Below are 57,671 nucleotides of genomic sequence, written 5' to 3' on the forward strand. Positions count from 1 at the left end.
CGACCGCAATCGGCCATTATTGCGCACTGCCGATCCGGCCAAGACACTTCGGGATCTGTTGGCTATCCGTGATCCGCTGTATCGGGAAATCGCCGATCTGGTGGTGGAAACCGATGAGCGACCGCCGCGAATGGTGGTGCTCGATATTCTCGAACGCTTGCAGCAACTGCCTCCCCGTTAATGCGCAGCGCGAAATGCGCTATCCTCGGCGTCTTGCCACGACCGCTCAAGGTTGTGGCGAACGGCTACCGAACGGCGTCACACCAGCAGAGGCCGTGGACATTCGTTAACTCAAGGCAGGTTGCCTGATTCCATCTTCACTGTGGGGACACATGCAGACACTCAAGGTCGATCTAGGCGAGCGCAGCTACCCGATTCATATTGGCGAAGGTTTGTTGGATCAGCCCGAGCTGCTGGCCCCGCATATCCGCGGGCGGCAAGTGGCGATCATCTCCAACGAAACCGTTGCGCCGCTCTATCTCGAACGTCTGACCCGCAGCCTCGCGCAATTCTCGGTGATTTCCGTGGTACTGCCCGACGGTGAAGCCTTCAAGACCTGGGAAACCCTGCAACTGATTTTCGATGGCCTGCTGACCGCACGGCACGACCGTCGTACCACGGTGATCGCCCTCGGTGGTGGCGTGATTGGTGATATGGCCGGTTTTGCGGCGGCCTGCTACCAGCGCGGTGTCGATTTCATTCAAGTCCCGACCACCTTGCTGTCGCAAGTCGACTCTTCGGTAGGCGGCAAGACCGGCATCAATCACCCGCTTGGCAAGAATATGGTCGGCGCCTTCTATCAGCCGAACGTCGTGCTGATCGACACCGCCTCCCTCAATACCCTCCCGGCGCGCGAACTGTCCGCCGGGCTGGCTGAAGTCATCAAGTACGGGCTGATCTGCGATGAGCCGTTCCTGACCTGGCTCGAAGACAATGTCGATCGCTTGCGCAATCTGGATCAGCAGGCCCTGACCTATGCCATCGAACGCTCCTGCGCAGCCAAGGCTGCGGTAGTCGGGGCCGACGAAAAAGAGACCGGTATCCGTGCCACGCTCAATCTGGGCCATACCTTTGGTCACGCCATCGAAACCCACATGGGCTACGGTGTCTGGCTACATGGTGAAGCGGTCGCTGCTGGCACCGTAATGGCGTTGGAGATGTCTGCACGCCTGGGCTGGATCAGCGAGCAAGAGCGTGATCGCGGCATTCGTCTGTTTCAGCGCGCCGGTTTGCCGGTTATCCCGCCTGAAGTGATGACTGAAGCCGATTTCCTCGAACATATGGCAATAGATAAAAAAGTGATCGACGGTCGTTTGCGCCTGGTGCTGCTGCGCCGCATGGGCGAGGCAGTGGTGACCGACGATTATCCAAAAGAGGTTCTACAGGCCACGCTGGGAGCGGATTACCGCGCTCTGGCTCAGCTTAAAGGTTAATAAGATCGCGATGACTAGTTTGCATGCCGACGAGGCTTTCCTCGGCCATTATCAGTTGAGTCATGACCCTTTTGCTCCACGGGTACCTGGCTTCAAGTTTTTCCCGGCCCAGCGCAAACCGGTGCTGGGGCAGCTGCATCATCTGGCGCGCTACAGCCAGTTGCTGCTGGTGGTCACTGGCCCGCAAGGCAGTGGCAAGACCCTGTTGCGTCAGGCTTTGGTCGCCAGCACCAACAAGCAGTCGGTGCAGAGTGTGGTGGTTTCCGCCCGTGGCGCTGGCGATTCGGCTGGCGTGCTACGCCAGGTCGCTCAGGCGCTGGACATTGCGCAGGCCGAGATCGGTGCCATTCTGAAACAGGTGGTGCAGCTTGCCCTCACGGGGCAGGAAGTCTACTTGCTGGTGGACGACGCCGAGCAGCTTGACGAGTCCGCGCTTGAAGCGTTGATGGCACTGGGCGCCGGTGCGCCGGAAGGTCGCCCGCATGTGTTCCTGTTCGGCGAGTCGTCGCTGATTGCTCAGCTTGACGCTTTGCAACTCGAGGAAGAGCGCTTCCACGTCATCGAGCTGCAGCCTTACACCGAAGAAGAAACCCGCGAATATCTGGACCAGCGTCTTGAAGGGGCCGGTCGGGGAATCGAACTTTTCACCGCGGATCAGATCTCTGATATTCACGAAAGCTCCGACGGTTGGCCTGGCAACATCAATCAGGTCGCCCGCGATGCAATGATCGAAGCCATGATTGCCAGCCGCTCAGCGGTCAAGCGTCCAAGTATGGGGTTCAATATGCCGAAGAAACACGTATTGGCGATTTCCGCCGTCGTTGTGGTCGCGGTAGCCGCCGCCTGGTTGATGCCGGGTCGCAGCAAAGCACCGACCACGGGTGCGCCAGCCAACGAGCAGGCGCAACTGCCGCTCGGCCAGGGCTCATCGAACGGCGGTGCTCCGGCCGTCGAGTTCGCGGGCAACACGCAACCGATGCCACTGCCGTTGGTCGGTAATTCGCAACCGGTCATGCGTAAGCCGCTCGCCGAGGCCGCCGGCGGCATCACCGAGGGTGACGATGGCGTGCCGGTGGCAGGTTCAAGCGCGACACCACCGACTGTGACCACGATCGCACCGCCTGCTGGCGTTCCAGCTGGCCCTGCGCCGACGCCAGCGGCCAAGCCGACACCTGCGCCGACTCAAGTCGCTATCGCCAAGCCAGCGCCGGTTCCAGCGCCTGCCGCCAAGCCTGCTCCAGCGCCGGCCAAGCCGGCCGTTGCCGCTGCTGCCAAGCCTGTTGAGAAGCCTGCTGAGAAGCCGGTCGTCGCGGCCAAGACCGCTGGCGGGACCTGGTACGCAGGGCAGGCACCGGGTAACTACGTGGTGCAAATTCTCGGCACCAGCTCCGAAGCGACCGCACAAAACTTCGTCAAGGAGCAGGGCGGCGAGTACCGTTATTTCAAGAAAGTCCTCAACGGCAAACCGCTTTACGTCATCACTTACGGTAGCTTCGCCAACCGCGATGCAGCTGTTACCGCCATCAAGGCCTTGCCAGCGAAGGTTCAGGCTGGTAAACCTTGGCCTCGCTCTGTCGCCAGCGTCCAACAAGAACTGGCAACAGCTCGCTGAAGATTCGGCGGCCTTACCCAGGCCGCCTCTCCCGGCACCTCAAAATTTCTGCAACGCATGCGGCTTCCGGGCCGCGTGCCTTGTGGTGTCTGCGTCACAGTAGTCTTTGAGTCGTTGCGGTCAAAATTAAAAAAGTTTTGACTAGCACAGCAGATCGCTTTAAACCTTTCACAAATGCGACATAGATTTGCGGCATTTCGTCGTCAAATTTGTGAGGCTAAGTGTCGGTGTGTACAATGACCTCCCTTTTGCCCCTGCAAAGCTGGCGTACGTTCGGCGTGGATGGCAAGTGGTTGAATTGAAAAGAAATTTGCCTCGCTAAGAGGCAGCCTGGTGAGAAAGTGTCTATGAAAGCAGGTCTGTACCAACCAGATGAATTCAAGGATAACTGCGGTTTCGGCCTGATAGCCCATATGCAGGGCGAGCCCAGTCATACCCTTTTGCAAACGGCCATCGAGGCCCTGACCTGCATGACCCACCGCGGTGGGATTAATGCCGACGGCAAGACCGGTGACGGTTGCGGTCTGCTGATTCAAAAGCCGGACGTGTTCCTGCGAGCCATCGCCCAGGAAACCTTCGGCGTCGAAATGCCCAAGCAATATGCCGTGGGCATGGTCTTCTTCAACCAGGACCCGGTCAAAGCCGAGGCCGCTCGCGAGAACATGAATCGCGAGATCCTCGCCGCCGGCCTGCAGCTGGTCGGCTGGCGCAAAGTGCCGATCGACACCAGCGTCCTCGGCCGCCTGGCCCTTGAGCGCCTGCCGCAGATCGAGCAAGTTTTCATCGGTGGTGAAGGCCTGAGCGATCAGGAAATGGCCGTCAAGCTGTTCACTTCCCGTCGTCGCTCGTCCGTGGCCAACGCTGCTGATACCGACCACTACGTCTGCAGCTTTTCGCACAAGACCATCATTTATAAAGGTCTGATGATGCCGGCGGATTTGACCGCCTTCTATCCAGACCTGAACGATGAGCGCCTGCAAACTTCGATTTGCGTGTTCCACCAGCGCTTCTCCACCAATACCCTGCCAAAATGGCCGCTGGCTCAACCGTTCCGCTTCCTGGCGCACAACGGCGAGATCAACACCATTACCGGCAACCGCAACTGGGCCGTGGCCCGTCGCACCAAGTTCACCAACGATTTGATGGACCTGGAAGAACTCGGTCCGCTGGTCAACCGTGTCGGTTCCGACTCCTCCAGCATGGACAACATGCTCGAGCTGATGGTCACCGGTGGTATCGACCTGTTCCGTGGCGTGCGGATGATCATTCCGCCAGCGTGGCAGAACGTCGAAACCATGGACCCGGATCTGCGTGCGTTCTACGAATACAACTCGATGCACATGGAGCCGTGGGACGGCCCGGCCGGCGTGGTAATGACCGACGGTCGCTACGCGGTGTGCCTGCTCGACCGTAACGGTCTGCGTCCGGCGCGTTGGGTTACCACCAAGAATGGTTTCATCACCCTGGCTTCGGAAATCGGCGTCTGGAACTACCAGCCTGAAGACGTGATCGCCAAGGGTCGCGTAGGTCCGGGCCAGATCTTTGCCGTGGACACCGAAACCGGCCAGATCCTCGACACGGACGCTATCGACAACCGTCTGAAGTCCCGTCATCCGTACAAGCAATGGCTGCGCAAGAATGCCCTGCGCATTCAGGCGACCATGGAAGACAACGACCACGGTTCAGCGTTCTACGACGTCGATCAGCTCAAGCAATACATGAAGATGTACCAGGTCACGTTCGAAGAGCGCGATCAGGTGCTGCGTCCGCTCGGCGAACAAGGCTATGAAGCCGTAGGTTCGATGGGCGACGACACGCCGATGGCCGTGCTGTCCCAGCGCGTGCGCACGCCGTACGACTATTTCCGCCAGCAGTTCGCGCAGGTCACCAACCCGCCGATCGACCCGCTGCGTGAAGCCATTGTCATGTCGCTGGAGATCTGCCTCGGTGCCGAGCGCAACATTTTCCAGGAGTCGCCGGAACACGCATCGCGCGTGATTCTCAGCTCGCCGGTCATTTCCCCGGCCAAGTGGCGCTCGTTGATGAACCTCGATCGTCCGGGCTTCGAACGCCAGATCATCGACCTCAACTACGACGAAAGCATCGGTCTCGAAGCGGCGATCCGCAACGTCGCCGATCAGGCTGAAGAAGCCGTGCGTTCCGGTCGTACCCAGGTCGTTCTGAGTGACCGTCATATTGCCCCGGGCAAGCTGCCGATCCACGCATCCCTGGCCACCGGTGCGGTACACCACCGCCTGACCGAAAAAGGCCTGCGCTGCGACTCCAACATCCTGGTGGAAACCGCCACTGCTCGCGATCCGCATCACTTCGCGGTGCTGATCGGTTTCGGCGCTTCCGCCGTTTACCCGTTCCTCGCTTATGAAGTGCTGGGCGACCTTATCCGGACCGGTGAAGTGCTGGGCGACCTCTATGAGGTGTTCAAGAACTACCGCAAAGGCATCACCAAAGGCCTGCTCAAGATCCTGTCGAAGATGGGCATCTCGACCATCACCTCATACCGCGGTGCTCAACTGTTCGAAGCGATCGGCCTGTCCGAAGAAGTCTGCAACCTGAGCTTCCGTGGCGTGCCGAGCCGCATCAAGGGTGCGCGTTTCGTCGACATCGAAGCCGAACAGAAAGCCCTGGCCACTGAAGCCTGGAGCCCGCGCAAGCCGATCCAGCAAGGCGGCCTGCTGAAGTTCGTCCACGGTGGCGAATATCACGCGTATAACCCGGACGTGGTCAACACCCTGCAAGCTGCAGTGCAGCAGGGCGACTACAGCAAGTTCAAGGAATACACGTCGCTGGTGGACAACCGCCCGGTGTCGATGATTCGCGACCTGCTGAAAGTCAAAACCCTCGATACGCCACTGGACATCAGCGAAATCGAACCGCTGGAATCGGTGCTCAAGCGCTTCGATTCCGCCGGTATCTCGCTGGGCGCCCTGTCGCCGGAAGCTCACGAAGCCCTGGCCGAAGCTATGAACCGCCTCGGTGCGCGTTCCAACTCCGGCGAAGGTGGTGAAGACCCGGCGCGCTACGGCACCATCAAGAGCTCGAAAATCAAGCAGGTTGCCACCGGCCGCTTCGGCGTGACCCCGGAATACCTGGTCAACGCCGAAGTGCTGCAGATCAAGGTCGCTCAGGGCGCCAAGCCCGGCGAAGGTGGTCAACTGCCAGGCGGCAAGGTCAACGGTCTGATCGCCAAGCTGCGTTATGCAGTACCGGGCGTGACCCTGATTTCGCCACCGCCGCACCACGACATCTACTCGATCGAAGACTTGTCGCAGCTGATTTTCGACCTGAAACAAGTCAACCCGAAGGCGCTGGTCTCGGTGAAGCTGGTAGCAGAAGCGGGCGTCGGCACCATCGCCGCCGGTGTGGCCAAGGCCTATGCGGACTTGATCACCATCTCCGGCTACGACGGCGGCACCGGTGCTTCGCCACTGACCTCGATCAAATACGCGGGCGCACCGTGGGAACTTGGCCTGGCCGAAACCCACCAGACCCTGCGTGGCAACGACCTGCGCGGCAAAGTCCGGGTACAGACCGACGGCGGCCTGAAAACCGGCCTCGACGTGATCAAGGCCGCGATCCTGGGCGCTGAAAGCTTTGGTTTCGGCACCGCGCCGATGATTGCCCTGGGTTGCAAGTACCTGCGCATCTGCCACCTGAACAACTGCGCCACCGGCGTCGCGACTCAGAACGAGAAGCTGCGTAAGGATCACTACATTGGCACCGTCGACATGGTGGTGAACTTCTTCACCTACGTCGCCGAAGAAACCCGTGAGTGGCTGGCCAAACTCGGCGTGCGCTCCCTGGAGGAGCTGATCGGCCGAACCGATCTGCTGGAAATCCTCGAAGGGCAGACCGCCAAGCAGCATCACCTGGACCTGACCCCGTTGCTGGGCAGCGATCACGTGCCAGCGGACAAGCCTCAGTTCTGTGGCGTTGAGCGCAACCCTCCGTTCGACAAAGGCCTGCTGGCCGAGAAAATGGTCGATATGGCCACCTCGGCGATCAACGACCTGAGCGGCGCCGAATTCGCCCTGGATATCTGCAACTGCGACCGCTCGATCGGCGCGCGGATCTCCGGTGAAATCGCCCGTAAGCACGGCAACCAAGGCATGGCCAACGCGCCAATCACCTTCCGCTTCAAAGGCACGGCTGGCCAGAGTTTCGGTGTGTGGAACGCCGGTGGCCTGAACATGTACCTGGAAGGCGACGCCAACGACTACGTCGGCAAAGGCATGACTGGCGGCAAGCTGGTTATCGTTCCGCCGAAGGGCAGCATCTACAAAACTCAGGACAGTGCCATCATCGGCAACACCTGCCTGTACGGCGCCACGGGCGGCAAGCTGTTCGCCGCCGGCACCGCAGGTGAGCGTTTCGCCGTGCGTAACTCTGGTGCCCACACCGTGGTGGAAGGCACTGGTGATCACTGCTGCGAGTACATGACCGGTGGTTTCGTCTGCGTACTGGGCAAGACCGGTTACAACTTCGGCTCTGGCATGACCGGCGGTTTCGCCTACGTGCTCGACCAGGACAACTCCTTCGTTGACCGGGTCAACCACGAACTGGTGGAAATCCAGCGGATCAGCGGCGAGGCGATGGAAGCCTACCGCAGCCATTTGCAACGCGTGTTGAACGAGTACGTCGAGGAAACCGACAGCGAGTGGGGTCGTGAGCTCGCCGAAAACCTCGACGATTACCTGCGTCGTTTCTGGTTGGTCAAGCCTAAGGCTGCCTCCCTGAAATCGTTGCTTTCCAGCACCCGTGCCAACCCGCAGTGATATGCGCCTGAAGAGTTTGATGAGGTTTTAAAATGGCTGAACGTCTGAATAATGACTTCCAGTTCATCGAGGTCGGGCGCAAGGATCCGAAGAAGAAACTGTTGCGTCAACGCAAGAAAGAGTTCGTGGAAATCTACGAACCGTTCAAACCCCAGCAGTCGGCCGACCAGGCCCACCGCTGCCTGGGTTGCGGTAACCCGTATTGCGAATGGAAGTGCCCGGTGCACAACTTCATTCCCAACTGGCTGAAGCTGGTGGCCGAGGGCAACATCCTCCAGGCCGCCGAGCTGTCGCACCAGACCAACACCCTGCCGGAAGTCTGCGGCCGGGTGTGCCCGCAAGATCGTCTGTGCGAGGGGGCCTGCACCTTGAACGACGGCTTCGGTGCGGTGACTATCGGTTCGGTAGAGAAGTACATCACTGACACGGCGTTTGCCATGGGCTGGCGTCCGGACATGTCCAAGGTCAAGCCGACCGGCAAGCGTGTCGCGATCATCGGCGCGGGCCCGGCGGGCCTGGGCTGTGCCGACGTGCTGGTGCGCGGCGGCGTGACTCCGGTGGTGTTCGACAAGAACCCGGAAATCGGTGGCCTGCTGACCTTCGGTATTCCCGAGTTCAAGCTGGAAAAGACCGTGCTGAGCAATCGCCGCGAAGTCTTCAGTGGCATGGGCATCCAGTTCCGCCTCAATACCGAGGTGGGCAAGGACGTGACCATGGAGCAACTGCTCGAAGAATACGATGCCGTGTTCATGGGCATGGGCACCTATACCTACATGAAGGGCGGCTTTGCCGGTGAGGATCTTCCGGGCGTGTATGACGCACTGGACTTCCTGATCGCCAACGTCAACCGCAACCTGGGCTTTGAAAAGTCGCCGGAAGATTTCGTCGACATGAAAGGCAAGAAGGTCGTGGTACTGGGAGGTGGCGACACGGCGATGGACTGCAACCGTACCTCGATTCGCCAGGGCGCCAAATCGGTGACCTGTGCCTATCGTCGTGACGAAGCGAACATGCCGGGCTCGCGCAAAGAGGTGAAGAACGCCAAGGAAGAAGGCGTGAAATTCCTCTACAACCGCCAGCCGATTGCGATCGTGGGTGAAGACAAGGTCGAAGGCGTGAAGGTGGTCGAGACCCGTCTTGGCGAGCCGGATGCCCGTGGCCGTCGCAGCCCCGAGCCGATCCCGGGCTCCGAAGAGATCATTCCGGCTGATGCCGTGGTTATCGCCTTCGGCTTCCGTCCGAGCCCGGCGCCGTGGTTCGAGCAGTTCGAGATCCAGACCGACAGCCAGGGCCGCGTCGTGGCACCGGAACAAGGTCAGTACAAGCACCAGACCAGCAACCCGAAAATTTTCGCCGGTGGCGACATGGTGCGCGGTTCCGACCTGGTGGTGACGGCAATCTTCGAAGGCCGCAATGCCGCCGAAGGAATCCTCGACTACCTGGGCGTGTAAATCTGCTTGACCGGCGTCGCTCCCTTCGCGGGCAAGCCTCGCTCCTACAGGGATCACATAACCCCGTAGGAGCGAGGCTTGCCCGCGAAGAGGCCGGCCGACTCAACGCAGAGTCAGCCGATGCAAACCGCGACAAATTGACCCGATAGACAAAAGGTGCGGCGCTTGCCGTGCCTTTTGCGTCTGGCTCTGAGAAAATGCCCGCACTTTTTTTCCGGATGCCGACATGACTGCCCTGAAGAACGACCGTTTCCTTCGCGCCCTGCTCAAGCAACCCGTAGACGTCACCCCTGTGTGGATGATGCGTCAGGCCGGTCGCTACCTGCCTGAATACCGCGCCAGCCGTGCCAAGGCCGGCGATTTCATGAGCCTGTGCATGAACCCGGCGTTCGCTTGCGAAGTCACGATGCAGCCGCTCGACCGCTATCCACAGCTGGATGCGGCGATCCTTTTTTCCGACATCCTGACCATCCCCGATGCCATGGGCCAGGGGCTGTATTTCGAGAGCGGTGAAGGTCCGCGCTTCAAGAAAGTCGTCAGCACCCTGGCCGACATCGAAGCCCTTCCGATTCCTGATCCGCAAAAAGACCTGGGCTACGTGATGGACGCGGTCAGCACCATCCGCCGCGAACTCAATGGTCGCGTGCCGCTGATCGGCTTTGCCGGCAGCCCATGGACTTTGGCCACTTACATGGTCGAAGGCGGCTCGTCGAAAGACTACCGCAAGACCAAAACCATGCTCTACGACAACCCGCAAGCCTTGCACCTGCTGCTGGACAAACTCGCGCAGACGGTCACCAGCTACCTCAACGGCCAGATCATGGCCGGCGCACAAGCGGTGCAGATCTTCGACAGCTGGGGCGGCAGCCTGTCGGCGGCGGCGTACCAGGAATTCTCCCTGGCCTACATGCGCAAAATCGTCAGTGGCCTGATCCGTGAGCACGAAGGGCGCAAGGTTCCGGTGATCCTGTTCACCAAGAACGGTGGCCTGTGGCTGGAAAGCATCGCCGATGCTGGCGCCGATGCATTGGGCCTGGACTGGACCTGCGACATTGGCAGTGCCCGCGAGCGCGTTGGCAGCAAAGTCGCCTTGCAAGGCAACATGGACCCGACCGTGCTCTACGCCAAGCCGGAAGCAATCCGCGCCGAAGTTGGCCGTATCCTCGCCAGTTACGGCAAGGGCAGTGGCCACGTATTCAACCTGGGTCATGGCATCACGCCGGAAGTCGATCCGGAACATGCTGGTGCCTTCTTGCGTGCGGTGCATGAGCTGTCGGCGCAGTATCACGAGTGATCGCTGCCCAATAAAAAACGCCCGGCAAATGCCGGGCGTTTTTGTATGAGACTTCAAGTGATACTCGGTCAATGTGGGAGCGGGCTTGCTCGCGAATGCGTAGTGTCAGACGACATCAATGTTGAATGACATACCGCATTCGCGAGCAAGCCCGCTCCCACAGTGGTTTTTTATCAGGCCTTGACTCCACCCAATGGTGGTAACTTCGCCAGTTTCAACGCTACCAGCAGCGCCACCACCAGCAAGGCGCCGATAAACAAGCCGATGCCAATCCACCCGCCCAGATGCCAGAAAAAGCCGCCTGCGGTACCGGCGATGCTGCCACCGGCGTAGTAGCTGAACAGGTACAGCGACGACGCCTGCCCCTTGGCCTTGGTAGCGCGACGGCCGATCCAGCTGCTGGCCACCGAATGGGCGCCGAAGAAGCCGAAGGTGAACACAAGCATGCCAAAAATCACCAGCGGCAGCGGCGTGAACATCGTCAGGCCAAGGCCCGCGATCATCAGCACGATGGTGCTCCAGAGCACTTTGCGACGACCGAGTTTGTCGGCCAGGGCGCCGATTTTCGCCGAGCTGTAGATGCCCGACAGGTACACCACCGACAGCAGGCCGACAAAGGCCTGATCCATGTGGTACGGCTCGGCCAACAAGCGATAGCCGATGTAGTTGAACAGGGTGACGAACGCGCCCATCAGCACAAAGGCTTCGAGGAACAGCAGCGGCAGGCCGGCGTCGCGAAAGTGCATGGTGAAGCCGTCGAGCAGGCTGCGCGGATGCAGCGAGCGGGCGCGGAAGTTGCGCGATTCGGGGAGGATTTTCCAGAACACCGCCGACGCGATCAGTGCCAGACCACCAATCACCAACATCGCCGTGTGCCAGCTGATGAAGTCGATCAACACACCGGTAATCAAGCGCCCGCACATCCCGCCGATGGCATTTCCGCCGATATACAGGCCCATGGCCAAACCGATGTGTTGCGGGTGAATTTCTTCGCTCAGATAGGTCATGGCGACCGCTGCAAGACCGCTCAATGACAACCCGATCAATGCGCGCATGATCAACACGCCGTGCCAACTGGGCATCATTGCGCTGGCCATGGTGAACAGTGCGGCGGCAAACAGCGCCGCGACCATCACCGGTTTGCGCCCGATGCGATCAGAGATCGGGCCGGTGATCAGCAGGCCGATGGCGAGCATGCCAGTGGCCACCGAAAGGATCAGGCTGCTCTGGGCTGCGTTGATGGAGTATTCATGTGACAGCAGCGGCATCATCGGCTGCACGCAGTAGAGCAGGGCGAAAGTCGCGAAGCCACCGCAGAACAACGCCAGCACGGTACGCATGAACGCCGGCGTGCCTTTTTCGATGTAGATCTCTTTCAGTTCGACGACGGCATCGTCCAGCGCTGCGGGTGGTACTTCGTGGGTGAGTGGAGCGACAGCAGTTTTCACGGTGGACCTCGCAGGAGCGCAGCCGGTCAGGCAATGAAAAAAGCATATAGCTGGCTAATGATTCAATCCAATATATTATTCGACCTGTTTGATAGCTTTAACGACCTAATGGGGTTTTCATGGAATTGCGTCATTTGCGCTACTTCATTGCTGTCGCCGAAGAACTGCATTTCGGCCGCGCTGCGCAGGTGCTTGGCATCTCTCAACCGCCGTTGAGCCAGCAGATTCAGGCGCTGGAACAGGAGGTCGGCGCGCGATTATTTGAGCGTACCAATCGTCGGGTCGAGCTGAGCGAGGCCGGTCGATTGTTTCTGGAGGAAGCGCGGCTGGTGCTGGCTCAGGTCGACAAAGCGGCGGATGTCGCCCGTCGGGCGCAATTGGGCGAGTTGGGCGAACTGAAAATCGGCTTCACCTCTTCAGCGCCGTTCAACTCGACGATTCCACAGGCGATTTTCTCGTTTCGCCAACGCTTTCCGGCGGTGCATCTGAATTTGCGGGAAATGAGCAGCACGCAAGTGGCCGATGCGCTGCTCGACGAGTCGATCGAGGTCGGGATCATGCGGCCGCTCGGTCTGCCCGATTCGTTAAGTGTGGTCGAGCTGATGCGCGAGGCGCTGGTCGCGGTGCTCAGTTCCAAGCATCCTTTGGTGAAGGACAGCGAAGAGGGATTGTTCCTGTCAGCCCTGGCCCTTGAGCCCTTCGTCTTTTTCCCCCGCAGCTATGGCAGTGGCCTGTACGCGCAATTGCTCAGCCTGGCCCGGGACGCCGGCTTCAGCCCGCACTTCGCCCAGGAGGCTGGCGAGGCGATGACGATCATTGGTCTGGTGGCGGCGGGCTTGGGCGTGTCGGTACTGCCGGCGTCTTATCAGCGGATGCGCATTGATGGCGTGGTTTATCGGCCGTTGCTCGATCCGGCGGCGGTGTCGGCGGTGTGGCTGGTGCAGCGCAAGGATCAGAAGTCGGCGATGGCGCGGGCGTTTGTTGAGTTGTTGACGCGTAAGGTTGAGCCGTTGAAAGCGTGAAGCGCAGATGATCGTTCCCACGCTCTGCGTGGGAATGCCTCAACGGACGCTCCGCGTTCGGCTCTTGATGGGACGCAGAGCGTCCCGGGCTGCATTCCCACGCGGAGCGTGGGAACGATCAAAATCGGAAAATTCGCCACTGCGCGTAAGACATTTCTGAAATCCGTCGAATAGGCTACAGCGCCTTGCAGCCTTACCTACAACTCTTCCAGAATCCGCCGGCTTGTGCGCTTCGAGGGTCGCCGCTAACTTGAGTCAGGTCACTGATGATCAGTGATCGGGTTTAGTAGCCCGTCCCAAATAAGCGCATTTGCGCTCCTGATAGGCAGGTATATCCATACCTGCCCTTGACGGTAGCTGTGCGCAGGGCGCCTTCGGGCGCGCCGGGATACTTGGGCCGGTCTACTAACCTGCGTACAGCTGCCACCCTTCTTTTTCAGGACGCTGACTCATGACCCATACGCCAAATCCACCGGACACTGATCCGGACGCGCCACACCAACCCAGCCCGATCTTCCTCATTGCCCCCGATATCGACAACCACACCCTGCTCGAATACGCCTGTGTATCGCTGGCATCAGCAAACGTTATGGCGAGTGACTTCGCTAGAGACCTGAAGGGATCGCAAGGCCACACGCTATTGGGCATTCAGCAGTCGATCATGCTGGGAGAAATGGCGGTAAATCGGGTGTTGGATAACCTCGATCCACCATGACCGATCAATTCTGCCGCTGGGACTCTGCCGAGTACCTGAAAACCGAAGAGGACATCGCAGAATATCTGCGTGCTTGCATGGAAGTGGGTGGAGATGATCCAGAATTCATCGCCAAGGCGTTTGAGGTTATCTCGCGTGCTCGTGGTTTACGAGCAATGTTCCCGAAAGGGGCTTGTGAAACTCTGAGGATCCTGGGAAACCAGCCATCGCAGAGCCAGGCAGGTAAAGGGCGATGACAAGCCGACCTGCCTGCGAAGGGGCGCCGAAAGGCGCCCCTTGTCGTTTCTGGCGTTGATCGTTGAATGCCTCAACGGACGCCTTGCGTTCGGCTCCGGATGGGACGCAGAGCGTCCCGGGCTGCATTCCCACGCAGGAGCGTGGGAACGATCACATCCGGGGGAGGGCAGGACCCCTTGTAGGAGCGAGCCTGCTCGCGAAAAACATCTGGACAACGCGGGCATTCAGGCAGAACGCGTTATCGTTGACGTCCATCGCGAGCAGGCTCGCTCCTACAGGTTACGGCCAGCGCTTGAATATCAACGACGTATTCACCCCGCCAAACGCAAAATTATTGTTCATCACAAACTGATTACTCATCTGCCTGAACTCACCGCGCAGGTAGTCGAGTTTGCCGCAGTTCGGATCAACTTCGTCCAGGTTGAGGGTGTGCACATACAGGTCGCGGTTGAGCATTTCGATGCTGAACCAGGATTCCAGCGCACCGCAGGCGCCGAGGGTGTGGCCGAGGAAGCTTTTCTGCGAGCTGATCGGCATGTGTTCGCCGAACAGGCTGCTGGTGGCCTGGGTTTCGGCGATGTCTCCCTGTTCGGTCGCCGTGCCGTGACCGTTTACATAACCGATATCCGACGGCTTCAGGCCGGCGTCTTCCAGCGCCAGCTCCATGGCCCGGCGCATGGTGACTTGCTCCGGCCGGGTGGTGTGCTGGCCGTCGGCGTTGCTGCCGAAGCCAACGATCTCGGCATGGATATGCGCGCCACGCGCCAGGGCGTGTTCGAGTTCTTCCAGCACCAGCATGCCACCGCCTTCACCGATCACCAGACCGTCGCGGGCGCTGTCGTAAGGGCGTGGGGACAATTGCGGGGTATCGTTTTTCAGGCTGGTGGCGTAGAGCGCGTCGAAGACCATGGCTTCGGTCGGGCACAGCTCCTCGGCACCACCGGCGAGCATCAGCGGCAGGCGTCCGAACTTGATCGCCTCGTAGGCATAGCCGATACCCTGACTGCCGCTGGTGCAGGCGCTGGAGGTGGGGATCAGTCGACCGGTAAGGCCGAAGAAGATGCTGATATTGGCCGCCGTGGTGTGCGGCATCATGCGCACGTAGGAGTTGGCGTTCAGGCCTTCAGCCACTGAGTTGAGCAGCATGTTGCCGAACGCCTTGATCTCGTCGGTACTGCCGGTGGACGAGCCGCAGGCGACGCCCATGCGCCCGTCCTTGATCGATTCGTCGCCAAGCAATCCGGCGTCGGCCAGCGCTTGTTCCGCCGCGCCGACCGCCAGCCGTGATACACGGCCCATGCTGCGCAATTGTTTGCGCGTCCAGTGGCTCGGTACTTTGAAATCGTCGATGGGGCCGGCCAGGCGGGTGTTGAGTTCGGTGAAGCGATCCCACTCGTCCATCCGGCGGATACCGCTGCGGTTGGCCGCAAAGTGGCCGGCGATGGTGTCCCAATCGCTGCCCAGTGAGGTGATGCCGGCCATGCCGGTGACGACGACGCGCTTCATCAGCAGAGGCCTCCATTGACGGCCAGAACCTGCCGGGTGATGTACGAGGCTTCCGCCGACATCAGGAAATTAACAGCGCCGGCCACCTCTTCAGGGGTGCCCATGCGTTGTGCGGGGATCATTTTCATCAGTTCTTCCACCGGCACGTTTTCGTCGAGCATCGCGGTGTCGATCAGGCCGGGTGCGACACAGTTGACGGTAATTTTGCGCTTGCCCAATTCGATCGCCAATGCCTTCGCCGCGCCGATCAAACCGGCCTTGGAAGCGCTGTAGTTAACCTGGCCACGGTTGCCGATCAGCCCGGACACCGAAGTGATACAGACAATTCGCCCGGCGGCGCGACGACGGATCATCGGCATCATCACCGGGTGCAGCACGTTATAGAAACCGTCCAGGTTGGTGCGCATCACCACATCCCAATCTTCCTCGCTCAGCGCCGGAAAAGCACCGTCACGCGTCAGGCCGGCGTTGAGCACCACGCCGTAATAGGCACCGTGGGTTTCCACATCGGCTTCCAGAATGGCTTTGCACTTGGCGCGCTCGGATACGTCGAATTGCAGAATGCGTGCATTGCGTCCCAAGGTCTGGATTTCGCCCTGAACTGCCTTGGCGTCCGCCAGCCCGCTACGGCAATGCAGCACGATGTCATGCCCGGCCTGGGCCAGCCGCAGGGCGATGGCGCGGCCGATACCACGGCTGGAACCGGTGACCAGTACGGATTCAGTCATGGCTGCGTTCCTTGTGAAGAGCCTTGTGGCTCATGAAGATATTGAGCTGCCTGAGGCGGGCGATACACGTTCAGACGGGCGGTGGCATGAATGCCCGGCGCGTTGATGTGGCATTCGAACACGCCCATGCCGTTGTCGTCTTCCAGGGAGCGAAGGCCATGGATGGTCAGTTCGGTGCCGGCCGGAAAGCTTTCGACGTTGCATTCGAACTTGCGACTGCCCAGCAGAAAGCCGAGTTCCACTGCATCACCGCGCTGGCGCGCACGGCAACCGGCGAAAGCAGCGACGCTTTGGGCCATCAGTTCAATGCCGACCCAGGCCGGCAGGCTGCCATCGGGGCGATTGAACAGACCGTTGGGTTTGACCGTGAGGCGGGTGTAAATCTGCTCCTCATCGAACGCCAGGATCTGATCGATAAGGATCATGTCGCCAGCGTGGGGCAGTAGTTCGGCGAGAGGCCAGTCAATCATGGGCGTCTCCGATAATCAGGCTGACGTTGTTGCCACCGAAAGCGAAGGAATTGCTCATCAGGTAGCGGGGACCAGTGGACATCAGGCGACTGGCTGGGGTCACCCAATTCAGGGCGGGCAAATCAGGGTCCGGTTGGCCGTCCCATATGTGCGGTGGCAGGGCATATTCGCGGTTACTTGCGCTCAGGCTCAACCAGCAGAACGCCGCTTCCAGCGCACCGGCCGCGCCGAGGGTGTGGCCGGTCATCGGTTTGGTCGACGAGCAGGGGACGCCAGTCGGGAACAGCGTATTTACCGCCGAGCTTTCCATGGCGTCATTGTGTCGAGTGGCGGTGCCGTGCAGGTTCAGGTAATCGATCTGCCCGGGTTGCAGGTTCGCGCGACTCAAGGCTTTGCGCATCGCTTGCAAGGCGCCACGGCCAGTCGGTTCCGGTGCGGAAATGTGATGCGCATCGGAGCTCGCGCCACTGCCGAGCAGGGCAATCGGTTGGTTGCCGCCAGGCTGCTTGCTCATCAGAAACAGCACGGCCGCTTCACCAATATTGATGCCGTTGCGATTTACCGAAAATGGATTGCAGCGTTGGTCGGAAACCGCCTCCAGCGCTGTGAACCCGTTGAGAGTCAGCTTGCACAGGCTGTCGACCCCGCCGCACAGCACTACGTCGCACACATCCAGATCCAGCAGGCGTTGGGCACTCATCAGCGCGCGGGCACTGGAGGTGCAGGCAGTGGAAATCACATAAGCCGGGCCGCTCAATTGCAGCCAGTCGGCGAGGAAGTTTGCCGGCGCACTCAGTTCCTGTTGCTGGTAGTCGTACTCGACCGGGAACTGCTGCTCGCGGATGTAATGAGTCAGGCCCTGGCTGGCTTCCTCGATGCCCGAGGTACTGGTGCCCAGCACGACACCGATGCGGTCGCGGCCAAAGGTCTGGATCGCTTGATCGATGTCCTGGCGAATTTGCAGGGCGGCTTCCATCAGCAACTGATTGTTGCGGGTGTTTTGCCGGGATAGCCCGGCGGGAATCGCCGCCAGCTCGCCACGCACCGCCCCTACCGGCAACGACCGCTCTGGCACCCAGCCAGCTTCGCTGCGCATGCCGGAGCAATCGCCGGCAAACAGGTTGCGCGCGACTTCGTCCTTGTCACGCCCCAGTGCGCAGATAACCCGAGGGCATTCAGGTAGGCAGTCATGGTGCCTCCCCACTCAACGGCGTCACTTGGTATTTCGGGCCTTTGGGCAGATTCAATTCGAAGCTCATCGGTTGTGAATAACGGACGTCCCAGCGATCGGGTAACAAGCGTTGCGTCCCATGTTGCCAGGAGCCTGGATAATTCGCGGAAAGCTCGTCTTTAGGCGTCAGCGCAAACAGCAACGCAGCGAAAAGCTCCCGGGCTTCTGGATTGGGCGGTAGTAATCCGTCAGCGTGCCATTCACCGGCCACCAGTTTCTGACGTGCCTGAGGAATACCAAGCAGGTCCATCATCGACCAGCGAATGGCCGGCCCTTCACGCTGGATCACCAGCACCCAGTCCTGGCGCTGTTCGGCTTGCAGTCGCTGGATGTGCAGTTGCAGCGGCAATGACAGATTCGGCGTTTGCTCGGGCAAGGGCGCCCGACTGGCGCATGCGCTCAACAACAAGACACAACCCAGTAGCAGAAATCTCAGAATGCCCACTATCCCTGTAGGAGCGAGCTTGCTCGCGATGGACGTCAACGATAACGCGCGCTGTCTGAATAAGCGCGTTGTACAGACGTTTTTCGCGAGCAAGCTCGCTCCTACAGGTGAGTGCGTTGAGCGACTGGCAGTGAACATTAAAGAGCACCTTCCAACGGTTTTCGCACAACCACATTGTAGTTGTCGCTCAAATAACTCATGTCGCATCCCTTGCACAGAATTCTGAAATCACCTTCAACCGACGCTTGGCTTCACTGACGAACGGGTTGCGTTCGTCCCAGGCATAGCCGGCCAGAATCGAACTGATCATGCGGCGGATCTCCGGCGAACTACCCTCGTGGAAAATCACGTCCTGGAAGGTCCCGGTGTACCAGCCTTCGACGTAGCAGCGGAAGGTATCGACGCCGCGTTTGAGCGGTTCGGCGAACTCCCGTTGCCAGTCGACGGTTTCGCCTTGCAACTGGCGGTGCAGAACGCCCGCAGCCATGCTCGCCGAACGCATGGCGATGGTGACGCCGGATGAGAACACCGGGTCGAGGAATTCCGCCGCGTTGCCCAGCAGCGCAAAACCGGGCCCATGCAGGGTTTTGACGTTGGCCGAGTAACCGCCGATGGTTCGCGCTGGCGTGTCCCACTCGGCGTTGTTCAGCACACTGCAAAGGCTTGGTGTTTCGGCTATGAACCCACGCAAGCAATCGTCCAGATTGTCGGTGCGCCCCTCGAAGTGTTCGGCGGCCGCGACCACGCCTACCGAGCATCGCCCGTTGCTGAACGGGATGGTCCAGAACCAGATATCGCGCTTGGTTGGGTGGGTAGTGATGAGGATCTTGGTGCGATCGAAATTCGGGCTTTCGATTTTGTCCTCAACGTGGGTGAACACGGCTTGGCGCACCGGGAAATTCGACGGTGCTTCAAGGTCGAGCAGGCGTGGCAGGACGCGACCGTAACCGCTGGCATCGAGCATGAAATGAGCCTCGATGCGGTATTCGCTGCCGTCCTCGCGGCGCACGCCAAGCCGCGGTTTGGCTTGATCGATGTCGACGCTGACGATGGCTTCGCCGTAGCGAATTTCAACGCCTTGCAGTACAGCTTGATCGGCCAGCAGTTTGTCGAAATCGGCGCGTTGCACCTGAAACGTCGTCGGCTTGCCCTGGGTGAAGGTGTCGCCAAAATCGAAGTCGCTGTACTGCTCGCCCCAGGCAAAGGCGGCGCCGGTCTTAAGCTGAAAACCAGCGGCGTTGACGGCGTCAAGCATGCCTGCCTCTTCGACGAAATCCAGGCAATGGCACAGCAGGCTTTCGCCGATGGAAAACCGTGGGAAATGCTGTCGCTCGATCACCAGCACATCGTGACCCTTGCGCTTGAGCAGCGCGGCGGCGATGGCGCCCGATGGGCCTGCACCGATGACCACGATCTGGCGATGTTCCGTTTCAACGGTTGACATGGGGGCTCCTTGCCGGGGCGGCAGCTTTCAGGGGGATCCGATGCATGCCGGCCAATGCCGGCAGCAGTGTCGCGACCAGGCCCATCAGCATCAGCGCAAAGTACAACGCCGGGCTGATGAGCTGTTGTTGCAGCAGCAGGTTGAGAAAGACGATCTCGCTCAAGCCGCGAATGTTCAGCAAAACGCTTTCCCGCCAGCGGCTGGCACCCTGGAAGGAGGCGCCGGCCCAGCCGAGGCCGAGCCAGTTGCCCAGCAGTTTGCTGGCAATCGGCAATACCAGCAGCGCCGCCAGTTGCATCCAGCCGAGGTTGTCCAGCGCGCTGTGGACATTGATCTGCACGATGCCGAACGTGAGGATCAACGGAATGGCAACGTAGGTCTGTAAGCGGCTCATCCAGATCGCTGGCAGCGGCAGTACCAGCGGCGCCTTCAGCGCGGCCATGATCAACACATAACCGATACCGAAAATCAGCGCATTGAGCTTGTAGTGTTCGGCCACCACCAGCAGTCCGAAAAAGCCCAGGCTGTACAACCACAATTGACGCAGGCCCAGCAGCCTCAGCAGCACAGGCAGACAGGCGCCGGCCAACGGTAGCAGCAGGCTGCTCAGGTGCAGGGTGCCCTGGGCGATGGCGAACAGGGTCCAGCAGGTGAGGTCGATGAGGATCGCGGTTTGCACCAGTCGCCGGGTCGCTGCAGGCGGGTAATTGATATGCCGCAGGTACAGGTACAGCACCGGAATCGCGGTGATGGCGAACAATAGACCGACCGCCAGGGAGCTGAGCCATGGCTGCGGCGGCAGCAGCCAGATCGCCGTGGCGAGGCCGCAGGCAAACGGAATACAGAAACTGGGAAGAGCGATCTTCAGGCTCTGGCGGTCCAATTGCAGGTCGATCACGTCGCTGAGGATATAGCCCAGCAACAGCGCGAAACTCAGGCTGTAGAGGTTTTTCAGCCAGACCGGCGACACCAGCGCAGCGCCGCTCAACTGCCATTGCGGTTCGATCCAGAAGTACATCAGCAGCGGCAAGCCGACGGTCGCCAGCAGCAACTGGCTGACGATCGGGATCAGGCCAAAGTGGCGACCAACGCGGGTCGCCACGGCGAACAGCGACAGGGCCATTGCCCAGAACAGCGCAATCATCATGCTGTCGGCTCCGCGACCGTGGCCGCATGTACGTGTTGACCCGCCCAAGGGGCAAGCATAAAGCTGAACATCAGACCCAGGCTGACCGAGAGGCCGAAATTACTCACTGCCGGTGTGCTCGAAACCGCCAGCAGGCCGAACGACAGCCAGGTGGTCAGTGCCGCCAGCAAGGTGCCCAGCAGGCTCACGGCGGCGCCGCCCACCTGTTCGCGCATGAGAATCGCATAATCGACGCTGATTGCCGTCACCAGCAGCAGGCCGAACAGACTGAATAGGGTCAACGGCTGCCCCAGCCAGCCGAGACTGGCGAGGCTGCACAGTGCGGCCAGCAGCGGCAGGGAAACGATGCGCAACGCGCCGCCCAGGCCGAACGGCAGGATCAGCACCAGCACGATCAGCACGCAGGAGGCGAGTTTCAGCTCGGCGGCACTGATTTGGGTGGCGGCGAACACACTGTTCAACTCACCCAGCCGATCCACCAGCTTTACGCCCGGCAAATCTTTGGCCTGAACCCGCAGCAGAGAAGGGTTGTTCAGGCCTTGCAGGCTGACCATCGCCGCCACGCCGTCAGCGGTCGGCCCCAGCCACAAACCGCGATAGGGTTCTGCCAAGGGGCCGGCCAGTGCGGCATCGATGTCTTCGGTGGGCAGTGCCTGTAGTTTTGTCAGCTCCGCTTGCAGCGCTTCGACCGGCACGCCCACATCGAGCAATGGCTGCCAGAACTGCGGCAGTTTGCTCAACGCCTCGCGCACCTGACGCTGTTCGCTCGGCTGGCTGACCAGTTGATTGAGCGACAGGTAACCTTGGAGTTTTTCCAGACCGATCAACTGATCCAGGCGTTCGTTCAGCGCGGTCTGGCGTTCGAGCAATTGCTGTTGATCGGCCGCGTGCACCAGGAAGAACTGGCTGGTGGGCTGATAGCCGGTGATTCGCGCAATGGTCTGCGCTTCGTCAGTCAATTGCTGTGGTGCGCCGACCCATTGGCGGATGTCATTTTTCGTTTCGAGCTGCAGCAAGCCGCCGGCGCAGAAGGCAATCAGCAGCGCCAGCAATACGGGTGTGCTCAGGCGTTTGAGCAATGCTTCACGAAGCCCCAGCAAATAAGCGGACACCCGCAGCGGCCACTGCGCCGGGCGTAGTTCCAGCCCCTTGAGCAGCGCCGGCAGCAGGCACACAGCGGACAAGTAGGCACCGAGTAGACCGGCGGCGGAGAACACCGCGATCTGGGTCAGCGCCGGGAACGGGGTCCAGGCCAGCGCCAGGTAGCCGATGGCGCTGGTGATCAGGCTCAGGGTCAGGCCCGGCAAAGTCAGACGCAGGGCAGGCCAGCTGTGCCAGGGTTTCAGGCTCCAGCTCTTGGACAGGTAATGCAGCGGGTAGTCGACGGCGACGCCGATCAGGCTCGAACCCAGCACCAGGGTCATCACATGCAGGTGGCCGAACAGCGCCACGCAGGCCACTGCGCCGAAGAGCATGCCTACCAGTACCGGGACGAAGGCCAGCAATACGCGCCAACGACGGAAGGCCAGCAACAGCAGCAACAGAATCCCGGCCGTGGCACCGCCGCCGACCCAGGTCATCTCTCGGGTGGCTTGCTTCTGACCATTGGCGGCATACAGCAGGCCGCTGGCCGCCAGCAGTTGCACGCCTGACTCGGCGGCTTCCTCGCGGCTGTGCTGGAGCAGATTGGCCACCTGCAGCGGCAGGTTCATGTCGAACGCGTTGCCAGTGGTCCGCGCGCGCAGCAATACCCAGCTTTTGCCATCGGCGTCAGCGATCAATGCGCCGCTGCCGATGTCCAGTTGCACCGATCCATGTTGCGGCTGACTGTTCTGGATACGTCCGGTCAGGCCCAGCCAATCATCCTGACTGGATACAAGGCTGAAACCGGTGAAAGGATCGAACAGTGCTTGCACCCGTTGCTGGATGAAGGCGTCAGGATGCTCGATCAGTTGCTTTCGATCTTCGGCCGAGAGCATCGCCAGGCGACCTTGCAACAGTTGCGTGCGCAGCGCCGGCAAGTCGGCTTGCAAGTTCCACTGGACCTTTTCGAACAGGTCGCTGGCTTGCCATTGATCGCCCAGCTTCTGCGCCATGGCAATGGCTTGTTCGCGATCTCTATGACCCACCAGCACCAGCATTTCACGGTTGAGCGGCTCTTGCATGCGTTGTTCGGCGCGCAGTTCCAGAGCGTCCGGCGCGGTGCCGGGCACCAGTTCCATCAGGTTGGCCGACAGCGGTGCGCCGTCGCGCCATTGCCAGCCGGCGAGCGCCAGCACTGCCAGCAGCAGGATCAGGAACAGCCGCGGCAGCATCCGCTCACTCGGCAAAGTCATGTTGCTCCGCGTCGCTTAACGGTTGAGCGCTGGTACTGTCCTGCATGCGCAGCAGGGTGCTGTCGCCCTGGGTTTCCAGCAGCTCGATGCTGTGCACCAGTTCTCCACCGGTGATGTTGATCTGATTGAATACTTGCTTGAGCAGCATCGAGCGTGGCACCAGCGTCAGCTTCCAGTTCTGTGCGTCGCCGCTCAGCGCTAGCTCGAAATCCCGTTGCAGCCCACTGCTGTCGCCTTGCAGCACGGCGAGGAACAAGCGGTTCTGCTCGGCGCCGGCGCTCTTGCCCGGCAGCATCTGCCAACCACTGGCGTCGCGTCGGGCAATGCCCTTGGCGGTGATGCGGTAATCCTGCTGCAAAGGTGTTTTCAACAGCCAAAGCAAGCCGTGGTTTTTCGCCAGGACGAAGGTGCCTTTACTGGTCAGCGGCTGCGGCAGGGCGCGCAAGTGTTTTTCCTGGACGAAATTGCCGTGGATCACCTCGGGCTTGGCCAGTTGGTCGCTGAGCTGTTGCAGATCGAACGCCTGCGCCAGACCCGGAATGCCCAATAAAACACAGAACACTGTAGGAGCGAGCTTGCTCGCGAAAAACCTGAGAACGCCACGGGGTGTCAGGTGCCCAGCGTCATCGTTAACGACCATCGCGACGGTGCGACGATTCGACAGGCTCGCTCCTACAGGGGACCGGGTGAAAGTCATGGGAGGGCCCTTTCGACAGCGTCGGTGAAGACTTTCGGTGATGCCAGTTGCATCTCGCGATTGCTCATGTCGACAGCGACCTGCACGGAAACGGCTCGGGTCAATCGCTCACCGGTTTGCAGATCGCTGATCAGGTAGTTGATCTTCAGACGGTTCTCCCACTCCACCAGATTGGCGCGCACGTTGAGCTTCTGACCAAACACCGCGCCGCGCACGTAGCGCAGTTGCAGGTCGATCACCGGCCAAGCGTAGCCAGACTCGGACATGGCGCTGTAGTTGTGGCCGATTTTGTCCAGCAACGCGCAGCGGGCGACTTCCAGGTATTTGACGTAATGGCCGTGCCAGACGACGTTCATGCTATCGACGTCAAAGAACGGCACGAGGATTTCCGTATCGACGTGGAGCACTCCCTTGCTACGCATGCAGCCTCCAGTGCTGTTCGGCGATTCGTTGCAGGCACAGGCGCAATTCGCCTTCCAGAGCGCGGTCTTCGATGACTGGCGGGAAGTCCTTGGCCAGCTCGATGTGCATGGCGGCCAGGGCCGGTGGCAACGGGCGAGCATCTTCGGCCTGACCCCGCAGCCAGACGCCCTGATTGGCGGCCAACAGCGTGGCGGCGGCGACCTGTTCGGTCAGCTCCAGCACGCGGATCGCATCGCGGGCGGCGATGGTGCCCATGCTCACCTTGTCCTGGTTGTGGCATTCGGTGGAACGCGAAAACACGCTGGCCGGCATGGTGTTTTTCAACGCTTCGGCGGTCCAGGCACTGGCGCCGATCTGCACCGCCTTGAAGCCGTGATTGAGCATCGCCCGGTCGGCCGTGGCGCCGGATAAATTGCTCGGCAAGCCGTGGTTGTAGCGTTCGTCCACCAACAGCGCGAGCTGGCGATCCAGCAGATCGGCGACGTTGGCCACCAGGTTTTTCAGGCTGTCCATGGCGAAGGCGATATGGCCGCCATAGAAGTGCCCGCCGTGCAGCACTCGCTCGGCCTCGGCGTCGATGATCGGGTTATCGTTGGCGCTGTTGAGTTCGATCTCGATGAACGAGCGCAGCCAGTTCAGGCTGTCGGCCAGTACGCCGAGTACGTGGGGCGCACAACGCAGGGAATAGCGGTCCTGCAGGCGATGCAACGGCGCGGTCGGCGCGTCGATCGCCAGATCCTTGCGCAACCACGCGGCGACTTGCATCTGTCCCGGATGGGGTTTGGTGGCGAACAGACGCTCGTCGAAGTGCTCCGGATTGCCTTGTAGGGCGACCACGTTCAACGCGGTGATGCGGGTGGCCAGTTGCAGCAAATAATCGGCGCGGGCGTAGGCCAGGCAGGCGAGGCCGGTCATCACCGCAGTGCCGTTCATCAGCGCCAATGCTTCTTTCGGGCGCAGCACCAGCGGCGTCCAGCCGAGTTCGCGATGCACATCGGCGGCCTGACGGCGTTCGCCACGCCAGATCACTTCGCGTTCGCCGGACAGGGTCGCGGCGACATAGGACAAAGGCGTCAGATCGCCGCTGGCGCCTACCGAGCCTTCTTCCGGAATCAGCGGCAGGATGTCGTGCTCAAGAAACGCTTGCAGGCGCTCCAGCAGTTCCACACGCACCCCGGAAACACCGTGGCACAGCGACTGCAACCGCGCCGCCAGCACTGCACGAGTGGCCTGGGCGTCGAGCAGTTTGCCCAGACCGCAGCCGTGGAACGTGTACAGATGACGCGGCAGCGCCTCGACGTGATGCAGCGGCACCGCCACCACGCAGGAATCGCCGTAACCGGTGGTTACGCCATAGATCACGCCTTCCTTGTCCAACAGGGAGTCCAGGAATCGCGCGCCCTTGGCGATGCGTTCGCGGTACGCGGGGTCGCTCTGCAACTGCGTCGGCGCCTGGCGGTTGGCCAGGGCCAGCACGTCTTCGATGCGCAAAGGGAGTTCGCCGAAGGTTACCGGCTCAAGCGTTGGCGTCGTCATCGGTCTTCCAGAAAGGGTAAAAGTTGAACCACTGTTGAGGCGCTTCGAGGCAATAGTGACTCAGGCGCTCGGCATAGCGGGAGGCCCACTGATGAATGACCTGCTCGCGGTCGCTGCGTTTCCAGCTGATCGCCTGCGCGAACGGTTCCAGGGTCAATCGATAATCGCCGTCGGGTTTCTTCAGGCACAGCAGCAAGTTCACCGGGCATTTCAGCAGACCGGCCAGCAGCCATGGCCCTTGTGGAAATTTTGCCGGGTAGCCAAGGAAGTCCACGGTCACGCTGCGCCCGCCATGCAAGGGCACGCGATCGCCGGCGATTGCCAGCCACTCGCCGCGCTCCAGGCGTTCATGCAATTGCAGCATGATCACCGGGTCCAGTTCGCTGACCTGAATCAAGCGCAAATTGGTCGCACCGGCTTCGCCCAGCAAGCGGTTGAACTGCTCGGCATGCTTGGTGTGCACCAGCACGTTCATTGTCACCTTCTCGCCGATCTCCGCCAGCGCACGGCAGACTTCCAGGTTGCCCAAGTGCGCCCCCACCAGCATCTGCCCGCGTGTGCCGCGCAACTGATTGCGCAGCAGCGCCGGGTCGATGATTTCGATCTGCTCGATGCTCAGCTTGCCGTTCCACACGTCGAGCTTGTCGAGCATGGAGTCGGCGAAGGCCATGAACTGGCCGAATACTCGCCAATGGGTCGGAATTATTTCGATTCGACCGCTCCAGTCGGCAAGCCGCTGCTGGTACTGCCAGGCACTGTGGCGGGCGCTGCGGCCAAACAGGAAAAAGTACAACACGATGCCGTACAGCAGCGGGCTCAATAGCCGGCGACCGAGGACTTTGGCACCGAACGCGGTGAGCTTCATCAGCCAGAAACTGCCGCGCTCCTCGCGGTCGGCCCAGTGTTGTTTGTCCGCGGTCATGCTCGCCACCGCCGCCAGAGGATCACGGGCGAGCGCAGCAACATGCCGAAGAACAACCGGGTGTGCATGCTTGAAATCAACACGTTGTCGTGGAACATCCGGAAATGCGAAACACCGTCCAGGGGGTAATGGACTTTGGTCTGCAACCATTGCATCGGCTGATTGCGCCAGGCCAGGCGTACCAGAATGTCCGAGTCGAAATCCATACGCTTGCCGATTTTCGCAGTGTCGATCAATGCCAGAACCGGCGGCAACGGATAGACACGGAAGCCGCACATGGAATCGCGAATCTGCAACGACAGGGTGTTGATCCAGACCATGACGTGAGTCAGGTAGCGTGCGTACAAGCGACCTTTGGGCACGCTGGCGTCGTATTGCGGATAACCGCAGATCACGGCGTCAGGATGCGCGCGCGAGTGTTCGATGAAGACCCGAACGTCTTGCAGGTCATGTTGGCCGTCGGCGTCCACCTGCAATGCGTGGCTGAAGCCCAGGCGCGCGGCTTCACGCAGACCGGTCATCACCGCTGCGCCTTTGCCCTGATTGGCGGCGAGGCGGATCAGATGAACCTTGTCGCGCCGGGCCAATTGATCCAGAACCGCAGCGCAGGATTTATCGCTGGCGTCGTCCACCAGAATGCACGGCAGGTGACTGGCGAGCAGCGCGTCGACCACGGTGGTGATCGCGGTTTCGTGGTTGTAGACCGGGATGACGGCGCAGGGGTTATGCATATCGGCTCACATCTCGCCCATGTAGCAGCTGGCGAAGCCTGCGTCCGGCCGCGAAGCGGTCGTAAACCAGTGTTTGAGGTCTTTCAGAATAGTTGTGGTGATCCGGATGCGAGCGCTTCGCGTTCGAACGCAGCCTTCGGCAGCTGCTACAGGGAATCGCAGATTATCCATGGGCCACCTCCAGTAGAATCCGCCCGCTGGAGCAGGTGGCGGTTTCATTGCGATAGGCGAAATACAGTTTGCTGCGGGTCGGGTCGAAGCGCAGGTGCAGCTGGACTTCATCCCCCGGACGCACCAGTTGCTGGAACTTCAGCACTTCCATGCCGGCGAATTTTGCCGGCAGGTTCATCAATTGCTGGCCCAGGTTCAGCGCCCACTCTACTTGCACCACCCCCGGTAGCACCGGCGCCTGGGGGAAATGGCCGCTGAAATAGGCCAGGTCCGGTGGCACCGCGAGTTGCAGGCTCCATTCGCCTTCGACTTCGACTTGTTCCAGCACTTGCGGCGCCTTGGGGCGCGGCGCCAGCAGCAGGGTTTCGACCTCGGCCTGGGGCAGTTTTCCTTGAGCGTTCAGCGGCAGCTGTCGCAGCAAACGCCAGCGCCGAGGCAGGGCCAGGGCTTCGCAATGTTGGCTCAGGTGTTGGCGCAAGGCCTGAGTGAGGTCGCGCCGGCCCAGATTACGCAAGGCGTGCAACCCGCTTCGTTCAGCACCAGCAACGCCCCCAGTGAGGCACGGTTTTCCTGAACCACACCAAGCCGAGCTTCAGCGACCCAATCGTGGGCCATCAAAGCCTGCTCCAGCATCGGTAGTGAGATACGTTTTTCTTCGAGTTTGACGATCCGGTCCAGCCGTCCGAGCAGTTCAAAACGGCCATCAGGTGCGATTCGCGCAGCATCGGCGGTGTGTTCGACATGGCGGGCGGGCAAGTAGGGCGAGGTGATGAGCAGCGCGCCGTCATTGTCCTGTTGCAGTACAACATCAGCGAAGGGCTGCCAGAGATCGTGACCCTGACGCCAGGCAATGCCGCCGGTTTCCGAGCTGCCGAAAATTTCGGTCGGCCATTGATGCAGGCGTTCGTGCAGGCTCTGCGCCGCCTCGGCTGGTAATGCACCACCGGAAGAAAATACCCGACGTACCGCGCTCAAGGCTGGCCAGTCGAGGTTGTCACCCATCCGTTTGAGCAGCGCCGGGCTGGCGACCCAGGCGAAGGCCGGATGTTCGCGGCTGGCGCGTTGCATATCTTCCGGAAAGGCCAGTTGCTTGCGCATGAAAGGGCGTCCGGCGCACAGCGGCCACAGTACTCGAAACAGCAGTCCATAAATGTGTTGGGTGGCGACGCTGCCAATAATGCACGCCGGGCCCAGGTCGGCGCCCCACAGCTGTTCCAGGCTTCGACTTCATTGACCAGTTGGCGCAGGCTTTTTTCGATGCGCTTGGGTTCGCCGCTGGAGCCGGAGGTGCACAGGATCAGGAGCAGCGATCCAGATCCAGTGCCGCAGCGGCCAGTGGCGGATGCTGGAAATCAACCAGATGGGCGTCGTCGGGCTGATCGGTCAGCCACAGGTCTACTTCATTCGACCACCGTTGGCGGGTCTGAGGTTGCAGGTCGGCCGGCAACAAAACGCTGACCCCGGCACGCCAGGCGCCGAATAGGGCAATCGCCAGTTCCCCGGCGTCCTCAAGATGCACGGCGATGCGCTGCACACCCTGGGCTTGCAGGCCGGCGGCCAGGCTCAGGGCATGTACACATAGCAGCGCGTGATCCAGCGCCGGTTCGGCCGTTACGCCCCGCTCCGGCTCAGCCTTGAGCAGCAGGTGCTCAAGTTTTATCCAATTCATGGGCGGCCTCGTACCCGTTGTCGTATGAGCCATTCAATGGCAAACATAAGACCTATCAATCCGTAGGAAATCAGGCCGGTGTACAACATCCACCAGCTTAGCGGCGCCCAAAGCGTCAGGGCGGCAGCGCACAAACCGTTGCAGAGAAAAAACACACTCCAGGCGATGGTCACCTGGCGGGTGTAGCGAATTCCCTCGGCCGGCAGGTGCGGTTCACGCAGACGGGCCAGGCGTTCAACCATAGGTGGGCCATAAATCAGGCTCACCCCGAACAGCACCAGCATGAAACCGCTGATCAATACCGGGTACCAGCGCAGCAGCGCCGGGCTGTCGACCAGCGCCAGCAACAGGCAGAACGCGATAGCTACAGTTGCCATCCACAGACTGCCTGGTCGCCGGCGGCCCGTCAGCGCCCGCGCCAGCCACAGGCTGCCCAGTAGCAGACCGAACTGCCACGGCGCGAAATGTTCCATGCCGAAATACACCGCGAAGGGGTACAGCAGGCCCACCAGCAGCAGGCCGAGGCCAATCAGTCGGCTCATGTGGCCGGTTGAACCAGACGGTAGACCGCTTCGACCACGTCACTGACGGTACGCACCGATTTGAATTCCTCGGCGGCGATTTTCTTGCCGGTCTGACGTTTGATGTGATCGATCAGGTCGACCGCATCAATGCTGTCGATTTCCAGATCCTGATACAGGTTGGATTCGAGGCTCACCCGCTCGGGGGCCAGCTCGAACAGCTCGACCAAGGCATCGCGCAGTGTGTTGAAAATGTCGTCACGAGTTTGCATGGTCCGGTCTCAAGCTGCCTGTTTTGCAGTGACGAACGCCGCAAGGCTCGCCACGTTGCTGAAGTGATTACGGGTGTCCTTGGCGTCGGCGTCGATTTTGAAGCCATACTTTTTCTGAATCGCCAGGCCGAGCTCCAGGGCGTCCACCGAGTCCAGGCCCAGGCCTTCGCCAAATAGTGTCTGTTGATCGCCGATGTCTTCGGCACTGATGTCTTCGAGGCCGAGGGCTTCGATGATCAATTCTTTGATGTCCCGGTGCAGGCTATCGGTGTTCAGATCGCTCATCTTCGGCGAGCTCCTTGATAAAGTAAGAATGCAAATAATCGTTGAGCTTGCGCGAGGCCTGAGGGGCCGGGCCCAGCGCGGCGAAGGCTTGTGGGTCTATATCGGCGCCGACACGGAAACTGAAATGCACGCGGCGTTTGGGGATCCGATACCAAGGCTCGGCCTTGGTCAATGTGGTTGGGCTGACCTTGATCACAACCGGGGTGAGGATTTTCGCACCCCGCACGGCAATTGCCGCAGCCCCCCGATGAAAGGCCGGCGCCTGGCCTGGCTGGGTGCGGGTGCCTTCGGGAAAGATGATCAGGGTCTGGCCGTTTTTAAGGGCGTCGGCGGCAGTATCAAGCATGTCCATGCTGCCGTCGTTGCTGATGTATTCGGTACGGCGCAGGGGGTGCGGGTGAACGGGTTTTCCCAGAGGCTTTGCTTGACCACGCAGTTGGCATGGCGCACCAGGCCGATCAGGAACACCACGTCGATCAATGACGGGTGATTGGCAATAATCATCTGCCCTGGTCGGCCGAGTTTTTCCGCGCCCTGAATGTCGTAGGTCAGCACACCGGCGCGAGCCATGAATCGGACAAAAAACCAGAAGCAGCGACTGACGGTTTTCCGCGCGCGCAGCCGATGGGTTCTGGCATCACCTGGCAAGCAGTTCAGAAAAGGGAAAACCACCAGGCGCAGGCACAGCCCGCCCAGCCCGAACAGGGCGAAGCTTGCGGCGGTGGCTAGCAGGCGCCAGTAATAGGCGTCGCGGTTTTTTTCGGTCACAGGTTGCGTTGCCAGGTCCATACACGATTTTTCCAGGCATGTTGGCAGGTTGTTTGCTGGCCTAGCAGCATAGGCAGCAGATTCAGCGCGTGCGGCCAGCGGGATTTGGACAACACATCCGCGGGGCTGTTCAGGGACAGCTGCCAGTCATTGCCGGGCATGATCAGCAGGCCGATTGCATAAGGGAATGGCACATCGTCGATCCAGGTCGAGTACGCCTCGGGTGGTTGTTCTTCGGTCACCACCAGCAATACCGCGGGAGCGCCTTCATTCAGCAGGGCCGCCGCCTCCAGCATGCCGTGTTCCAGACCATCACCAGCGGCGGCGAGGGCAGTCATTTCGCTGGTTTCGCCGCGCATGATCGACCACAGGCCAATGATCGCGTTATGGACCGACAGGCTGAACTGTGTCGGGGATAGCGGTTGTTCGGCGGCCAGATCGCTGAGAATGTCGAAGGTGCGCGGGGTTTCGCCGTGACGGGAAATAAAGACCAGCGGCAGGTCCGTGTGACTTTCGGCCAAAGGCCAGCCGACACTGAATGCCATCCTCGCCAGTCGGCTGAGGCGTCGGCGTTGCATGGCGGGCAGAAACGACACATCGGGAGCGGCATCGCTGAGCGGCAGCTCGACCGGTTGCCGGCTCCAGGCCAGCCAATCGTCCACGCTTTCGAGGCCCGGGGCCCACGCGCGCCATTGGGCGATGTTGAAATTGATCACAGACATTTCATCCCGCCCCTGCGGGCTTCCTTGACGCGGTGAGTGGCAGATAACCACGACTCACTCTACGTGGCGCTTGGCGCCGAGTGGTGCGCATTATCCCGGTGCCGGGAACGCGTAGCAAATGCTGGTTACATTTTGCACAGTGAGATGGACCGCTTAGTTCGCGAAAACCGAACGTTTGACAATTATTCACATTGCTATAGGCCCGCCTGTCGGCTCCGGCGGAGGCCCATGGGCGAGTTTGCCGCTTTTTCAGCGGGGGATTGCTGATGACTGTGTAGTCCCTGTGCCAGCGAGGTAGCTAAGCAATGCCGTGGACTACTACACTCGGTCATTCTTTGATACACGGAGGTTTTGACATGCGGCGCGTGGTGTTCAATCAGAAAGGTGGCGTGGGCAAATCCAGCATTGCCTGCAATCTGGCGGCGGTCAGCGCCAGCGAGGGCTATCGCACCCTGTTGGTGGATCTCGATGCCCAGGCCAACTCCACTCAGTACCTGACGGGACTCACCGGCAATGACATCCCGATGGGTATTGCCGATTTCTTTAAGCAAACCCTCTCGTCCGGGCCTTTCGCCAAGAAAAGCCAGGTCGATATCTACGAAACCCCCTTCGAAAATCTTCACGTCATCACCGCCACGGCCGAGCTGGCGGATTTGCAGCCCAAGCTTGAGGCCAAGCATAAGATCAACAAACTGCGTAAGTTGCTCGAAGAGCTGGATGAAGATTACGACCGGATCTACCTCGATACACCGCCGGCGCTAAATTTCTATGCAATTTCGGCATTGATTGCCGCCGATCGCGTGCTCATCCCCTTCGACTGCGACAGTTTCTCGCGGCAAGCCCTCTACGGCGTGCTGGCGGAAATCGACGAATTGAAGGACGACCATAACGAGGGGCTGGAAGTCGAAGGTATTGTAGTCAACCAGTTCCAGGCCCGCGCCAGCCTGCCCCAGCAAATTCTCGACGAACTGATCGCCGAAGGCTTGCCGGTGCTGCCGGTATACCTGGGCAGCTCTGTACGCATGCGCGAATCGCACCAGGCCAACATACCGTTGATCCATCTCGACCCGCGACACAAGCTGACGCAACAGTTCGTCGAGTTGCACAACCTGCTAGAAAACACCTAATAGCCCCTGTTGGAGCGAGGCTTGTCCGCGAAGGCGATCTATCGATCAACAATTTCGGTAAATGTGGCCTCTTCGCGGGCAAGCCTCGCTCCTACAGAATGGGGTTGTCTTCAGGGTCGCTATCAAATCCCCTGACTACGCAACCAGCTCATCAACTGCGGCAACGGGAAAGCCCCGCTCTGGCGTGCAATTTCCCGGCCGTTCTTGAACAGAATCAGACTCGGAATCGACCGAATCCCCAATTGCGCCGACAACTGCTGATTCGCCTCGCTATCCAGCTTGGCCAGTCGACACTTGCCCGCCAATTGTCCGGCGGCCTGCTCGAACACCGGCGCAAACGACTTGCACGGCCCACACCAATCCGCCACACGTCTACCAACAGCGGCAGATCGCCCTTGATCTGACTGGCGTAGTCGCTTTGCTTGAGTTCGAAGGGTTCGCTCAGCAGGACTTCTGACTTGCAGCGACCGCATTTGGGGTGGTCGTTCAGGCGCTCTTCGGGGATGCGGTTGAGGCCGTTGCAGGAAGGGCAGGGGATGAGGAGTGGGTCGGTCATGATGGTTATCCTGTTAGAAAGCCTATTCCTCCTAGTTGGAGACGTTTGCTCATATTTTCAATCGCGCGGTGGCCGGGGATAAAACTAGGCTGAGTCGTGCTGACCAAGACCGCTGGTCTACTGAAGATTATCGCAACTTGCGATATTTTTGATCTGTGATTAACTTCCAATAGCAAAATGCGATAAGGATGTTGCATGCGAGTGTATTCCGAAAAGCGAATCTGGGACGCCAAGGAAAAGTGGCCACAGGCGGCCAGCGCACTGGATCAGTGGTATCGAATGTTAAAGCGCGTCAAGCCAAGTGATTTTGCGGCAATGAAAGCTTCCTTTCCCTCAACCGACAAGGTAGGGGAGTTTCACGTTTTCGATATTGGCGGTAACAAATTACGGCTAATCGCCTATGTTCGATATCAACATCAAAAAATCTACATCAAGCACGTGCTGGATCACCGCGAATATGACCGCGGTAAATGGAAGGAGGGAAGAACATGAGCGTTCTGATCAAAACCGCGGCCGAACACTGGGAGTTCGTATCGCCATTACTACGCAAACCCAAAAATGAAGACGACTATGACGCGCTGGTGCAGGCGCTCGACGAGTTACTCGAGATGACCGGAGTTGACGAGTCGCATCCTCTGATGAGTCTGGTAGACATCATCGGCGACTGGATTGAGGAGTGGGACCACAAGCATCACCCTATGCCCGAAGCCACAGGTGCAGAAGTGCTTGGTTACATGATGCGCGAACATGGATTGACTCAAAGCGACCTGCCTGGTGTCGGTCCTCAGTCGGTCGTTTCCGAGATCCTGAGCGGAAAACGCCAGCTCAACCTGCGGCAGATCCGCTGGCTGGCCGAGCGATTCAATGTTCCGGTAGAGGTCTTTATCTGATCCGCCTCACGACGAACAACTGATCTCCAGATGCTTGCCCCACTCTGGCGGCCGCTCTGCATAACTCTCCATCCCCGGCTGTTCCTCGAACGGATTGCTCAGCACCGTATGCAGCCGGCGAACTTCCGAATAATCGCCCTTTTCTGCGGCATCGATAGCCTTTTGCGCCAGATAGTTGCGCAGGATGTACAGCGGGTTGACTGCGTGCATCCCCTTGCGACGCTGCTCCTGATCAAGCTCGCCCTCACGGGCAACCCGTGCGACATAGAGCTCGCCCCAAGCATCGAAACCCTTGAGGTCGACGAAGTCATCGCGCAGATGAAGCACAGCCGCATCTGGTGACTCTTCGCCCAGTCGACGGAAGAACAGGCTGTAATCGACGGCGCTGTTCTGCATCAGTTGCAACAGGTATTCCAGCAGCTTCTGGTCATCTTCTTCAGCGCTGATGAACCCCAGGCGGCGGCGCATCAGGTCCAGGTAATGGGCCTGGAACAGCGGCAGGTACAGGCCGAGGGTTTCGCGCAGGGCCTCGACACTTATAAACGGAGTCAAGGCCTGGGCCAGGGCGCTGAGGTTCCACTGGCCGATCGGCACCTGGTTACTGAAGGAGTAGCGGCCCTGATCATCGGAGTGGTTGCAGATGAAGTTGGCGTCGAAGTCATCGAGGAAGGCGAACGGGCCGAAGTCGAAGGTAATGCCGAGGATCGACATGTTGTCGGTGTTCATCACCCCATGGCAGAAACCATAGGCCTGCCACTTGGCGATCAGTTCGGCGTTGCGCTCGACAATCTCGCGGAACATCGCCAGATACGGTTCCGGTTGTTCGAGGCACTCGGGGAAATGCATGGCGAGGACGTGGTCGCCAAGCTCTTTCTGCTTTTCGGGGCGTTTGGTGTAGTAAAAATATTCGAAATGCCCGAAGCGCACATGGCTCGGCGCCATGCGCAGGACCATGGCTGCGCGTTCCTGTTTCTCGCGCCACACCGGTGTGTCGGAGCCGATCACACACAGCGCCCGTGTGGTCGGGATATTCAGCGCAAACAGGGCCTCGGAGGCGAGGAATTCGCGGATTGAAGAGCGCAGTACTGCTCGTCCATCGCCCATTCGCGAGAAAGGTGTCTGCCCGGCGCCCTTGAGGTGCAGGTCCCAATGCTCGCCAGCTTCGTTGTACACCTCACCGAGCAACAGGCCGCGGCCGTCGCCCAGTTGCGGGTTGTAGGAGCCGAACTGATGCCCGGAATAAACCATCGCCCTTGGGATCGCGTCGGCCCAGAGCTTGTGGCCACTGAACAGTTCGGCGAACTCCTGGGTTTCGGCCACGGCCGGGTCGAGATCCAGCAACGCCATGGCGGCGGGGCTGGCCACTACCAGGCGCGGGTTGTCGATCGGTTCGGGCAGCACATGGGCGGAAAACGCATCGCCCAGGCGGTCGAAGCGATTATCGAAGGTCAGTTCGTCGAGGGCTTTCAAAGGCCGGCTCCAGCAGAATGTCCGAGCATTCTGCTGGGGAAAGGCCGGTTAGTCGAGTTTGGCGGCGGGCGGCTCTTGCGCCGGTTTGCTATCGACCCGCGGCACGATGGTTTTGGTTTCCGGCTCGATTGGCACCATCTTGTATTCCTGCCCATCGAGATTCTTGAGGTAGACCTCCATCTGCCGGAACGAGATGTTGATGTGCTGCTTCTTGAACTCGCGGTTGATGAAGCGGTTGACCTCATCGAGCACCGGGTTACGGTCGCCGAGATCGCGCACATGCATGCGCAACTCGTGGTCGAGGGTGCTTTCGCCGAAGTTCAGGAAGTACACGTGAGGTTCCGGATCTTTCAGGACGCGCGGGTTATCTCGGGCGGCCTTGAGCAGCAGTTCCTTCACCAGATCCAGATCCGAGCCGTAATCGACCCCAAGCTTGAGCGTCACCCGAGTGATGGTGTCGGTCAGCGACCAGTTGATCAGTTGTCCCGTAATGAACGTCTTGTTCGGGACGATGATGTCTTTACGGTCGAAGTCGGTAATGGTCGTGGCACGGATGCGGATCTTGCTGACGGTGCCCGACAGGTTGCCGATGGTGATGGTGTCGCCGATCCTCACCGGACGTTCGAACAGGATCATGATGCCGGAGATGAAGTTGGCGAATATCTCCTGCATGCCAAAGCCCAGGCCCACCGACAGCGCCGCCACCAGCCATTGCAACTTGTCCCAGCTGACGCCGAGTGTCGACAGGGTCGAGACAAAACCGACCCCGGCAATCACGTAGGACAGCAGGGTGGTCGTGGCGTAGGCGCTGCCCTGGGCAAGATTGAGCTTCGACAGCACGAACACTTCCAGCAGACCCGGCAGGTTGCGCGCCAGGGCGAAGGTGATACCGATGATAATCAACGCGCCGAGCAGGTCGCCGATGCTGATCGGCACCATGCTCATGTTGGCGCCGGTGCCGCTGGTGTATTCGTACAGGGTAATGTTATCCAGATACGAGAACACCGATATCAGGTCGGCCCAGGCCCAGTACAGCAACGCCATGAAGCCACCGAGCAGTGCCAGGCGAATCAGGCGCAGGGACTGTTCGTTGACCTTCTCGATATCCAGGGTCGGTTCTTCGATCACCGCTTCGCCGTCGCCGGCCTCTCTCGCGGCCTGGCGTTTGGCCAACGCGCGCTGGTAGGCCAGGCGACGTGCCGCCACGCTGAGACCGCGCACGAAGGTGGCTTCGATTACCAGCCAGAACATCAGCAGGTACAGGGTGTTGATCAGCCGGTCGCTGAGTTTCAGCGCGGTGTAGTAGTAGCCGAAGCACACGGCGACGAACAGGGCCACCGGCAGGGCGGTGAACATGATGCCCACGGCCTTGCGGAACAGCGATGCGTTTTCGTGGGCCGGGCTGCTGACCAGCAGGCGGCTGAGCAGCAAGGTCATCAGGGCGTAGCAGATGAGTACCACGGGCATGCCCAGCACATCGTCGGCCAGTGCCGCCGGTTGCAGTTCGGCAACCGCCACCACGGCGACCAGCGCCATCACCACCATGCCGAGCCGGCGGACCCAGCCGCGAAGGAACTCGACCTGAGGCTTTTCCCAGCGGAAATGCAGTTCCGCGACGCCACCTGGCGCCAGGATCCGATAGGCGGTGTAGAACACCAGCCAGGCCTGGGCCATTTGCAGCAAGGCTGCACCCATGTTGGCGTTCTGCCCACGGGCGTCGATTTGCAGGGCCAGACCGCATAAGGCCAGGCCCAGCGACACCGGCATCGCCAGCAGAATGTTGATCAGAATCGCCTGCGGCGTGTGCAACTGACTGTCACGCTTGAAATGGCCGATGTCCTGGTGAACCTTGTTCAGTCGGGCATACAGATTCTTGCGGCGCCACAGCAGAGCACCAATCAACAGCGCCAGAGGCAGGAACAGCAGTGGTCGCTGGGTCAGGCCATCGGTCAGTTCACTGAGGCTCGAGGCCCATGGCAGGGTAGTCACCTGACGTTGCAGGCGCTCCGGCACAGCGCGCATCCACTCCACATCCAGCGGCTTGTTGCTGGGGATCCAGAACATCTGTTCATCGAGCGTCGCCCGCAGGCTTTGTGCGGTACTGAGCAGCTGCTTCTGGTTCAGTTGCAGGGTGATGGATTCGTTGAGCACGGCGCTCAGTTCGCGGTTCAGCCGCTCCAGCAGGTCAGCGCGGGTGGTGGCTAGCTCCAGCAGGCTCTTGCGCAGTTGCGGAGTGACTTGCTCGGGCGGTTGGCTCGACAGCAGGTTGTCGACGTAGGTGGCCGGGTTGCTGAGTAATTCCCGTTGCTGGCTGACTTCGAACTGATACAGGCGAATGTCGGCGATCTGGTCGGCCAGATCGCGGTCGACCCTGAGGCGCGGCAGGGCTTGTTTCTGTTTGTAGAGAATCTTCGAGAGCAGCAGGCTGCCCTTGAGTACGTTGATCTGCTCGTCCAGGGCCGAATCGCTCTGGGTCACGCTGTCCAGTTGTTGCTTGGTCTGCAGGTTCTGCTGGGTGACTTCGTTGAGGCGGTCAGTGCTTTTGAGCAGGTAGTCCGAAAGCTTCAGGTTAGCCGCGCTTTCGGTCGCCAACAGGCTGCTGCCACCGGCCTTCTGCGCTTCAATGGACTGTTGCGTCACCGTCTCTTGGGATTGAGCCAGGCGTTTCTGGTTGATCAGGTTTTGCAGCTCCTGGATTTCCTGATCCAGCCGGTCGGACTTTTCCGACAGCAAGTCATGCTGACTGTTGCCCAGATCTTGCAGCTGGGTATTGCCGGCCAGTTCTTGGCGCCGCAGCGGAATAACTGCATTCAGTGCAGCGAGCTCGGCGTTGAGCAGGTCGCGCTGCTCGGCGCTCAAAGTCTTGCCGCTGTCCCTGCCGGCCTTGAGGATATTGTTGATCTGCTGGATGCGCGTCTGGCTGGTGGAGATTTCCGCCTGGGCACGCTCCGGGCGGGTCTGGGCGGTAATGACCAGGCTGTTCGCATCGGCGAGGGCTTTTTGCAGATCGCTTTGCTGGGTGGCGCGCTCGGTGAGCATCTGCTCAAGCTGCTGAATCGACTCTTTGGTAAAGCGTTGCGCCACCGGCACCACACTGCTGGCCTTGAGGCGTGTCAGCTCACGCTGGTTCTCGATGGCCTGCTTGGGGGCCGTGACCAATTGCTGCTTGAGGTCGCTGAGTTTCTTCTCGTAATCACGCCGGTTGTTGAGCTGAGTCAGCGTGCTTTGCAGGACCGACTGCAGGGCCTTCTGATCCGCCTCCGGCAGCTTGCGGTCGGCGATCTTGTCCAGGCTTGCCTGCACGGTTTCGCGGGTGGGTGGTTCGGCAGCTTGCAGCGTGCCGACGGAGAGGCTCAGGCCCAAAAGGACCATGACGAAAAAGGTGCGCAGGCTTGACATAAAGACCGATCGAAACGAGATGAAAGATGGAGTTTAGAGGAAGAGTCCGGGACCCGGGCGACTTCCTTCGGGGAATCTGACGCCCACTTTGCCAATCTTGTTCCCGTCCATGACCGCGACGGTCCAGATGGTGCTGTTCCATTCCACTTGGTCGCCGACCACGGGTGCGCCCCCCACTTTGTGTGCAATGAAGTGCCCCAGGGACATGTGCGGGTCGATGTCTTCAACCTTCAACCCGTACAGGGCAGCAACCGCAGCCAGTTGGGCGTCTCCTTCGAGTACGAAGTCACCGAAGAAGCGCAAATCGAGGCCCCGTTGCGGTGCCTGGCTGAACAGTTTTCCGAGGGCCGCAAGATTGTGTTCATGGCCGATTACGCAGAGCAAATCGTCGACTTCGAGCACCGTACTACCCGACGGATGGAGCAGTTGCTGGCCACGAAACAAGGCCGCGATACGAGTGCCTTCGGGCATTTTCAGTTCGCGAAGGTGAGAGCCGATGCACCATTTTTCGGCGCCGAGGCGATAAACGAACAGCTCCCATTCGCTGGTGACGTGAACTTCCAGGGCGGAACGAGAGATCGGCGCAGGCTCAGGTGGCACCGTCACCTTCAACAGTTTGGCGATCCACGGCAGGCTCGTGCCCTGCACCAGCAGCGACACCAGCACAATAAAGAAGGCGAGGTTGAAATAGAGCTGAGCATTGGGCAAACCCGCCATCAACGGGAACACCGCCAGAATGATCGGGACCGCACCGCGCAAGCCGACCCAGGAAATGAACGCCTTCTCGCGCCCATGGAAGGCCTTGAACGGCAGCAGGCCTACCAGTACCGACAGCGGCCGGGCAAACAGAATCATCCACAGCGCCAGGCCCAGTGCCGGCAGTGCAATCGGCAGCAAGTCGTGGGGCGTGACCAGCAGCCCCAGCACCAGGAACATGCCGATCTGCGCCAGCCAGGCCATGCCGTCGAGCATGTGCAGGATACCGTGGCGGCTGCGCACCGGGCGGTTGCCGATCACCAAACCGCACAGGTACACCGCCAGGAAACCGCTGCCATGCAGGGCGTTGGTCAGGGCAAATACGACCAGACCGCCAGCGATGACCAGGATCGGGTAAAGGCCGGTGGCCAGGTTGATGCGGTTGACCAATTGCAGCATGAGCCAGCCACCGCCCAGGCCGACGACGGCACCGATGCCGAACTCGCGCAGCAAGTGGGTCAGCAGGCTCCAGTGAAGGCCGGTCTGGCCGCTGGCGAGCATGTCGATCAGGGTCACGGTGAGGAACACCGCCATCGGATCGTTGCTGCCGGACTCAATCTCCAGGCTAGCGGTTACCCGTTCGTTCAGGCCTTTGCCACCGAGCAACGAGAACACTGCCGCGGCGTCGGTGGAGCCGACGATGGCGCCGATCAGCAGGCCTTGAATCATGTTCAGGTTGAACAGCCAGGCCGCGGCCATGCCGGTCAGCCCGGTGGTAATTAGAACGCCGACCGTTGCCAGCGACAGCGCCGGCCATAACGCCACGCGGAAACTCGACACCCGGGTGCGCAAACCGCCGTCCAGCAGGATCACTGCCAGTGCCAGGTTGCCGACCAGGTAAGCGGTAGGGTAGTTGTCGAAAATAATTCCGCCGCCATCGACACCGGCGGCCATGCCGACTGCCAGGATGATCACCAGAATCGGGATGCCGAGGCGGGAAGAAAGTGAGCTCACCAGAATGCTCGCACCTACCAGCAACGCGCCGATCAAGAAAAGGCTGTTGATGGTCGTCGCATTCAAAGGCAGTACTCCAAAAAGCTGAAAGGCGGGCACAAACTGACCATGCAGTCTGCGTGCCAGCGATTCTAACCTGTTGAAATGTGATGCTGTCAAAAAGCTTTTTGCGGATCAAAAGATCGCAGCCTGCGGCAGCTCCTACAGGAAAACGCGAATCCCTGTGTAGGAGCTGCCGCAGGCTGCGATCTTGTCGTCGTCACTCGGTTAGAGGCTGAACCGCCCAACCATCGTGTTCAGATCCACCGCCAGGCGCGACAGCTCACTGCTCGCCGCGCTGGTCTGGTTGGCGCCCGTCGCCGATTGCACCGACAGATCACGGATGTTCACCAGATTACGGTCCACTTCGCGGGCCACCTGCGCCTGCTCCTCGGCCGCGCTGGCGATCACCAGATTGCGCTCGTTGATTTCCACGATGGCGCTGTTGATGGTGTCCAGCGACATCCCGGCGCCGCGGGCGATGTTCAGGGTCGATTCGGCGCGCTCAGTGCTGTTGCGCATCGAATCCACCGCGTGCTCGGTACCGCTCTGGATGCTGCCGATCATGCGTTCGATTTCGCTGGTCGACTGCTGAGTGCGGTGCGCCAGGGCCCGCACTTCGTCCGCCACCACAGCAAAGCCACGACCGGCTTCACCGGCGCGCGCCGCTTCAATGGCAGCGTTCAGGGCCAGCAAATTAGTCTGGTCGGCCAAGCCGCGAATCACGTCCAGCACCTTGCCGATATCCCGGGATTCGTTGGCCAGTTCACCGATCAGGGTGGCGGTGCTCTGCACATCGGCGCTCATGCGTTCGATGGCGCTGACCGTTTCCTGCACCAGATCGCGACCGTCGCCGGCGGAGGTAGTGGCGTTCTTCGACGCCTCGGAAGTGCTGACTGCGTTGCGCGCGACTTCTTCGACGGCGCTGGTCATTTCGTTGACGGCGGTGGCGGCCTGTTCGATTTCATTGTTCTGCTGCGTCAGGCCACGGGCGCTTTCATCGGTGACGCTGTTGAGTTCTTCGGCGGCAGAAGCCAGTTGAGTGGCCGAGCCGGAAATCCGTTGCAGGGTGTCGCGCAGTTTGTCCTGCATCTTCGACATGGCCAGCAGCAAACGCCCGGCCTCGTCCTTGCCGTCGACCGTGATTGGGCGAGTCAGGTTGCCTTCGGCGATTTGCTCGGCGGCATTCAAGGCATTGGCGATCGGTTTGGTAATGCTCTTGGTCAGCAACAAGGCGAACAGAATGGTCAGGCCGGTGGCGATCAAGAGCAGGGTGATGACCAGATTGAACGCCGAATTATACTGATCGGCAGCTTGCTGATTGGTGTCGAGAGTCTGCTGGGTGTTGATTTCCAGCAGCTTGTTCAACACCGCGTTGATCGCTTCGGAGTTGCTCAGCAAATCGGTGTTGAGCAGGTTGCGCAGTTCGTCGACCTGATTATTGCGCGACAGCGTTTTCATCCGGTCTTCGATCTGGCGGTATTGCCCGAGCAACTGCACGTATTGATCGTAGGCCGCACGTTCCTGCGGGCTGGCGATCAGTTTTTCGTAGGTGACCTGGGCGGCGCGAATCTGCTGGTTGCGCAGTTCCAGCAGCTCCATGGTTTTCTGCTGAACGTCCGGCTCGCGGTTCACCAGCAAACGGTAGGACAACACGCGCAGGCGCAGGGTCAGTTGGGTGAACTCGTCGAGGCTCTTGATGCTTGGCACGCTGTTATTGGTGATCTCTTCGGCGGCGCCGCGAATCTTGCTCATCTGATTCAAGGCAAACACCCCCAGAACCATCATCAGGCCACCAATGAGGGCAAAGCTTGTGAACGCCCTTGGGGCGATATTCATATTACGGAGGGACATGGGATTCACCGAAAAGAGCGCACCTGAGCGGTGCCGAGGCTGACGTATGAATGGCTTATCGGTCATGCGACTGAAGTCTTGAGCCCCTGTGCGTTTTTGAGCGATTAACTGTGGGAGCGAGCTCGCTCGCGATGGTCGTCAACGATAACGCGGGCTGTCTGGATGAGGGTGTTGCCTGGACGCTTTTCGCGAGCGAGCTCGCTCCTACAGGTGATGCGGCGACGAAGTGCAGGAACCAGATTGGCCAATCACAGTCTTTAAAGTTCGCGAGAAGGTCACCGGTCAGGAAAATCAAGGCCTTGCGCCTGTTTAACCCTGGCATCCACGGTGACTTTTCTTTATCGTACGTGCCCTTTGAAAACGCCCGGAAAATCAAAATGTTGGAAGCATCCCTAAGCCAATTGGAACAGCTGGTCAGCGACCTTGTACAACAGAACCAGACCTTGCTCGGCACCAACCAGGCCCTGAGCGCAGAACTGGCCCAGGCCAAGGATGAAAACGAAAGCCTGCAACTGAGCCTGATGGAACAGGAAGAGAAGCAAGGCGCCACCGCAGCCCGCATTCAGGCACTGGTTGAGCGCGTCAGCGCTGGGCCCCTAGCCGAATCAGTCAGCGCATGAGTTACGGCGCAGGGGTAAAAGTCGTCTCGATCCTGGGGGAAGACTATTCGATCAAGGCGCCGGAAGGGGAAGAGCAAACCCTGCTGGACGCTGCGTTGATGTTGAAGGCTGCCCTGGCCGAGACCAAAAAGAAGTACCCGAGCCTGATCGGTGACCGACTGTTGGTGCTGGCCGCAATGAATCTGTGTTCCCAGCAGATCGAAATGAAAAAGCAGCACAAGCTCGAACTCGACCGTTACCAAGAGCAAGTCAGCGCCACGGTTGAAGTGATCTCCAAGACGATCAATCAGGCCTGATCGGCTTTGCGCACAACCAGAGAATAAATGTCGGTTTAGTTGTATACAATCGGCACGACTGTGCAGTGCTTCAGCCTTTTATTCTTGGTTCATCACGGATTGCCGGGAAAGACGCTCTTGATCTTCATGAAAAAGAATCCGCTATCCCGGTAACCCTACGCCATCTGCTTACTGACCTATGTTCGATTGTTTATCCCTTCCAAATTCCCCGTGTACATCGGCCAACCACCTCTCGACCCTATTTGGCCACCACATGGAAAAGGTCATAGACCACTCGAGCTTTCGGGCAGTGCTGGCGAGCCTCCAAGTCAAACGCGATGCTCATGTCCATCACAACTACTTCAATATGAACGAAACCTTTAGGCTCCTGCTCTTCGAAGAGGGGAAGGGAATCGGATGGCGTGGGGAGTCAGATCGATCTGTAAGGTATCGCCATCAGGCTTGATGTTGGCGACAGAAAAGCCCTTCAAAATAATAAGGAAAGTATTAATATTGCGCATAAGAACACCGGTTTGTTTGATGTGTTTTATTGCACGAACATTATCAATTAAATCGGCGTTCTTGTTCATCTATCTTTCGGGCTTCCGTAAAGAGCATTGTTCTTTGGTGGGCAAGATTAAGTTGGAGGTAAAAATAAAAGGCTGATAATTGAATGATTGTTAGGGTATATGTTGATGTATTTCTGTTTAAGAATGTTAGTTGTTCCTCTGATGATAAATATATCATTTGCTTCGGCTGATTTGTCAACCTCAACTTTGCTAATTCCATCTTCAATGGAGTGGGTGTGGTTTCCAACCTTGAAACTTACTCCAAATGACCCGTCGGGGGTCTGCACAAATGTTCTTCTAAGCACAGTGCCGCCCGGCATATGATCTTCATATCTTGCCGACAGTATCATTTCTTTATAGTTGAGTAGCGTAAGGAAATGATAGGGTTCTCCTGATTGAGCTTGAACTTCGCACTTCCAAACGTTGCTGTCGGGTGTGGGGGTAAACAGTTTTCTCAGAATTTTTTGATTTCCATGACCGGTTGAAATCATGTCATTGAAGTTCATCGTTTGAACAGCTGATTTTATAGTTACAACGGTAGAGGATGCCTCATTTTCAACGGATAGCTCAGCTTCGCGGGGTGCTGTGGATATTGTTACGCCGACGCCGCCGCCGATTGCTGTATAGGTTTTCGCCATGACCTTAAATACAGTGTGTGATTCATCCCAGAGAGTGGTTATTTCATTTTTGATTGGAATCATAGCGCTTAGAACAGCATCGTCGACATTTGTAAGGATGTGTTCTTTGTTAGCAGGTAGCAAATCGTGAAGTGGAGTAGTGTCCGTGGGTAGATTAGGTGTGTTCATGGTTGTATCCCTATGTTTATGATGAATTTTAATGGTTGGTTTTTGCTTTGTTGAAGGGCTCATGCTGTGCGATTTTCTCCTTGTCTTCTACCTGTCATAAATGACAGCCCCGACGGGCGGTATTGGTGACTCTTGTTGAGTTAGAGATTAATTGCGTAACAAGAAGCAGGGCAGAGCGAGGAAGAATCTTTCGGACGAGGATGGGCATGACTCTTCGCAGATTGCCAGGCGATGCAGCGTCTGGCAGAGGATCTGTAGTACCTGACCATGATCGGTGACCGACTGCTGGTGTTGGCCGCGATGAATCTGTGTTCCAAGCAGATTGAAATGCAAAAGCAGCACAAGCTCGAACTCGACCGTTACCAAGAGCAAGTCAGCGCCACGGTTGAAGTGATCTCCAAGACGATCAATCAGGCCTGATCGGCTTTGCGCACAACCAAAGAATAAGTTGTCGATTTAGTTGTATACAATCGGCACGGCTGTTGCAGTGTTTAAGCCTCTTATTCTTTGGGGGTGCTCCATGCAGTTCTGGCGACGCAGTATTCAATGGCAGTTGATCCTGAGCATGGGCACCGCCCTGCTGCTCAGCATCCTGATCGTGGTTGGCATTTATACCCTCGTGGTCAACCGCCTCGCCCAGCGCTATCTGGTCGAACAAGCCCTGCCGTCGAGCATCGAAGCGATGCGTAACGACATCGAACGCATCCTCGTCCAACCTCTCACTGCCGCCAAGGACATCGCCAGCAACAGCATGGTGCGCGACTGGCTGGCCGGGGGTGAAGACAGTGCCCGGACCGCTGCGTTCGTACAGTATCTGGAAGGTATCCGTACCGAACATAAAGCCTTTACTGCATTGATCGTCGGTACTGCTTCCAATCACTACTTCACTGAAAAAGGCCTGGACCGGATCCTCAGCCGCTCCAATCCCAAAGACGCATGGTTCTATTCGTTCCTCGACAGTAACCAGCCGCGCACGCTCAATATCGATAACGATACGGCTACTGGAGAATTGGCGCTGTTCATCGACCTTAAAGTCGAGCAGACCGGCAAGGTCGTGGGTGTTGCCGGGTTGGGCCTGAGCATGAAAGAGCTGTCGGAGCTGATTCACAACTTCAGCTTCGGTGAGCGCGGCAAGGTCTATCTTGTGCGTTCCGATGGTTTAATCCAGGTTCATCCCGAGGCGCAGTTCAGCGGCAAGCGCACGTTGGTCGAGCAGATTGGCGAATCGGCTGCCCAAGCCGTCATGGGTCAAAAAGCCGTCGCCAGCAGCTTCGTTCGGGATGGCGAAGATTTCCTCGCATTGAGCCTGCCGCTGCGTGATCTGGGCTGGACACTGGTGGCCGAAGTGCCACAGTCTCAGATCTACGCCGAAGCCCGCCGCGCGATGTGGATGAGCAGCGGCATCGGCCTGGCGGTGGCGTTGGCGTGCCTGTTGCTGGTGGTATTGCTGACCCGTGGGTTGGTGCGACCGATTCGTCAGGTAACAGCCGCGCTGGTAGCCATTGGTAGCGGCGGTGGAGATTTGACCCAACGGTTAGATTCCAGCCGCGCCGATGAGCTGGGTGATCTGGCTCGCGGCTTCAATCGGTTCCTCGACAGTCAGCGCGACATGATCGGCGAAGTGCTGACCACCAGCGAACGCCTGCGCACGGCTGTCGGCCAAGTGGCGCGGGTGGTGGACAACACCGCTGAGCGCTCCGGGCGGCAGCAGGAGATGACCGACATGGTCGCCACCGCTGTTCATGAAATGGGCCTGACCGTGCAGGAAATTGCGCAGAACGCCGGCAACGCGGCGCTCGCTTCGCAGAGCGCTCGTGATGAAGCGATGCAGGCCCGTGAAGTGGTCGGCGGCTCGATTCGACATATCGAAAACATGTCCGATGAAATAGGTATCGCCGCCAATGCTGTGGGCGAGTTGGCCGATCAGGTGGCATCGATCGATCAGGTGCTGGCGGTGATTCGCGGGATTTCCGAGCAGACTAACTTGCTGGCGCTCAACGCCGCCATCGAAGCTGCGCGGGCCGGAGACATGGGGCGCGGCTTTGCGGTGGTCGCTGATGAAGTGCGCACTTTGGCTCGACGGACGCAGGCTTCGACCGATGAAATACAGCAGATGATCGGCAGCCTCAAGCAGGGTGCAGAGAATGCGGTGTCGTCGATGCATAGCGGGCAAGCCGCGACCGGCACAGGGGTTGAGTCAAGCCAGCGCACAGGGGCGTCGTTGACGGCAATTACCGGGCAGGTCGAACGCATCAGCGACATGAACCATCAGGTCGCGACCGCGACGGAAGAGCAGTCGGCGGTGACCGAAGAGATCAATCGTAATGTGCAGGGGATTTTCGATCTGGCGCGGGCGACGGCGGGGGAGGTCAGGGCTTGTCGTGAAGATTGCCAGACTTTGCAGCGGTTGGCGGATGATTTGGCGCGGCAGATGGGTGGGTTTCGCCTGAGCTAAGAGATGCATTTGCTGAACTGACGCCTTCGCGGGCAAGCCCGCTCCCACAGGGTTTTGCGGTGAACACAAGATTGTGGTTCAACGTTGATCCTGTGGGAGCGGGCTTGCCCGCGATTGGTTTTCAGCAGCGCGGAAGGGTACGGTCAGAACCACTCATCCTGCATGTTCAAACACACATCATCCCGAGCTTCGAGAATCGCCAGTTCATGGTGGCAGCCCGGAATTTCCCAGGTCAGGAAGTATCGCGCCGCCTGTAGCTTGCCCTTGTAGAAGCTCACGTCCGTCGCATTGCCCTTGGCCAACCCTTCCTCGGCTCGGATCGCCTGTTCCAGCCAGCGCCAGCCAATCACCGTGTGGCCGAACACCTTCAGATACAGCGCCGAGTTCGCCAGGCTGCTGTTGACCTTGCCTTGAGCCAGATCGGTCAACAGGCCGATGGTCACGGTTTGTAGACGCGCCACCAGTTTCTCTAGCGGTTCACGTAACTCGATCAGCGATTCATAGGCCTGCGCGCGCTCGGCGGTATCGGCAATCAGGCGGATCAGTTGCTTGAGCCCCGCGCCGCCGTTTTGCGCCAGTTTGCGGCCCAGCAGGTCCAGCGACTGAATGCCGTGGGTGCCTTCGTGGATCGGGTTCAGGCGGTTGTCGCGGTAGTACTGCTCCACTGGGTATTCGCGGGTATAACCATGGCCGCCAAGAATCTGGATCGCCAGTTCGTTGGCCTTCAGGCAGAACTCCGATGGCCAGGATTTGACGATTGGCGTCAGCAAGTCCAGCAGTTCGTGGGCCTGTTTGCGTTCGGCTTCGGTCGCAAGGGTGGTGGTGTCGTCGAACAGTCGTGCGGCGTACAACCCCAGGTCGAACGAGCCTTCGACGTAGGCTTTCTGGGTCAGCAGCATGCGTTTGACGTCGGCGTGCTGAATGATTGCCACTGGTGCTGTGTTCGGATCCTTGCTGTCGGGCACACGGCCCTGCGGGCGCTCGCGGGCGTATTCGAGCGAATACAGATAGCCCGCGTAACCAAGCATCACCGCACCCATGCCGACGCCGATCCGCGCCTCGTTCATCATCTGGAACATGTAGCCCAAGCCATGATGCGGCTTGCCCACCAGATAGCCGACACACTCACCGCTATCGCCGAAATTCAGCGCCGTGGATGTGGTGCCGCGCCAGCCCATCTTGTGGAACAGGCCAGCCAGCAGCACATCGTTGCGCTTGCCGAGGCTGCCGTCATCGTTCACCAGAAACTTGGGTACGATAAACAGCGAAATACCCTTCACCCCGGCCGGTGCATCCGGCAGCTTGGCCAGCACCATGTGAACGATGTTTTCCGACAGCGGGTGATCGCCGCCAGAGATGAAGATCTTGTTGCCCTTGAGTCGATAAGTGCCGTCAGACGCAGGCTCGGCGCGGGTACGAATATCCGACAACGAAGAACCCGCGTGCGGTTCGGTCAGTGCCATGGTGCCGAAAAAGCGCCCGTCGATCATTGGTTGCAGGAAGCGCCGCTTCTGCTCATCGGTGCCGAAGCTTTCGATCAGGTTCGCCGCGCCCATGGTCAGGAACGGGTACGAGGTCGACGCCGCGTTGGCCGATTGAAAGTGGGCGAAGCAGGCTTGGGACAACAATGTAGGAAGTTGCATGCCGCCGGCGTCGAAATTGCGCGCCGCGTTGAGGAAACCGGCTTCGAGGAAAGCGTCTACCGCCGGTTTCACTTCCGGAATCAGAATCGCCTGGCCGTCCTCGTAGCGCGGTTCGTTCTCGTCGCCCTTGCGGTTGTGCGGGGCGAAGTACTTTTCGGCGATGCTGCGGGCGGTGCCGAGGGCGGCATCGAAGGTTTCGCGATTATGCTCGGCAAAACGCTCACGCTGGGTCAGGCCCTCGGCATCGAGGACTTCATACAGCTCGAAAGCCAGATTGCGGGAACTGAGCAACGTCTCGGACATGGCGGCCTACCTTTTATTGGAGTGGACCGAGTCTAGGCGTGGGGAGGGCGGGCTGAAAGGATGATTGATGAGGGTGATAAAGGGGCAAAACGAGGTGAGGTAAAGATCGTTCCCACGCTCTGCGTGGGAATGCCTCAAGGGACGCTCCGCGTTCCAGCCGCGCTGCCGATTTCGAGTCTGGCACCGATGGGACGCAGAGCGTCCCGGGCTGCATTCCCACGCGGAGCGTGGGAACGATCACGAGGGGGAGGTTTAGCCGATGGTCATCAGGCTGGCATTACCACCCGCCGCAGCCGTGTTGACGCTCAATGCGCGTTCGATCACCAGGCGTTCCAGCGCAATGTTGGATTCACCCTGTGACAGGCCCTGCACACCAACGATAGCCCCGGCACGCTTGGCAACCTGCTGGCAAACCGCACGCAACTGATCGGAATGGCCATGATGCAGAACCGCATCAAACACCCCCTCTTCCTTGTTCCAGTCGGAAACCAGCTTGATGCGCGCCTGAATCTCCTTCGGCAAGCGTGCGAACAATGCCTTGCTCAGGTCAGTTTCCGGCCATACCGCCGAGCCGCCGACGGCCAATACCGCCGCCAGTTGCGTCAGCAGATCGCCTTCGACTTCCGCCAGGCACAGCACGTGCTCGCGCGGCAGGATTGCATAGCTATTGCGCTCGCCGGTCGGGCCGGCCAGTACGCGGGTGATACCGCTTTGCGACTGCGCGGCGAACTGCACGCACAGGGCGCTCAGGTCAGCGAACTTGTTGTTGTCGGCCCAGGCTTGCAGGGCGGTCAGCGGCTTGCTCATGGCTTCACGAAGACGTACGTCCGGTGCCACGGCAGCATCACCGCGAGCGAAGGATTGTTCAATGGCATCGGTAGGACGAGTCGACAACAGACGGTACAGGTACAGCGGGCCACCGGCCTTGGGACCTGTGCCCGACAGGCCTTCGCCGCCGAACGGTTGCACGCCGACCACGGCACCGACGATGTTGCGGTTGACGTAGACGTTACCGGCGTTGACGTTGTCGATCACCTTGGCGATGGTTTCGTCGATGCGGGTGTGCACGCCTAGGGTCAGGCCGTAACCGGACGCGTTGATCTGGCCGATCAGTTGGTCAATGTCTTTGCGCTTGTAGCGAACCACGTGCAGCACCGGGCCGAAGATCTCCCGTTGCAGTTCGTCGAAGCTCTCCAGTTCGATCAGGGTCGGCATCACGAAAGTGCCGCGTTTGACCTCTTCAGAGTCGGCGATGGCCACCTGGTACACACTACGACCTTTATCGCGCATGGCCTGGATGTGCTTCTCGATACCAGCCTTGGCTTCGGCATCGATCACCGGGCCGATGTCCACGGACAAGCGTTCCGGGTTGCCGAGACGGCTTTCAGCCATCGCACCTTTGAGCATTTCGATGACGCGGTCCGCGGAATCTTCCTGCAAGCACAGAACCCGCAGTGCCGAGCAACGCTGGCCGGCGCTGTCGAAGGCCGACGATACGACGTCGATGACCACTTGTTCAGTCAGCGCCGAGGAGTCGACGATCATCGCGTTCTGGCCGCCGGTTTCGGCGATCAGCGGAATCGGACGGCCCTGGCTATCCAGGCGCCCGGCGATGTTGCGTTGCAGCAAGCGCGCGACTTCGGTGGAGCCGGTGAACATCACACCTTTGACGCGATCGTCGCCGACCAGCCCGGCACCGACGGTTTCGCCGCGGCCCGGCAGTAGTTGCAGCACGCCTTGCGGAATACCGGCTTCGAGCAGCAGGCGCACGGCTTGTGCTGCGACCAGGGGAGTCTGTTCAGCAGGCTTGGCCAGGACCGGGTTACCGGCGGCCAGTGCGGCAGCCACCTGACCACTGAAAATCGCCAGCGGGAAGTTCCACGGGCTGATGCAGACCACCGGACCCAATGGGCGATGGGCATCGTTGGTGAAGTCGTTGCGCGCCTGCACTGCGTAATAACGCAGGAAGTCCACGGCTTCGCGCACTTCAGCGATGGCGTTGGCGAAGGTCTTGCCGGCTTCACGAGCCAGCAGGCCCATCAGCGGCTGGATTTCGCCTTCCATCAAATCGGCGGCACGTTCCAGGATCGCGGCACGTTCGGCTGGCGGGGTGGCCTGCCAGATCGGTGCGGCGTTCAGGGCGCATTGAATGGCGTTGTCGACGTCTTCGACGGTGGCTTCCTGCACATGGCCAACCACGTCACGCAGATCGGACGGATTCAGGACCGGTGCCGGCGCTTCGGTGCTGGAGGCGCAGCCGAGGATCGGTGCGGCCTTCCAGTTGTTATGCGCGGTGGCCAGCAAAGCACAGGACAACGAAGCCAGACGATGTTCGTTGGCCATGTCGATGCCGCTGGAGTTGGCGCGTTCCGAGCCGTAAAGATCACGCGGCAGCGGGATACGCGGGTGCGGCAGACCGAAACCACCTTCCAGCGTCGCCATCTGTTCGATGCTGGCCACCGGATCGGCCACCAGCTCCTGAATCGAGATCGACTGGTCGGCGATACGGTTGACGAACGAAGTGTTCGCGCCGTTTTCCAGCAGTCGACGTACCAGGTAGGCCAACAGGGTTTCGTGGGTGCCGACCGGTGCGTACACACGGCAAGGACGGTTCAGCTTGCCTTCGGAAACTTTGCCTACAACCTGTTCGTACAGCGGTTCACCCATGCCATGCAGGCACTGGAACTCGTACTGGCCCGGGTAATAGTTCTGACCGGCGATGTGATAAATCGCCGACAGCGTATGGGCATTGTGCGTAGCGAATTGCGGGTAGATGACTTCCGGCACCGACAGCAGTTTGCGCGCGCAAGCGATGTAGGAGACGTCGGTGTAAACCTTGCGGGTGTAGACCGGGTAGCCTTCCAGGCCTTCGACCTGGGCGCGCTTGATTTCGCTGTCCCAGTACGCGCCTTTCACCAGGCGGATCATCAGGCGATGACGGCTGCGGCGAGCGAGGTCGATCACGTAGTCGATCACGTACGGGCAGCGCTTCTGGTAAGCCTGGATCACGAAGCCGATGCCATTCCAGCCAGTCAGTTGCGGCTCGAAGCACAGGCGCTCCAGCAGATCCAGCGACAGTTCGAGGCGGTCGGCCTCTTCGGCGTCGATGTTCAGGCCGATGTCGTATTGCTTGGCCAGCAACGTCAGCGACAGAAGGCGCGGGTACAGCTCATCCATCACGCGCTCGTACTGGGCGCGGCTGTAACGCGGGTGCAAGGCGGACAGCTTGATCGAAATGCCCGGACCTTCATAAATCCCACGACCGTGTGAGGCTTTGCCAATCGAATGGATGGCTTGTTCGTACGAGGCGAGGTATTTCTGCGCATCGTGCTCGGTCAGTGCGGCTTCGCCGAGCATGTCGTAGGAATAACGGAAGCCCTTGGCTTCGAACTTGCTGGCGTTGGCCAAGGCTTCGGCAATGGTTTCGCCGGTGACGAACTGCTCGCCCATCAGGCGCATGGCCATGTCGACGCCCTTGCGGATCATCGGCTCGCCACTCTTGCCGATGATGCGGCTCAGGGACGAAGTCAGGCCGGACTCGTTGTGGGTAGAGACCAGTTTGCCGGTCAGCAGCAGGCCCCAGGTGGCGGCGTTGACGAACAGCGACGGACTGTTGCCCAGGTGCGGCTGCCAGTTGCCGGTGCTGATCTTGTCGCGGATCAGCGCGTCACGGGTACCTTTGTCCGGGATGCGCAACAGCGCTTCGGCCAGGCACATCAGCGCAACGCCTTCCTGGGACGACAGGGAAAATTCCTGCAGCAGGCCCTGAACAATGCCGGCACGACCGCCAGCGCTCTTCTGATTGCGCAGTTTTTCGGCAATCGAAGCGGCAAGCTTGTTGGTGGCTTCAGCCATCGGTGCCGGCAGGCGCGCTTGCTCGATCAGCATCGGCACCACTTCCGGTTCCGGGCGACGGTAAGCGGCGGTGATCGATGCGCGCAGCACCGATTGCGGCAAAATGCTTTCGGCGAACTCCAAAAAGCACTGGTGCGCGTGATCGACATGGGCTTCGCCAGCGTCGTCGGCGTCTTTGCTGGTCAAACCGTTCAGCTCGGTCAGGGTTGCACCACCCTCGAGTTTTTCCAGGTAATTGAAAATTGCCTGCTTGATCAACCAGTGCGGCGTGCGATCAATCGAGGTCGCGGCAGCCTTCAGGCGTTCGCGGGTCGGGTCGTCAAGTTTGACGCCAAGGGTGGTGGTAGCCATGTTTTTGTCCTCATGTTTGCCACGACCGCGTGGCATCAGCTGGCGGCAAGATTAGCCGTGCAGGGAGCGAGGTGCAACCCGGTGCAACCCATTTTTCCTGGAATGTTACGCAGTTCGTCAGGAAACCAATTCTGCTAAGAATGTGCCGCTAATGTTAGATGTTCTTACTTCTTGCAGGGAATCTGCATGGCGCCGAAAAAAGCTAGCGAAAACAGTAAGTTCCGCTGGAGTGATTTCAATGTACGGCTTAAGCATAGAAAGCGGGTTGCACCTTTTTCGCCTGGTTGCATAGCATTATTGTTCAAAGGTGCAACCCGCTTTGCAGAAGGCGCGTTGCATTTCAAAAAGGAATGTCTGTAGCCCGAAGAGATGTTATTTGAAGGCGAATTCATCAGATGAAGTAGGGCAAATCTGATTTTACTGGCCTTGGGTCGAGTCCCTTTGCTGCTCATGCACAATCGCCCGCTTCCAATCTGCAGAGACACAATGGATGTCCACTTCTGCGAATCAATCGCGTTTCACGTTGTGCCTTCAAGGCGAGCCAAAGCTTGACTTCAAGGTGCTTGAATTCACGGGCATGGAGGCGATCAGCCAGCCGTATCGTTTTGATCTGGAACTGGTCAGCGAGAAGCCGGACATCGAACTCGAACCCCTTCTGCAACGTCAGGCGTATCTGAGTTTTGGTGCGCAAGGCCATGGTATCCATGGTCAGATTTTTCGCATTGGCCAAGGCGATTCAGGCAAGCGTCTGACTCGTTATCAGATCAGCCTGGTACCGCGCCTGATTTGCCTTGGACAACGCATCAACCAGCGGATCTTCCAGCATCAAAGTGTGCCGACGATCATTACGCAAATCCTCAAGGACCACGGCATCCTCGGTGACGCCTTCAAGTTTCAACTCCATGGTACTTACCCTGAGCGCGAGTACTGCGTGCAATACGCGGAAAGTGACCTGGCGTTCATCCAGCGACTGTCTGCCGAGATCGGCATTCACTACCACTTCCAGCACAGCCCCGATGGACATCTTCTGGTATTCGGCGATGGTCAGTCCGTTTTCCCGCGTCTGCCTGAGTCCACGCGTTATTTGCCGGGCAGCGGCATGACGGCGCAAACGCCGGTCGTCGATCACTTCAACGTGCGCCTGGAAACCCGTACCAACGCAGTGGTGCGCCGCGATTACGACTTCCATAAACCTCGCCTTGAACTGGAAAGCCGTAGCGACATCAAGCCACCGTGGGAACTGGAGGATTACGGTTTTCCGGGACAATTCAATGATCGCGAAGTCGGCGATCATCTGGCGGGGCGAGCGCTGGAGCGGCATCGTGCGGATTATCAAATGGCACAAGGCCGAAGCGATCAAATTTCGCTGACCAGTGGATACTTACTGAAACTGGAGGAGCATCCGCGTAAGAAGTGGAATGAGCAGTGGCTACTTACTGAAATAGAGCACCATGGCCGACAGCCGCAGGTTCTGGAGGAATCGGCGGGCAGTGACGACACCGATTATCGCAATACGTTTCTGGCGACGCCTTGGGATGTCTTCTTTCGTCCGCCGTTGCTCGAGAAGCCTCGTGTCGTCGGGTATCAATCTGCGGTAGTGACCGGCCCGAAAAACAGTGAGATCCATTGCGATGAATACGGTCGGGTCAAGGTCCGGCTGATGTGGGATCGCGACGGCCCGTTGAACGAGCAGTCCAGTTGCTGGCTGCGGGTCGCCAGCGGTTGGGCTCATGACCATTACGGCGGTGTGTTGATTCCACGGGTTGGCATGGAGGTGTTGGTGGGTTTCGTCGATGCCGACGCCGACAAACCTTTGGTCATGGGTTGCGTGCCCAACGCCGCGACGCCGGTGCCGCTGGACCTGCCGGCAGACAAGACCCGCAGCATTTTCCGCAGCCAGAGTAGTCCCGGTGGCGGTGGTTACAACGAATTGCGTATCGAGGATCGCAAAGGTGCCGAGGAAATTTCCCTGCGTGCCCAGCGAAACTGGGATCAGCAGGTGTTGCACGACATGCATGTGCATGTAGGGCGGAACGAATATCTGCACGTCAACGGTGATCGGCACATCAGCGTCAGTAGCCAGACCCTCAAGGCGAGCGGGCAGTTTCGTCTCAATGCCGGTAACCAGATTGTGATCGACGGTGGCGCCAGCGCAACGATTCAGGCGGGCGGGCACTGGATCAATATTGGCCCGGAAGGGATTTTCAGCAGCGTACCGATTGAGGTTGGTGGGGCATTGGTACCGGCCATTGGTGCATCAAGCACGCCTGTGCAAGGCGTGCCACTGAGCATGGTGCAGATACTCAACCTGAAAAGGGCTGCGCCGTTTTGTCAACAATGTTGCGAGGGCGGTTTCTGTGCAATCTGATTTTCTATCGCCTCACGCCTGGCTGGAGCGACAGCCGCTGCAACCGTCGGAACAACTGTTCGCGATCTTCAGCAACGCCAGCGCCGCCGAACCATTAAAAGCCTGGCGGCGTTTGACCCCCGCAAGAATACCGAGCCCGATCTGGATCGATACCGCCTATGCCGAGTGGGAAGCGGTGATGCCCTTTGTCGGAACCGTCGCTGCGGACAGTGAATTTTTGCGGTGGGTGGCGACTACGGCGTCTGGTGACTGGGGGTGGCTGGCGATTTCTACGGCAAGCCAGCAGGTGCTGGTCGAACACCTGTGCAGCCTTACGCAGGTTTTGCTCCCCAATGGCAGTACGGTGTTTTTCCGCTTCTGGGATGGGCGCTATCTACTGCCGATGCTTCAGTGTGCCGAGATCGATTGCGCTCAACTGCTGCCGGTAATGGGGCGATGTTTGATCAATGGGCAGTCGGTCGAGATCGGTAGCAACGCGCTGAAAACATCGAAGGTATTTCCATGGTGGGAAGTGCCCGACTCCGTGCTGAAGCTGCTCGGTGCTGAAGATGCCTCAACGCAGATCAACAATCTTTTGCAGTGGCTAAGTGAAGAGCAGCCGAGCGTTTTCGAGGCGTTTTCTGAAAACGTGCTGCGCAGCAAGGTCGCGAATTTTCTCGCAACGCCGGATTTGCCACCGGTGCCGAAGGCTGAATTGTTGGAGTACTTGATGGAGGAGCTGAACTGAATTGCGGGTGCGGTCTTGGCTGTAACGCCTCACGCTATCTAGCAGCTGGCGAAGCCTGCGTTCGGCTGCGAAGCAGTCGTGAAATCAGGCGATGCGGTGTTTTAGAGAAACCGTGCATACCGGGTTTACGACTGCTTCGCAGCCGAACGCAGCCTTCGGCAGCTGCTACAGGTAGCGTTGAAGCTGGAATCGATGGCCATCGTCCCGGATTCTGTAACTGCCCGCTCAGCCGCGAACCCCTGACTTGCAGGCCGGTAAAAGGTAAACTTCCCGGCCTTCGCAGGAGCAACCATGAATTATCGTCACGCCTTCCATGCCGGCAATCACGCCGATGTGTTCAAACACCTGACCTTGACCCGCATCATCGCCCTGATGTCGCGCAAGGAGCAGCCGTTTGCCTATCTCGACACCCACGCCGGCATTGGCCTGTATGACCTTCAGGGCGATCAGGCCAGCCGTACCGGGGAGTATCTGGAAGGCATTGCGCGTTTGTGGGATCAGCCGGATCTACCGATCCTGACAGCCGATTACATGCAGGTGCTGCACGAGATGAACCCGGATGGCCAGTTGCGCTATTACCCGGGTTCGCCGGAGTTGGCGCGGCGCCTGACTCGCCCGCAGGACC

The 57,671-nt window shown here is 59.6% G+C and carries 43 protein-coding genes and 7 pseudogenes (2 of these 50 cut by a window edge); 20 read left to right on the forward strand and 30 right to left on the reverse strand.

All coding sequences use genetic code 11. From position 1 onward, the window contains the following. From aroK to hemE, 6 genes are all read left to right on the forward strand, one after another. Positions 1 to 181, forward strand: the 3' portion of a protein-coding gene (gene aroK / locus CES87_RS12175; RefSeq protein WP_056725695.1) for a shikimate kinase AroK. The gene continues 338 nt to the left of window position 1, outside the view; 181 of the gene's 519 nt are visible here — the last part of the coding sequence; its start codon lies beyond the left edge, outside the window; its stop codon occupies positions 179 to 181. Positions 182 to 332: 151 nt separating this feature from the next. Continuing rightward, the gene (gene aroB / locus CES87_RS12180; RefSeq protein ID WP_128606302.1) at positions 333 to 1,433 is read left to right on the forward strand and encodes a 3-dehydroquinate synthase; all 1,101 of its coding nucleotides are present in this window, start codon (positions 333 to 335) and stop codon (positions 1,431 to 1,433) included. Positions 1,434 to 1,443: 10 nt separating this feature from the next. Next, complete coding sequence (locus CES87_RS12185) at positions 1,444 to 3,045, forward strand: AAA family ATPase (RefSeq protein ID WP_128606303.1); 1,602 nt, start codon at positions 1,444 to 1,446, stop codon at positions 3,043 to 3,045. A gap of 347 nt (positions 3,046 to 3,392) precedes the next feature. Then, on the forward strand, positions 3,393 to 7,838 hold the full coding sequence (gene gltB / locus CES87_RS12195) for a glutamate synthase large subunit (protein WP_128606304.1): 4,446 nt from the start codon (positions 3,393 to 3,395) through the stop codon (positions 7,836 to 7,838). 32 nt (positions 7,839 to 7,870) lie between these two features. Continuing rightward, positions 7,871 to 9,289, forward strand: a complete 1,419-nt coding sequence (locus tag CES87_RS12200) for an FAD-dependent oxidoreductase (RefSeq protein WP_034148620.1) — start codon at positions 7,871 to 7,873, stop codon at positions 9,287 to 9,289. A gap of 226 nt (positions 9,290 to 9,515) precedes the next feature. After that, entirely contained in the window at positions 9,516 to 10,583 is a 1,068-nt protein-coding gene (gene hemE, locus CES87_RS12205) for a uroporphyrinogen decarboxylase (protein ID WP_128606305.1), read from the forward strand. A 173-nt stretch (positions 10,584 to 10,756) separates the two neighbouring features. On the opposite strand, the gene CES87_RS12215 is transcribed toward hemE, so the two are convergent. After that, positions 10,757 to 11,983: an MFS transporter gene (locus tag CES87_RS12215; RefSeq protein ID WP_256590876.1), complete on the reverse strand. Its 1,227-nt coding sequence runs from the start codon at positions 11,981 to 11,983 to the stop codon at positions 10,757 to 10,759. A gap of 167 nt (positions 11,984 to 12,150) precedes the next feature. Between CES87_RS12215 and CES87_RS12220 the strand changes: the two genes are divergently transcribed. The 3 genes from CES87_RS12220 (at position 12,151) to CES87_RS12230 (ending at position 14,004) form a co-directional block, all read left to right on the forward strand. Further along, the gene (locus CES87_RS12220) at positions 12,151 to 13,053 is read left to right on the forward strand and encodes a LysR family transcriptional regulator (protein WP_128606307.1); all 903 of its coding nucleotides are present in this window, start codon (positions 12,151 to 12,153) and stop codon (positions 13,051 to 13,053) included. A gap of 451 nt (positions 13,054 to 13,504) precedes the next feature. Beyond that, positions 13,505 to 13,768 carry a DUF6124 family protein gene (locus tag CES87_RS12225; protein ID WP_128606308.1) on the forward strand — a complete coding sequence of 88 codons (264 nt, stop codon included), beginning with the start codon at positions 13,505 to 13,507 and terminating at the stop codon, positions 13,766 to 13,768. Beyond that, a complete protein-coding gene (locus CES87_RS12230; RefSeq protein WP_128606309.1) occupies positions 13,765 to 14,004 on the forward strand; it encodes a DNA-binding protein in 240 nt (79 codons plus the stop codon). Before CES87_RS12225 ends, CES87_RS12230 begins: the two co-directional genes overlap by 4 nt. Before the next feature lie 280 nt (positions 14,005 to 14,284). Here the strand turns inward: CES87_RS12230 and CES87_RS12235 are convergent, their stop codons facing one another. From CES87_RS12235 to CES87_RS12330, 19 genes and pseudogenes are all read right to left on the reverse strand, one after another. After that, positions 14,285 to 15,511: a beta-ketoacyl-ACP synthase gene (locus CES87_RS12235; protein WP_128606310.1), complete on the reverse strand. Its 1,227-nt coding sequence runs from the start codon at positions 15,509 to 15,511 to the stop codon at positions 14,285 to 14,287. Further along, positions 15,511 to 16,239, reverse strand: a complete 729-nt coding sequence (gene fabG / locus CES87_RS12240) for a 3-oxoacyl-ACP reductase FabG (RefSeq protein WP_128606311.1) — start codon at positions 16,237 to 16,239, stop codon at positions 15,511 to 15,513. The genes CES87_RS12235 and fabG overlap by 1 nt, the downstream gene beginning before the upstream one ends. Beyond that, the gene (locus tag CES87_RS12245; RefSeq protein WP_128606312.1) at positions 16,236 to 16,709 is read right to left on the reverse strand and encodes a hotdog family protein; all 474 of its coding nucleotides are present in this window, start codon (positions 16,707 to 16,709) and stop codon (positions 16,236 to 16,238) included. The genes fabG and CES87_RS12245 overlap by 4 nt, the downstream gene beginning before the upstream one ends. After that, a pseudogene (locus CES87_RS12250) lies at positions 16,702 to 17,900 on the reverse strand (beta-ketoacyl-[acyl-carrier-protein] synthase family protein). Before CES87_RS12250 ends, CES87_RS12245 begins: the two are co-directional and overlap by 8 nt. Further along, on the reverse strand, positions 17,897 to 18,523 hold the full coding sequence (locus CES87_RS12255; protein ID WP_371858198.1) for a hypothetical protein: 627 nt from the start codon (positions 18,521 to 18,523) through the stop codon (positions 17,897 to 17,899). The pseudogene CES87_RS12250 and the gene CES87_RS12255 overlap by 4 nt, the downstream one beginning before the upstream one ends. 58 nt (positions 18,524 to 18,581) lie before the next feature. After that, a complete protein-coding gene (locus CES87_RS12265; RefSeq protein ID WP_128606314.1) occupies positions 18,582 to 19,829 on the reverse strand; it encodes an NAD(P)/FAD-dependent oxidoreductase in 1,248 nt (415 codons plus the stop codon). Then, positions 19,816 to 20,976, reverse strand: a complete 1,161-nt coding sequence (locus CES87_RS12270) for a sodium:proton antiporter (RefSeq protein ID WP_128606315.1) — start codon at positions 20,974 to 20,976, stop codon at positions 19,816 to 19,818. Before CES87_RS12270 ends, CES87_RS12265 begins: the two co-directional genes overlap by 14 nt. After that, positions 20,973 to 23,312 carry an MMPL family transporter gene (locus tag CES87_RS12275; RefSeq protein ID WP_128606316.1) on the reverse strand — a complete coding sequence of 780 codons (2,340 nt, stop codon included), beginning with the start codon at positions 23,310 to 23,312 and terminating at the stop codon, positions 20,973 to 20,975. The genes CES87_RS12270 and CES87_RS12275 overlap by 4 nt, the downstream gene beginning before the upstream one ends. Beyond that, positions 23,296 to 24,009: an outer membrane lipoprotein carrier protein LolA gene (locus tag CES87_RS12280; RefSeq protein ID WP_128606317.1), complete on the reverse strand. Its 714-nt coding sequence runs from the start codon at positions 24,007 to 24,009 to the stop codon at positions 23,296 to 23,298. The genes CES87_RS12275 and CES87_RS12280 overlap by 17 nt, the downstream gene beginning before the upstream one ends. Beyond that, complete coding sequence (locus CES87_RS12285) at positions 24,006 to 24,431, reverse strand: thioesterase family protein (RefSeq protein WP_128606318.1); 426 nt, start codon at positions 24,429 to 24,431, stop codon at positions 24,006 to 24,008. Before CES87_RS12285 ends, CES87_RS12280 begins: the two co-directional genes overlap by 4 nt. After that, positions 24,424 to 25,968, reverse strand: coding sequence for a histidine ammonia-lyase (hutH, locus tag CES87_RS12290; protein ID WP_128606319.1), 1,545 nt, complete (start codon positions 25,966 to 25,968; stop codon positions 24,424 to 24,426). The genes CES87_RS12285 and hutH overlap by 8 nt, the downstream gene beginning before the upstream one ends. Beyond that, on the reverse strand, positions 25,949 to 26,890 hold the full coding sequence (locus CES87_RS12295) for a glycosyl transferase (RefSeq protein ID WP_128606320.1): 942 nt from the start codon (positions 26,888 to 26,890) through the stop codon (positions 25,949 to 25,951). Before CES87_RS12295 ends, hutH begins: the two co-directional genes overlap by 20 nt. Further along, positions 26,887 to 27,621 carry a glycosyltransferase family 2 protein gene (locus CES87_RS12300; protein WP_128606321.1) on the reverse strand — a complete coding sequence of 245 codons (735 nt, stop codon included), beginning with the start codon at positions 27,619 to 27,621 and terminating at the stop codon, positions 26,887 to 26,889. Before CES87_RS12300 ends, CES87_RS12295 begins: the two co-directional genes overlap by 4 nt. 163 nt (positions 27,622 to 27,784) lie before the next feature. Further along, positions 27,785 to 29,461, reverse strand: a pseudogene (locus tag CES87_RS12305) (AMP-binding protein). Then, positions 29,458 to 30,003 carry a hypothetical protein gene (locus CES87_RS12310; protein ID WP_128606322.1) on the reverse strand — a complete coding sequence of 182 codons (546 nt, stop codon included), beginning with the start codon at positions 30,001 to 30,003 and terminating at the stop codon, positions 29,458 to 29,460. Before CES87_RS12310 ends, CES87_RS12305 begins: the two are co-directional and overlap by 4 nt. After that, positions 30,000 to 30,254: an acyl carrier protein gene (locus CES87_RS12315; protein ID WP_128606323.1), complete on the reverse strand. Its 255-nt coding sequence runs from the start codon at positions 30,252 to 30,254 to the stop codon at positions 30,000 to 30,002. Before CES87_RS12315 ends, CES87_RS12310 begins: the two co-directional genes overlap by 4 nt. Positions 30,255 to 30,263: 9 nt before the next feature. Continuing rightward, entirely contained in the window at positions 30,264 to 30,539 is a 276-nt protein-coding gene (locus CES87_RS12320; protein WP_128606324.1) for a phosphopantetheine-binding protein, read from the reverse strand. Further along, positions 30,517 to 31,328, reverse strand: a pseudogene (locus CES87_RS12325) (lysophospholipid acyltransferase family protein). Before CES87_RS12325 ends, CES87_RS12320 begins: the two are co-directional and overlap by 23 nt. Further along, complete coding sequence (locus CES87_RS12330; RefSeq protein WP_128606325.1) at positions 31,304 to 32,029, reverse strand: beta-ketoacyl synthase chain length factor; 726 nt, start codon at positions 32,027 to 32,029, stop codon at positions 31,304 to 31,306. Before CES87_RS12330 ends, CES87_RS12325 begins: the two are co-directional and overlap by 25 nt. Before the next feature lie 356 nt (positions 32,030 to 32,385). Here CES87_RS12330 and CES87_RS12335 point away from each other — a divergent pair, with 356 nt between their 5' ends. Further along, complete coding sequence (locus CES87_RS12335; protein WP_128606326.1) at positions 32,386 to 33,156, forward strand: ParA family protein; 771 nt, start codon at positions 32,386 to 32,388, stop codon at positions 33,154 to 33,156. 122 nt (positions 33,157 to 33,278) lie between these two features. On the opposite strand, the pseudogene trxC reads toward CES87_RS12335, so the two are convergent. Continuing rightward, a pseudogene (trxC, locus tag CES87_RS12340) lies at positions 33,279 to 33,712 on the reverse strand (thioredoxin TrxC). Between the two features lie 195 nt (positions 33,713 to 33,907). Between trxC and CES87_RS12345 the strand changes: the two are divergent. Both CES87_RS12345 and CES87_RS12350 read left to right on the forward strand, forming a co-directional pair. After that, on the forward strand, positions 33,908 to 34,204 hold the full coding sequence (locus CES87_RS12345) for a type II toxin-antitoxin system HigB family toxin (protein WP_128606327.1): 297 nt from the start codon (positions 33,908 to 33,910) through the stop codon (positions 34,202 to 34,204). Next, entirely contained in the window at positions 34,201 to 34,602 is a 402-nt protein-coding gene (locus CES87_RS12350) for a type II toxin-antitoxin system HigA family antitoxin (RefSeq protein ID WP_128606328.1), read from the forward strand. The genes CES87_RS12345 and CES87_RS12350 overlap by 4 nt, the downstream gene beginning before the upstream one ends. Before the next feature lie 6 nt (positions 34,603 to 34,608). Here the strand turns inward: CES87_RS12350 and selO are convergent, their stop codons facing one another. From selO to CES87_RS12370, 4 genes are all read right to left on the reverse strand, one after another. Beyond that, positions 34,609 to 36,072: a protein adenylyltransferase SelO gene (selO, locus tag CES87_RS12355; protein ID WP_128606329.1), complete on the reverse strand. Its 1,464-nt coding sequence runs from the start codon at positions 36,070 to 36,072 to the stop codon at positions 34,609 to 34,611. 48 nt (positions 36,073 to 36,120) lie between these two features. Further along, the gene (mscK, locus tag CES87_RS12360) at positions 36,121 to 39,471 is read right to left on the reverse strand and encodes a mechanosensitive channel MscK (protein ID WP_128606330.1); all 3,351 of its coding nucleotides are present in this window, start codon (positions 39,469 to 39,471) and stop codon (positions 36,121 to 36,123) included. A gap of 33 nt (positions 39,472 to 39,504) precedes the next feature. Continuing rightward, the gene (locus CES87_RS12365) at positions 39,505 to 41,247 is read right to left on the reverse strand and encodes a potassium/proton antiporter (protein WP_128606331.1); all 1,743 of its coding nucleotides are present in this window, start codon (positions 41,245 to 41,247) and stop codon (positions 39,505 to 39,507) included. Between the two features lie 201 nt (positions 41,248 to 41,448). Then, on the reverse strand, positions 41,449 to 43,074 hold the full coding sequence (locus tag CES87_RS12370; RefSeq protein WP_128606332.1) for a methyl-accepting chemotaxis protein: 1,626 nt from the start codon (positions 43,072 to 43,074) through the stop codon (positions 41,449 to 41,451). A gap of 377 nt (positions 43,075 to 43,451) precedes the next feature. Here CES87_RS12370 and CES87_RS12375 point away from each other — a divergent pair, with 377 nt between their 5' ends. Both CES87_RS12375 and CES87_RS12380 read left to right on the forward strand, forming a co-directional pair. Beyond that, positions 43,452 to 43,694 carry a hypothetical protein gene (locus CES87_RS12375; RefSeq protein WP_128606403.1) on the forward strand — a complete coding sequence of 81 codons (243 nt, stop codon included), beginning with the start codon at positions 43,452 to 43,454 and terminating at the stop codon, positions 43,692 to 43,694. Further along, positions 43,691 to 43,990 carry a cell division protein ZapA gene (locus tag CES87_RS12380; RefSeq protein WP_128606333.1) on the forward strand — a complete coding sequence of 100 codons (300 nt, stop codon included), beginning with the start codon at positions 43,691 to 43,693 and terminating at the stop codon, positions 43,988 to 43,990. Before CES87_RS12375 ends, CES87_RS12380 begins: the two co-directional genes overlap by 4 nt. 241 nt (positions 43,991 to 44,231) lie before the next feature. Here CES87_RS12380 and CES87_RS34255 read toward each other — a convergent pair. From CES87_RS34255 to CES87_RS12395, 3 genes and pseudogenes are all read right to left on the reverse strand, one after another. Next, positions 44,232 to 44,336, reverse strand: a pseudogene (locus CES87_RS34255) (transposase); the annotation flags it as partial. 13 nt (positions 44,337 to 44,349) lie between these two features. After that, positions 44,350 to 44,559: a hypothetical protein gene (locus CES87_RS33040; RefSeq protein WP_128606334.1), complete on the reverse strand. Its 210-nt coding sequence runs from the start codon at positions 44,557 to 44,559 to the stop codon at positions 44,350 to 44,352. A gap of 47 nt (positions 44,560 to 44,606) precedes the next feature. Continuing rightward, positions 44,607 to 45,407, reverse strand: coding sequence for a hypothetical protein (locus tag CES87_RS12395; RefSeq protein ID WP_128606335.1), 801 nt, complete (start codon positions 45,405 to 45,407; stop codon positions 44,607 to 44,609). A 195-nt stretch (positions 45,408 to 45,602) separates the two neighbouring features. Between CES87_RS12395 and CES87_RS12400 the strand changes: the two are divergent. The 3 genes and pseudogenes from CES87_RS12400 to CES87_RS34265 all read left to right on the forward strand — a co-directional run. After that, positions 45,603 to 45,764, forward strand: a pseudogene (locus tag CES87_RS12400) (cell division protein ZapA); the annotation flags it as partial. Between the two features lie 145 nt (positions 45,765 to 45,909). Next, positions 45,910 to 46,935 (forward strand): annotated as a pseudogene (locus tag CES87_RS34260) (cache domain-containing protein); the annotation flags it as partial. A 132-nt stretch (positions 46,936 to 47,067) separates the two neighbouring features. Continuing rightward, positions 47,068 to 47,799, forward strand: coding sequence for a methyl-accepting chemotaxis protein (locus CES87_RS34265; RefSeq protein WP_371858205.1), 732 nt, complete (start codon positions 47,068 to 47,070; stop codon positions 47,797 to 47,799). Between the two features lie 143 nt (positions 47,800 to 47,942). Here CES87_RS34265 and CES87_RS12410 read toward each other — a convergent pair whose 3' ends face one another. Both CES87_RS12410 and putA read right to left on the reverse strand, forming a co-directional pair. Then, positions 47,943 to 49,745 carry an acyl-CoA dehydrogenase gene (locus CES87_RS12410; protein WP_128606337.1) on the reverse strand — a complete coding sequence of 601 codons (1,803 nt, stop codon included), beginning with the start codon at positions 49,743 to 49,745 and terminating at the stop codon, positions 47,943 to 47,945. A gap of 252 nt (positions 49,746 to 49,997) precedes the next feature. Beyond that, positions 49,998 to 53,951, reverse strand: a complete 3,954-nt coding sequence (putA, locus tag CES87_RS12420) for a trifunctional transcriptional regulator/proline dehydrogenase/L-glutamate gamma-semialdehyde dehydrogenase (RefSeq protein ID WP_128606338.1) — start codon at positions 53,949 to 53,951, stop codon at positions 49,998 to 50,000. A gap of 490 nt (positions 53,952 to 54,441) precedes the next feature. On the opposite strand from putA, the gene CES87_RS12425 reads away from it, so the two are divergent. The 3 genes from CES87_RS12425 to CES87_RS12435 form a co-directional block, all read left to right on the forward strand. Further along, positions 54,442 to 56,319 (forward strand): type VI secretion system tip protein VgrG, encoded by a 1,878-nt coding sequence (locus CES87_RS12425; protein ID WP_128606339.1) that lies wholly within the window; start codon positions 54,442 to 54,444, stop codon positions 56,317 to 56,319. Next, positions 56,309 to 57,046 carry a DUF4123 domain-containing protein gene (locus CES87_RS12430; RefSeq protein WP_128606340.1) on the forward strand — a complete coding sequence of 246 codons (738 nt, stop codon included), beginning with the start codon at positions 56,309 to 56,311 and terminating at the stop codon, positions 57,044 to 57,046. Before CES87_RS12425 ends, CES87_RS12430 begins: the two co-directional genes overlap by 11 nt. A gap of 291 nt (positions 57,047 to 57,337) precedes the next feature. After that, a protein-coding gene (locus CES87_RS12435) for a 23S rRNA (adenine(2030)-N(6))-methyltransferase RlmJ (protein ID WP_128606341.1) crosses the window boundary here: on the forward strand, positions 57,338 to 57,671 show its 5' portion. 503 nt of this gene lie beyond the right edge of the window; the window shows 334 of its 837 coding nt (coding positions 1-334); its start codon is at positions 57,338 to 57,340; the stop codon falls past the right edge of the window.

Origin of the sequence: Pseudomonas sp. ERMR1:02 (assembly GCF_002277815.1) — a bacterium.
Lineage (GTDB): Bacteria > Pseudomonadota > Gammaproteobacteria > Pseudomonadales > Pseudomonadaceae > Aquipseudomonas.

Excerpts from the sequence above, each read along its gene's own strand:
- aroB (WP_128606302.1), top strand. The coding sequence starts at position 333 with ATGCAGACACTCAAGGTCGATCTAGGCGAGCGCAGCTACCCGATTCAT.
- CES87_RS12185 (WP_128606303.1), top strand. The coding sequence starts at position 1,444 with ATGACTAGTTTGCATGCCGACGAGGCTTTCCTCGGCCATTATCAGTTG.
- gltB (WP_128606304.1), top strand. The coding sequence starts at position 3,393 with ATGAAAGCAGGTCTGTACCAACCAGATGAATTCAAGGATAACTGCGGT.
- CES87_RS12200 (WP_034148620.1), top strand. The coding sequence starts at position 7,871 with ATGGCTGAACGTCTGAATAATGACTTCCAGTTCATCGAGGTCGGGCGC.
- hemE (WP_128606305.1), top strand. The coding sequence starts at position 9,516 with ATGACTGCCCTGAAGAACGACCGTTTCCTTCGCGCCCTGCTCAAGCAA.
- CES87_RS12220 (WP_128606307.1), top strand. The coding sequence starts at position 12,151 with ATGGAATTGCGTCATTTGCGCTACTTCATTGCTGTCGCCGAAGAACTG.
- CES87_RS12225 (WP_128606308.1), top strand. The coding sequence starts at position 13,505 with ATGACCCATACGCCAAATCCACCGGACACTGATCCGGACGCGCCACAC.
- CES87_RS12230 (WP_128606309.1), top strand. The coding sequence starts at position 13,765 with ATGACCGATCAATTCTGCCGCTGGGACTCTGCCGAGTACCTGAAAACC.
- CES87_RS12235 (WP_128606310.1), bottom strand. The coding sequence starts at position 15,511 with ATGAAGCGCGTCGTCGTCACCGGCATGGCCGGCATCACCTCACTGGGC.
- fabG (WP_128606311.1), bottom strand. The coding sequence starts at position 16,239 with ATGACTGAATCCGTACTGGTCACCGGTTCCAGCCGTGGTATCGGCCGC.
- CES87_RS12245 (WP_128606312.1), bottom strand. The coding sequence starts at position 16,709 with ATGATTGACTGGCCTCTCGCCGAACTACTGCCCCACGCTGGCGACATG.
- CES87_RS12255 (WP_371858198.1), bottom strand. The coding sequence starts at position 18,523 with ATGTTCACTGCCAGTCGCTCAACGCACTCACCTGTAGGAGCGAGCTTG.
- CES87_RS12265 (WP_128606314.1), bottom strand. The coding sequence starts at position 19,829 with ATGTCAACCGTTGAAACGGAACATCGCCAGATCGTGGTCATCGGTGCA.
- CES87_RS12270 (WP_128606315.1), bottom strand. The coding sequence starts at position 20,976 with ATGATGATTGCGCTGTTCTGGGCAATGGCCCTGTCGCTGTTCGCCGTG.
- CES87_RS12275 (WP_128606316.1), bottom strand. The coding sequence starts at position 23,312 with ATGACTTTGCCGAGTGAGCGGATGCTGCCGCGGCTGTTCCTGATCCTG.
- CES87_RS12280 (WP_128606317.1), bottom strand. The coding sequence starts at position 24,009 with ATGACTTTCACCCGGTCCCCTGTAGGAGCGAGCCTGTCGAATCGTCGC.
- CES87_RS12285 (WP_128606318.1), bottom strand. The coding sequence starts at position 24,431 with ATGCGTAGCAAGGGAGTGCTCCACGTCGATACGGAAATCCTCGTGCCG.
- hutH (WP_128606319.1), bottom strand. The coding sequence starts at position 25,968 with ATGACGACGCCAACGCTTGAGCCGGTAACCTTCGGCGAACTCCCTTTG.
- CES87_RS12295 (WP_128606320.1), bottom strand. The coding sequence starts at position 26,890 with ATGACCGCGGACAAACAACACTGGGCCGACCGCGAGGAGCGCGGCAGT.
- CES87_RS12300 (WP_128606321.1), bottom strand. The coding sequence starts at position 27,621 with ATGCATAACCCCTGCGCCGTCATCCCGGTCTACAACCACGAAACCGCG.
- CES87_RS12310 (WP_128606322.1), bottom strand. The coding sequence starts at position 30,003 with ATGAGCCGACTGATTGGCCTCGGCCTGCTGCTGGTGGGCCTGCTGTAC.
- CES87_RS12315 (WP_128606323.1), bottom strand. The coding sequence starts at position 30,254 with ATGCAAACTCGTGACGACATTTTCAACACACTGCGCGATGCCTTGGTC.
- CES87_RS12320 (WP_128606324.1), bottom strand. The coding sequence starts at position 30,539 with ATGAGCGATCTGAACACCGATAGCCTGCACCGGGACATCAAAGAATTG.
- CES87_RS12330 (WP_128606325.1), bottom strand. The coding sequence starts at position 32,029 with ATGTCTGTGATCAATTTCAACATCGCCCAATGGCGCGCGTGGGCCCCG.
- CES87_RS12335 (WP_128606326.1), top strand. The coding sequence starts at position 32,386 with ATGCGGCGCGTGGTGTTCAATCAGAAAGGTGGCGTGGGCAAATCCAGC.
- CES87_RS12345 (WP_128606327.1), top strand. The coding sequence starts at position 33,908 with ATGCGAGTGTATTCCGAAAAGCGAATCTGGGACGCCAAGGAAAAGTGG.
- CES87_RS12350 (WP_128606328.1), top strand. The coding sequence starts at position 34,201 with ATGAGCGTTCTGATCAAAACCGCGGCCGAACACTGGGAGTTCGTATCG.
- mscK (WP_128606330.1), bottom strand. The coding sequence starts at position 39,471 with ATGTCAAGCCTGCGCACCTTTTTCGTCATGGTCCTTTTGGGCCTGAGC.
- CES87_RS12370 (WP_128606332.1), bottom strand. The coding sequence starts at position 43,074 with ATGTCCCTCCGTAATATGAATATCGCCCCAAGGGCGTTCACAAGCTTT.
- CES87_RS12375 (WP_128606403.1), top strand. The coding sequence starts at position 43,452 with ATGTTGGAAGCATCCCTAAGCCAATTGGAACAGCTGGTCAGCGACCTT.
- CES87_RS12380 (WP_128606333.1), top strand. The coding sequence starts at position 43,691 with ATGAGTTACGGCGCAGGGGTAAAAGTCGTCTCGATCCTGGGGGAAGAC.
- CES87_RS33040 (WP_128606334.1), bottom strand. The coding sequence starts at position 44,559 with ATGAACAAGAACGCCGATTTAATTGATAATGTTCGTGCAATAAAACAC.
- CES87_RS12395 (WP_128606335.1), bottom strand. The coding sequence starts at position 45,407 with ATGAGCCCTTCAACAAAGCAAAAACCAACCATTAAAATTCATCATAAA.
- CES87_RS34265 (WP_371858205.1), top strand. The coding sequence starts at position 47,068 with ATGGTCGCCACCGCTGTTCATGAAATGGGCCTGACCGTGCAGGAAATT.
- CES87_RS12410 (WP_128606337.1), bottom strand. The coding sequence starts at position 49,745 with ATGTCCGAGACGTTGCTCAGTTCCCGCAATCTGGCTTTCGAGCTGTAT.
- putA (WP_128606338.1), bottom strand. The coding sequence starts at position 53,951 with ATGGCTACCACCACCCTTGGCGTCAAACTTGACGACCCGACCCGCGAA.
- CES87_RS12425 (WP_128606339.1), top strand. The coding sequence starts at position 54,442 with ATGTCCACTTCTGCGAATCAATCGCGTTTCACGTTGTGCCTTCAAGGC.